Origin of the sequence: Leptospira levettii, from assembly GCF_002812085.1 — a bacterium.
GTDB classification, from domain to species: domain Bacteria; phylum Spirochaetota; class Leptospiria; order Leptospirales; family Leptospiraceae; genus Leptospira_A; species Leptospira_A levettii.
The window spans coordinates 1-57,671 of record NZ_NPDM01000008.1 but is presented as its reverse complement, the minus strand read 5'-3'; the positions used below and the strand labels follow the sequence as shown (position 1 = coordinate 57,671).

The window sequence follows — 57,671 nt, the reverse complement described above, 5'->3', positions numbered from 1 at the left end:
TCGAATTCAGGCACTTTGAAGACAAGCACTGTTGCAGCACCAATCACTTGCGCTGTTTCTTCCCTAGGGTAACGACCAATGGCACTCTTCACTCCGAAAAACTCACCGAGTTTTACATCCTCTTTGAGTTCCACTCCATTGATATTCGTGTAAGTTAGTACAACTCGGCCTTTTTGTAGTACAAAGATATCCTCTGCCTTGTCTTTTTCAAAATAGACAATGGAACCACCTTTATAATTTCGTACGATAGGACCTGACACTCATGCCTCGCTTGCGCTTCATTTTTAAAAATTAGGTAAAAAAGCCAAACTCTTTTTGTAACCGACACTGTCAGAAACTTGTTTCATGAGTTTTTTTGGTGAACCCGCAACCAACTTGTTTTTTCCTTCGATCGAAATTTCTTCTGTACCCAATCCAAACTCTTGGAAGAGTGACAAAAATTCAAGTGATCCATAAATGGGATAACCATCGATGACAACTAAATCAATGTGTTTCCAATGAAGTTCCGATACATTTAACTCAGAAGTTTTTTTCTCATCACTGATCACGACAAAATCACAATTTAAACCAGGCATTAGTGAATTTGGATTTCCCATCCGAAAGGCTTTTCTTGGATTTTCCGTAACCATTTTTAATAATGTTTCTTCAGGTAGTTCTTCACCGTATAATCCAAAATAAATGGATTTTGCAGTTTTTAGTTCTTCCAATAAATGATTGGATCCACTTGGAGAAGAATCTGTCCCCAAACAAACGTTAACTCCTCTTTCTAGGAAGAGTTTGATATTGGTAGTTTTTCCAAAGATGTGGAGGTTTGAAGTAGGGCACCAAACAATGGATGCACCTTTTTCTGCAATTTTATCAGCTTCTTTTGGTCCAAATGGCAAACAATGAACAAGAACAGAATGAGGCCCAAGAGCATCCATTTTTTCTAACATACGAAGGGATTGTTTGGAATCATCATCTAAACCTTCTGCTAAATGAGTGACAAAAGGAAGGTTTGCGTGTTCTGCCATTCTATATTCTAATGCAGGCCCTTCACCCCAATCCAAACTATAATTCCCTACGGAATGTGCTAAGGTATAATCCGATATCAATTTGACAGGTAAAATTCCTCGAAAGGGGTTTTGTACAAAATGAGGAATGTGATCAAAGACAGCCGTCACACCTGCAAATAAGTTTTTATAAGCACCGAGGTAGTATAAAATTTCTGGATCAATTTGTTGGCGTTCTGCAAACACACCTGAACTTTTATACAAATTATCATAGGATAACCAGGAAAGGTGTTTTTCTGTTCCACCTACTTTTGGTAAGTAACTGGCGAGCAAATGGTCATGTGAATTGATAAATCCAGGATAAAGTTTTTTCCCTTGTAAGGAAACTGTAAACATATCCTTGTTAGGTGTGATAGAGTCTTCGATACTTGTGATTTTTTCACCCGTAAACAGAAGATCTTTTGATTCCATTTTTCCATTTCGGAATAGGGAAGCAGATTGTAACAAAATAGGTCGGGTCATTCAAACCCCCTTTGTAAGATGAGTTCAGGATTTAAATTGGTTTTGTTTTGGTTGATTTGGAAATACAATCCCTTGTCTTTTGCTAAAATTCCCAATCGATCTTTTGCATTCACATGTTGGCCTTCTGTGACTTGGATCCTTTCTAAATTTCCGTAAACGGAATAAAGTCCGTTTTCATGTTCTAATATCACAAAGTTTTCATACCCATCCATATAATCTACATGTACGACTTTCCCTGAAAAACTGGCACGGACAAGAGAGGAACTCCCTCTTTGGAATTGAATTCCTTTATAAGGGTCATACGTAAGTTCAGAAAACTTCTTTTGGATTTTTTCTTTTTGTCCAAGAGGGAAGGCTATTTTTTCTTTTATCTTTGTTTCAGACGAAATGGATTTGGTTTCCTTATCTCTTGGAATTCGTAATTTTTCATTTTCGAACAAATTTTCGGCAGTGGTCCTTCCATTTAACTTTGCCAAGGTTTCGGCAGGAACATTCATTTTACGAGCGATTCCATACCAAGAATCACCTTTGACAACTCGGTATGTCATTTGGTTTGTTTGGTTGGGAGTTTGTTTTTGGATTTGTTTGGAAAGGATGGGGAAGGTGATCAGTACCAAACCAAAACTGAATATGATGCCTTGTTTTCGCATAATTCCCTAAGGCAAGTATCGACATGAAAAAGCGGGAGGGCAATAAAAAAGGCGGGAGAAACCCGCCTTTTCCAAAACCAAACAGATTGAAAGGACGAAGTTTTATTCTTCGTCTTTGTTGTTGACTTTGTATTTTTTCATTAGCTCTTCCGCTACGTTTCTTGGAACAGGAGCATACTTGGAGAATTCCATAGCAAACTCGGCTTTTCCTTGGGTAGAGGAACGAAGAACAGTCGAATAACCAAACATATCAGCAAGAGGAACTTCTGCTTCAATTTTTGCATAACCGTTCTCTTCTGTTGTGTTTAAGATCATACCACGTCTTTGGTTCACAGAAGCAAGGATCGCACCTTGGAATTCAGTTGGACCTTCCACTTCCACACGCATGATTGGCTCGAGGATGATTGGTGCTGCTTTTGAGAAACCTTGGCGGAATCCGTAACGAGCTCCAATTTGGAACGCCATATCGGATGAATCCACATCATGGTAAGCACCATCATTGATCACACAACGAACTCCTATGATAGGGAATCCAATGAGGGATCCTCTTTCCAAACAAGAACGGAAACCTTTATCACAAGATCCGATGTATTCACGAGGGATAGATCCACCCACGATTTTATCTACGAATTCGTAGTCTTTTCCTTCTTCTTGTGGGATTGGTTCGATGTAACCAGCCACACGAGAGAACTGACCTTGACCACCCGTTTGTTTTTTATGAGTGTAATCAAATTCTGCCGATTTCGTGATGGTTTCACGGTAAGCTACCTGAGGTGCACCAGTCACAAGGTCCACACCATACTCACGTTTCATACGTTCGATGTAAACTTCGAGGTGGAGTTCTCCCATCCCTTTGATGATGGTTTGACCGGACTCTTTATCAATTTCCGTTTGGAAGGTTGGGTCTTCTTTTGTGAAACGGTTGAGAGCTTTTGCAAGGTTTGGAAGTTGTTTTGACTCTTTACATTCAATGGTAAGAGAGATTACAGGGTTTGGAACAAACATAGACTCCATAGTGAGTTTTGTTTTTCCATCAGTGAATGTATCCCCTGATGCACAATCGATACCAAATAGAGCAACGATATCTCCCGCTTCCGCTTTTGAAATATCTTCCATTTCGTTTGAATGCATACGAACAAGACGTCCAATGTTGTGGCGTTTGTTGTTAGATGAATTATAAATCGTCATCCCTTTTTCGAGTCTACCTTGGTAAACACGAACATAAGTTAACTGACCGTAACGACCGTCTTCCAATTTGAAAGCAAGACATACGAGTGGTTTTTCTGGATCAGAATCTAAAATGAGTTCGTTTTCTTCGTTTCCAATCTCTTTTGCTGTGTTTTCAACATCATAAGGAGATGCAAGGTAGTCTGCGACTCCATCCAGAAGTCTTTGAACTCCTTTATTTTTGAACGCAGATCCCATAAACACAGGAACAAATTTAAGTGCAAGGACACCACGACGAATCGCTTCTTTGATACGAGCCTCAGAAGGAGTTCCTTCTAACATCTCTTCTGTGAGTTCATCACTAAAAAGTGACACTGCATCAAGGAGAGCCTCACGTTTTTCGTTCGCTTGGTCTTTTAATTCATCTGGGATGTCAGTGATTTTGATATCTTGTCCGTTTGGACCTTCAAAGTAATATGCCTTCATTTCCACAAGGTCAACAATTCCTTTCAGATCGTTTTCGAGTCCGATCGGAAGTTGTACTGCATGGGCATTGAGGTGGAGTTTTTCACGGAGTTGGTCAATCACTCTCCATGGGTTTGCACCTGTTCTATCAAGTTTGTTGATAAAGGCAACACGTGGAACGTTGTAACGTTTCATCTGACGGTCAACCGTGATGGACTGAGATTGAACTCCCGCAACACCACAAAGAACCATAATCGCAGAGTCAAGTACACGAAGGGAACGTTCTACTTCAATCGTGAAATCAACGTGGCCCGGAGTATCGATGATGTTGATGGTAATGTCTTTCCAGGTAGCATAAGTAGCTGCTGACTGGATAGTGATCCCTCTTTCTCGTTCGAGGTCCATACTGTCCATAGTGGCACCCACACCGTCTTTTCCACGTACTTCGTGGATGGCGTGAATTTTGTTCGTATAAAATAAGATACGTTCTGTTAGGGTTGTTTTCCCAGAGTCAATGTGTGCGGAAATCCCGATATTACGGATTCTTTCCAATTTTGGATCACGTTTGGTTGCTTGCGTCGCAGAGGTCATATTTTCCTCAAAAATAAGGTTAAAGTTGAATTGATTCTACCAAAATCTGAAATGGACTGCGTTTGTAAAGTACTTGGGATTTTTGGTTAGCGGGAAAATCCTGGAGAAAGTAGAGAATAGGGAAATATGCCACTTGCTCGTTTCAATCGATTTTTTCGTACTTTGTCTTTTGCCCGAGTGGTGTGCCTTGGTTTTTTTGCCGCCATCTTACTTGGGTCGTTTGGCTTGTACATTTCGGAAGAAGGTGAGTTGTCCTATGTCGATAGTCTCTATCTCTCCGCCTCGTCCATTTGTGTGACGGGTTTGTCACCCATCCCCCTTTCGGGACTGAACTCCTCCACTCATTGGATCATGTTATTCCTCATCCAACTGGGGGGACTTGGGATCATCAGTTTTACGGTGATTGTGGGGTTTCTCATCACAAAAGGGATTTCCAGGAATGCTCGGTTTAATGCCTTTGTTGGTGCTGCCATTGACACCCAAACCGAAACAGAATCACTTGCCACCAATGAAGTGAACCGGATTTTACTTTCCATTATCAATATTTCTTTTTCGATCGAAATCCTTGGAGCCATTGGTTTATACCTCCATATGCCAGAAGGAGTGGAAGGGGAGAATACCCGTTGGTTTTTTTCCCTATTTACCGCAGTTTCTTCTTTCAATAACGCAGGTTTTTCGATCACAGATGACCTCAGTGCCTTACGATTGGATCCTTTTTCTCTGTATATCGTTTCCGGGCTTGTGATTTTCGGAGGGATTGGATTTCCTGTCATCATCCTACTCGAAAAAGTCTTACTCACGATCTTTGTGAGAATTGTTTACCGCATTGAAGTGGTCGCTGAGACCCTTATGATGGAAAAAGCTTTAAAAACAGGGAATGTCCCTCGTTTTTTGTTATTACCTGCACAGTTTTCTGCTATTTTAGAAAATCGAATTGAAGAATACAACAAACACTTACGCGGAGAAACCACGCGGATCCAATCTAAACTTTTGGTGTATGGGTCTTTTGCTCTCTTGTTATTTGGATTCCTTGGAATTTATTTCTTAGAAAGGAGTAACCCTCATACCTTTCATGGCATGGAACTAGTCGATAAAATTTCCAATGCATTTTTTATGTCAGTATGTTCCCGAACGGCAGGTTTTTCGACCATGGACCTTGGCCATTTGAATGATGCGACTGTGATCATCATCACCGTACTTATGTTTATTGGTGGTGGTCCACAAGGGACTGCGGGTGGTATCAAAATCACAACTTTTGTTTTGTTGCTTGCTTATTTAAAGAATGTCATCCAACCTTCCAAACCTGTCATGTTATTTGGTGAAACGGTTTCTAAAAATTCCGTGGCAGTAGCAATTCGGGTTTATTTTTTAGCAACGGTATCCTTGGCATTTGTATTCATTTTGCTTGGGGTTTTGGACCAAAACCAACACTCTCTCCATGTTATCTTTTTTGAATTGATTTCTTCGTTTTCCACAGTGGGGTACAGTTTGAACCTGACTTCCCAATTGGGGGATATCGAGAAGTTATTTTATGCTGCTGTGATGTATGTCGGTAGGGTGGGAATATTTACAGTTCTTATCGCAGCGACAGGCCATTCAGGAGTCCCAAAAATGGGTACCATCGACGACGGTGTAAAAATCCAAGTCGGGTAAAATGGATAGAAAAATCAGTTTTAGTAATTTTAGGCACAATCAGGATTGGTAGTTGTGAAAATGTCAGTGAAAGAAATTTTAAACTCAAATTGGAAATCTCCTGAACTCAATGCGGAAGAAACACAATTTGAGGTTCGAAAAAAAGATTTAAAGCAAAAACTCGAACAAATAGAGTCTCGTTTGGAATCAGTGGATATTCTTGTCTCTAATGATAAACCGGAAGATGCAAATATTCTAATAAACTTACTTGTTTACGATTTGGTAAATTGTTACCAAATGCTACATGATGGAAAACAGTTTTTGTATGATGGAGATCTAAGCTCATTTACTACTCCAGAAACTAAAACTAAAGCTTTTGGATTCTTAAAATCTTTTTCTAAACAAGAAAAAAAGGATGAGGCTAAGTTAAACGAAGTTCTTGATGGTTGTATAATTACGTTTGACTTTTTGACTAAAGAATCAAAAAAACTCTTTCGAACCAAATGGTTCACACGATTGGATCAATTCAATCATATTCGTAAAATTCGAATCATTTTGACAACATCCATTCTTTCATTATTGATTTTTGGAATATTTTATTACCAATACAAATTCCCTACATTCAAAGATCAGACCATAAAAATGTATACATTTGTGGATAAAGATCATCCGCAAACTTCTGATTTAACTATGGTTTCGTTGCCTGTTTCAAAATCGGGACTTGGTGAGTGGAATGAATATGTATTTACACTACCAGAACCTATGAGCAAATTTGGCGGACTCAGAATGGATCCTTTGGAACAAAGGGGGATTCGATTTGTTTTGGATGATTTACAAATACTGGATGCCAAAGGCAAAGTATTATATTCAAAAAAAATCACTGTCAGTGAAAGTCTTATCCCACAAGATGTTTTAGACTATTTAAAAATATCAGATATTAAAACTGCAGGAAAACAACAACCAGGTGAATTGTTGGAAATGATTACCACTGGGCGAGACCCCCAGATCCATTTGGTTTTTCCAACTGTGGAAGGTGCCAAAATGATCAAAGTCAAAATGAAATACATTGAAGCCCACAAAGTTAAGAAAAAATGATTTTTTTATACATTAAACTCATGAGGATCCCACAGTGGATCAAAAACATCATCCTGTTTGCTGGATTAATTTTTTCAAAACGAATTTTTGATGTACCTTCATTCACAAAGGTATGTTTGGCATTTTTGTTTTTTTCACTTGTTGCAAGTTGCCAATATGTCTTTAACGATTTTTTAGACCAAAAGGAAGATGCAAAACACCCTGAAAAAAAACACCGTCCTCTTGCCAGTGGGGATTTGGATTCTGGAATAGCTCTTGCAATAACAGGCGTTATTTTGCCAATCGCTTTGATTGGTTCTTACAAACTTTCACCTGTATTCTTTTATTTAACCATCTTTTATCTATTATTCAATATGTTGTATAGCAAGGTTTTAAAACACATTGTGATCTTAGATGTGATGAGTATTTCAATCGGGTTTGTACTTCGGGCCATTGCTGGTGCCATCGTCATTGGTGTTGAATTTTCGCATTGGTTATTACTTTGTACCTTTATGCTCGCACTCTTTTGGGGATTTTCCAAACGGAGAGGTGAAATCAATATCCTAAAAACGGATGCTGGCAAACATAGAAAAATTTTGGAAGAATACTCCATTGAATTTTTAGATTTGATGATGGCTGTTGTGGCAACCTTAACTCTTGTGAGTTATGTGATGTATACTGTCAGTCCCGATACGGCAAAAAGTTTAGGAACTCCTTATATGGTGTATACAGTTCCGATTGTTGTGTATGCGATTTTTCGTTCCCTTTATATCATTTACATCAAAAATATGGGCCATAACCCCACAAGAGCCATTCTCACCGATGTGAGTGTGCTCGTCTCTGGTGTCATTTGGCTTGTCCTCATCTTATTTTTGATGTTTGGGAACATATCGAGCCATCTACCAGTCTACCAATAGAGATGAAAATTTGGAAGCAGTTGCCTTATGGCTGGAAAGTGGTGTTTGCCTTTGTTTTCTTTTTTTCGGCAACATTAGGTTTTGCCTACTTTAAGGCAAAGGACACAAACCCATCCATTCCGATTGAGGCACTCGCAACAACCCCAACGGAAGCTAACTCATGGAAAGGCCACCCGAAAGTGGTTTATTTCTGGGCAACTTGGTGTACGGTGTGTAAGGCCTACACTCCCATCCTGGAAGCCAATTTAAAATTTTTACCAAAAGAAACTATGTTTTTGTCTGTTTTAGAATCCGAAGATTCAGAGGAGACAAAAGAAATCCTCTCCCACCTATCTTCTGAATCCACTTATCCGATCTACACTGCAGATTACCGAATGTTAAAGGAATGGAGGATTTCCGCTTATCCAACCACACTCTTTATCGATGCCAACGGAAAGGTTGTTTTTGCAGATTCTGGAATTTTGAGTCCCATTGGATTTTGGATCCGTTCTTTTCTTTTGCGCTTTTTTTAAACTGTCGATGATCTAATATGGACTCGAGCTTCAAACCCAAGCCACTTTTGAATAAGTCGGAACTCCGGCAGATCAAACGAAGTAAAACAAGGGTTGAAGGGAAAAAAGTCATCACCGATGACGTAAAAAAACTCAAATCACTCAAAGTTACACCCGAACTGAGTTTCCAAGAGTCAATTGATTACTACAAAGAACCTATTTGGATCGAATATTACATTCCAAAAGAATCCAGGTTTGCATTTGAAACCAAATATCTATTCATCTTGTTAGTTGATCCAAAAACTACTGACGAAGAATGTGATTTGGCTAGAAAAGAAGCTCAGGCGAAAAATGAAATTGTAGATGTTTTTGGGTATATGGAATCACACCCTGATTCCATTCGTCTCATTGAAGATTCCTACCATTCCACAATGTCGATGCACGAAACCATCCACCATATCTATCGCAATTATAAAGAAACTGGGGCAACCGAAGATTTAAAAACTGCTTGTTACCTAACAGAGGCATTACTCAAATACGAACCAACCATTGCAGGTCTTACTTATTTTCGTGATTATAGTATCTATAATTTAAACTTTTGGATCCGAACGCTAAATCGATTGAAAATCGAGTTTGCATTGGAAGATGCAACCGTATCTCTTCTCATCAAACGAAGGAATGAACTTTGGGAAATGGAGAATCGGGAAGAAGATGAAGACTTTGATTTGTTAGCTGCTTTGTTTTTTGAACAAGCCTTTCCAAACCGAGGAGCGGGTGAACTTTCAAGTGATGACATGTTATTATTTGAATGAATCGCATGGTCTTCTATTTTGAATTTCCTTAACTCACAAACCATCTAAATAAATCGATATGGTCTTTTATGGATTGGAAAGTTTGATCTGCGGATAAACTGGTGACATCAGAGAGTTTCATGGAAACGGGGATTCGTTTTTCTTGGAAGGTAAACGTTAGTTTGGATACTGATTTTACTGATTCTTTCCAATGTTTTTCTTCACCTTGTTCTTCTGTGAGAGGAAAACTTTCCAAAAATACCTTCCAAAAGTCCTTTCCATCAATGAGCACTTCTGAGATTCCACTGATCCCCATTTTTAAATCGCGATAAAGATTTTCTCGACTAAAATCTTTGATACCGATTGACAAAAATGGTTTTTCTCTTTTGATTTTTTCTAAATTTGGAACTAACAACTTTGTATCTACTTTATCCCAATCCAATACCAAAAAATGACATGGACCAACTAACAATCTTTTGAATAAAAATTCAGGATTGGATTCCGTAAAAACAAAATACCCTAAAGTTTTTAAAACCCTAGAAATGTGTTGGTCGAGGATTTGATTTTTTGTACAAACAATCCACGTTAATTTTTTTTCAGGCTCTGGGAGGAGAGGTAGAGTATGAATTTTCTGAAAAGGTTTATCCCATAAAAAGGATACTCCAATAGATTTATATTCCTCTTTTTCTTCTTTTGAAAATTGTCCGCATAAGATTGGTTCTATGCTCCAATCCAAAAGTTCTTTGGCTAATTCTGGACTTGGTTTAGAAAAAACTCGTATACAATCAGGGAAATCTTTCCAATTTTTACTTGTACATTCTTTCACTACGGACCCATTTACTTGTAACCATGCAATGATAAGTTCTTTTTCCCGATCTGGGAGTTGTGTCAAAACGGCTCCGAATAGTGAGTCCATACGATTGTATTTTAGTTGACCCCCTAGGCTTGAAAGTCATTTTAAAAAGCATCTCCGATGAAGCTCCTCAAGCGATACGCAAACCGTAGACTCTATGATCCAGAAACAAGTTCCACCATCACGTTAGAAGATGTGGCAAAGATGATCATTGGTGGGGAAGAAATCAAAGTCCAAGACAACCTTTCCGGGGAAGATATTACACCCAAAATCCTCGGACAAACTTTTTTAAAGGTAAGCCTTGGCCAAAGGAATGAAGATTTTTCTAATTTTATGTTAACTTCTCTCATCCGAGAGACAGGTCGCGATGTTTCTGGGCTTTTTGAACGATTGGTCCTCGGTGGAATTGGTGCCAATTACCTTACCCGCGAACGATTGGAAAAAATTGTCAATTCGATGGTGGAACTCGGGGAATTGAAGGAAGTGGATTTTAGTCTCTATAGAGAAGATTTACTCCGAAAGATGGCATCCCGTGCGAGTGAAAAAAAGGAACAAATCCAAAAGGATTTGGAAAAATTCAGCCAATCCATTTTGGAAGAAGACAAAGCAACCCTTGGCGACTTATCCGAAAAATTAAAAGAAGTCGCAGAAAAATTAAAAGAAAATTAGCCAAAATAGGTTAGAATGTCCTCCAATTTTAGGGGGAAGGAATGAAATTCCAACATGTTCTACTACTCGTCTTTTTATGGAATGTCAGTTTATTTTCAGAACAAGATGAGGCCTTTTTTGAAACCCAAAGGAAACGACTTTCCTCTTCTGATATCTTCGAAATTCGTGATGCCATTGACCGTTTAACATTTATTAAATCCAATAGAGGGTATCGGGACATACTTTCTGCTTTAGAAGGGACACCCAATTTTCCAACGAGTGAGAACAATGCCCCCGCTGTGAAATTTTATGCGGCAAAGGCTCTTGCAAAAAAAGGGGACAAAATTGCCATCCCTGTTCTCATCAAAACCTTTCAAAAAGAGTCTGCTTCCATCATCGAATACAACCCACCAAAAGTAAGAAAAATCAGTGACGGTGTTGCCGATCGTCATTCTACCTCGAGTCCATACTTTTACGAAGATGGTGAAATTTCCATGGTTTTGGCATGTGGTGAGATGTTACGGGCGTTAGGTTCACTCCCAACAACGGAATCCTCCGAACAAACCATCAAACAAGCATTGTCTCACCCAAATTTTTATATCCGAAGTTCCGCAGCCGATGCAATGTATGAATCCAATCGTAAAGAGTGGATCAGTTCTCTTGCGGACGGCCTTGGGAAGGAACAGGTTCCTTATGCAAAAATTTCTATTTTATCGGCCATTGTCGGTTTAGAACGATTGCCCAATCAAAATTTTAAAGCAGTGACAGAGATGTTATCCCATGAAGATCCAGAAGTAAGGAAAAAAGCCTCTCAGGCATTACGCCGATTAGACCTTCGAATTGCAGCACCTTACCTAGAAAAGGCGATTCACATTGAAAATCACCCAAATGTCTTATCACAAATGAAAGAAGATCATTCCTATCTTATTTCATTTCGGAACCCCTAGACTTATTCCATTTCATTGTGGACAAATCTAGATTTTCTTTAAAAATGTGACTTAAACGGAGAAATTATGAAATTTAATAGTATTTTAGATGCCATTGGCAACACACCACATATCCGATTGTCTCGTTTGTTTGGAACTGATCACGAAGTTTATATGAAACTAGAAAGACAGAACCCAGGTGGATCGATTAAAGATCGTATCGCCCTTGCGATGATTGAAGATGCCGAAAAATCAGGGAAACTTAAAAAAGATTCCATCATTGTGGAGCCTACATCTGGAAATACTGGGATTGGTCTCGCAATGGTTGCAGCTGTGAAAGGTTATGCGATTACTCTCGTGATGCCAGAGCATATGTCAGTGGAGAGACGCCGAATTATGGCAGCTTACGGTGCTAAGTTTGAACTCACTCCAAGGGAAAAAGGAATGCCAGGTGCGATTGCAAAAGCACAAGAAATGGTAGCTGCCAATCCAAATGCTTGGATGCCACAACAGTTTGAAAACGATGCCAATATCCAAGTTCATAGAGAAAAAACAGCAGAAGAAATTGCGAAAGATTTTCCAGATGGTTTGGACTATATCATCACTGGAGTGGGAACTGGTGGGCATATCTCTGGTTGTGCAGAAAACTTAAAAAAACGATTTCCTAAACTAAAAGTATTTGCTGTAGAACCTGAAGGTTCTCCTGTACTCAGTGGTGGTAAACCAGGCCCACACCCTCTCCAAGGGATTGGTGCTGGTTTCATTCCTAAAAACTGTAAAACAGAATTACTCGATGGAATCATCACTGTTGGAAAAGAAGAATCGTTCACGATGGCTGTTCTTGCTGCCAAAAAAGAAGGGATTTTTATCGGAACATCTTCCGGTGCAAGCCTTGCAGCAGTTTCCAAAAAACTAAAAGAAATTCCTGCAGGTTCCAAAGTGCTTACCTTCTGTTATGATACAGGTGAAAGATATTTATCTGTGGAAGGACTTTTCGTTTAATCTTTGTTTGATGGGATTTTAAAATCACCAATTTAATTGTTGTTGAATCTCCTACAAAAGCTTCAACCATCAATTCTTACTTAGGTAAGGATTGGTTGGTTGTCGCAACAAAAGGTCATATCAAAGACCTGCCACCCAAATCCTATGGAGTGGATATCTCCAACTCTTTTGAACCTGAATATGAATGGCTCAAAGGGAAAAAGAAACTCTTTACCTCTATTGTTTCGAAAGCAAAAAAATGTTCTATAATTTATATAGCAAGTGATCCGGACAGGGAAGGTGAGATTATCGCTAAACATTGTTTTGATGAATTGGTAAAAGTAAAAAAACCAATCTACCGCTTACGTTTAAAAGAAATTACAAAAGCTGAATTGAACATCCAATTAGAGAAAAAAAATGGACTAGATTTAGGGGAAATTGAATCACAAATAGCGAGAAGGGTGATTGATCGAATTTTTGGTTTTGAAGTATCACCTGATTTATGGAAACAATTAAAAATACCAACCTTATCTGCGGGAAGGGTTCAATCTACCGTTTTACATTGGATTTGTGAAAGGGAAAGGGAAATCCAAAACTTTACAAAACAAACTTATTTTTTACTTAAACTTCATGGTAGTTTGAAAAAACAAAAAATCGAACTCAAATACCATACGAAAGAAAAACTGAATCAAGAAGATGTAAATGCGATCGTAAAAGAACTGGGATTGATCCCTGAACCTTCTAAGCTAAAGGAACTCATATTATCAAATATCAAAATAAAACAATTGAAACGAAATCCTCCAAAGGCATTTTCTACTGCCAGTTTACTTGAAGTTAGTTTTCGAGCTTTAAAATTTGATTCAAAAAAAACGATGCGAATTGCACAAAGTTTATTTGAAGGCAAAAAATTACAATCGGGAGAAACGGTAGGTCTTATTACCTACATGAGATCTGATAGCACTCGTGTTTCCGATTCCAAACTTCAGTTAGGTGAGAATTATTTAAAACAACACCATCCAAAACTTCTATTGGAAGGGAGTGGAAAACAGTCCAAACAGAAAAAGTTTTCGCAAGATGCTCATGAAGCTGTTATCCCCATTAATCCCAATCTAACACCCAATCAGATTCGGAATTATTTGACAGTAGACGAATGGAAACTTTACCAATTGATATGGGAACGATTTTTAGTCTCTCTCATGAAGCCCGAATTAGGTGAAGAGGTTGTATATGAATTCCCAATTGGAAAACATGTATTCACACATTCCTTTGAAAGAATTTTTGATGGTGGGTTTAAAAACTTTCCAGAACCAATTTCGAATCAAAAGAAAAGTCCATTGGATGCAAAAGTGGGAGATGTTTTTTCCTACGAATCTTTTTCGACTTTAGAAAAGGAAACAGAACCTCCTGAAAGATATACCCAAGGTAAGTTAATCCAAAAAATGGAAGATACGGGAGTGGGTCGTCCTTCCACTTACGCAAACATTCTTGAAACATTAAAACTGAGAAAGTACATTGTTGAGTACCAAAAAAACATAGGCCCTTCTGCCTTGGGAATGAAAGTGGATGGTTATTTGGATTTAAACTTTCATGATCTAATTGGTGAATCCTTTACAAAAGATTTAGAACAACAGCTGGACGAGATCACGGAGAACAGAAATTCAAGAGTGGAATTAATTTCAGCATTTTATGCGAAGTTAATACAAATTATAAAATCACCAAGGAAAAAAATAGATTCTTATGGGCCTGAGTTTGGAACAACCACGAAGAATGAAAAAGCTGTTTCTGATAGTTCAGCAATCAAAACAAATGCTCATTCCAAAAAAAATAAGAACCAACATCTACCAAAGGAAAAGAGTCTAAGTCTTACAGAGAAAAAAGTTTGCCCAAAGTGTTCGGATGGAACCATCAAAACCAAATTAGGGAAAAATGGAAAAACCATTTATTTTTGTTCTCGTTACCCACACTGTGACTACATCACCTATGACAACTAATAATGAAAAAACTTTGATCCTTGTGAATTTGGGAGGACCTCGAACATCCTCTGAAATTGAAGTATTCCTAAGAGATTTATTTTCAGATCCATTTGTATTCGATTTGCCATTGCCTGAATTTTTACGCATTCGATTGGCAAGGTTCATCGCAAAAAAACGGGCTCCTAAAGTGCAAAGTACTTATGAATCTATGGGTTTTGGAGGTGGTTCTCCCCTTGTGGACGAAACAGAAAAACAAGCAAAGGTTTTGGAATTAATTCTTAACCAACAAACGAAAGTAAAATGGAAGGTAAAAGTTTCCATGACTTGCGGATATCCTAATATTAGAGAGGATGAGTTTACCAAACCCGATGCAAATACTTTGTATTTACCACTTTACCCTCAATTTTCCAGGTCTACCGTATTATCAACATTGGCGATTTTAGAATCTAAGTTTGGTGAATGCCCAGTGGGAAGTGGTGGTTATATCCCACATTTTGGTTTGGAACCAAAGTTTCACCAAATCACTGCTAGGTTTATTTATGAGTTTTTTACAAACCAATTAAAATCCGATGATTTTTTACATTATCCGCATGAAACTCCGAATTGTGATTGGAAAGACCTAGATCTAATTTTTTCTGCTCATGGTGTTCCTATGCGACTCATTCACAAGGGTGATCGTTATATGGAAGATGTAGAAATTTGCGTCAAAAAAATTTCTGAGGAATTGCGAAAGTTTGGTTTCAGAGGCAATGTACATGTTTCTTACCAAAGTAAAGTTGGCCCTGCCAAATGGACAGAACCAAACACCATTCAAATGATTACATCACTTTCCAAAGAAGGCAAACACATAGCAGTGAATCCCATTAGTTTTGTGAGTGATCACTTGGAAACATTAGAAGAAATTGGAGAACAGTTTAAAGAACTCACATTGAAAAATGGCGGAAAATCTTTTGTCCGTATCCCTGCATTTGGTATCTACAAACCATTTATGGAATACTTGGCAGAACGAGTGTTACTTGCCGATACAATGGTAAATGAATGTATTTGTAAAAAAAATGGAGGAGAATCGTTAAAACATTGTCGATTCAAAAATTGATCTAAGGCCAATTCCTTTTCTGTAATTTCCATAAAATTTGATATTTTTTCCTTGGGACAACCAGTTTAATTCAAATTGATCAAGAAACTGGTTGAACTTGAATAAATGAGAGTCATACGCAGGGAAAACACCTTCCCATGTTTTTCGGTAAACAGCTACTTTCGATTCTGTTTTTTTTGTGATGAAAGATCTATCTTTTTCTAAAACAGATTCAATCGAATCGTTACGAATATTAGCATTTAAATTGGGATATATCCAAGTTTCGGAATTTAATTTATTTTTGACTCGACCATCAAAAATATCGGAATTACATAAAACACCTAACGCATTCACTCCTTCATTTTTGCCAAATAATACACCGAAACATGGTTTTTTTGTTAGCTTAGTTTCACCAAACCTTGTCAAGGTGGAAATAGTCAACAAATTTGGTTTCGATTCGAATTTGATTTCCGAATCGAGAATTGGTAATAAATTTTTAAGTGAAATACAAATTTTGACAGAACCATCTAAATTTTGAATTTCGTTTAAGTTAGAAAATGAAAAACCAGTTTTGATGGTAATTTTTGGAGATAAGTAAGAGACTAGATGGGTAACAAGATCACCCATTCCATTGGGAAAAGAAACCGTTCCGTAGGTTTTCTTTTTGTTTTTTTTGATCTCTTTAAAAATCGTACTGTTACCTCTGCCGTCCCATTTTGAAAAAATAGTTTCTGGTTGTAATTCTGACAAACGTGTACCGTAAATTCCACCTAAAGCAGGTTCTATGATGTTTTTTGTAACAGAAGATCCAAACATTTGATTTCCCCAATTTTCAAAATTTAGATTTGGATCAAATTTAAGTTTTTTGAGAAAAATCGAGTATAGTAATTTTGTACCTGCTAAGATTGAGATTGGGAACTGTGATAATTTTTGATTGATCCAAAAATACCTTCGTTTTGATGCTTTTTTGGGGAATACAGGTGATAAACCTATGTCATCTAACATGGATTTGATATCATTAGTCAAAAGAATTCCATTGGCAGCAAGTTCTACTAAACCTTCCGGTTTGTTTAGTGTTCCTATCACACCACCTAATGTATCTTTTTCTTCATACAGTGTGACAGAATTTCCTTTTTTTACTTGGTGGTATGCCATAAAAAGGCCAGTAATCCCACCTCCTAAGATATGGACATTTTCCTTCATATCGCTTTTGAAAAAACGGGACCAGCTGGTTTAGTCGTTTGGAGTTTTTCATCAAATGCCATTGAAATGATTCTTAAAAATGGTTTTCCTGACTCTGTAACACTTAGTGTTTCCTGATTCCATAAAACCAATTTGTCTTTTTCCATTTCAGATAAAAAATCTTTAGTGTAGTTTAACAAATCTATTGGTACTTTTACTTCCCAAGAAGTCATCAGTTCCAAGATTAAATGTTTACGCAAACGATCAGAGTCAGAAAGTTTATGGCCTCTTAGGATCGGTAAATTTCCGTCCAAAAGAGATTTTCTATATTTCATTTCTAGTTTGATGTTTTGAAAAAATAAATTTGGTGTTTCAGAAATTGCAGATGAGCCAAGTCCGAGCATCACATCGGTTTTGGAGTCACTGTATCCCATAAAGTTTCTATGTAACTGTTTGGAATGGAATGCTTTCCATAATTTGTCATGAGGAAGAGCAAAATGATCCATACCAATTTCCCTATAACCTTCTTTTTCGAGAAGTGACCTTCCCATTTCATATAATTCTCGTTTGAGAGTTGGATCTGGTAAATCTGCTTCCGTGAACAAACGTTGGGATGCTTTGATCCATGGAACATGGGCATAAGAATAAAATGCAATTCTATCTGGTTTTAATTCTAATGTTTTTTCCATTGTGTATAACATGGAGTTTAAGGATTGTTTGGGTAATCCATAAATTAAATCAAAGTTAATTGAATTAAATCCAAGTGATCTTGCTTCTAGGGTGATAGTTTCAGTCAGTTCAAAAGGTTGGGTTCGATTTACCAATCGTTGCACTTCTGGATCAAAATCTTGTACCCCTAAACTAATTCGTTTGAAACCTAAATTGTGCAAAAGTTTAAGTTGGGAGATTCTTGTCCTTCTTGGGTCTACTTCAATGGAATATTGTGGGTCTTTCGAAGAGGGTAATTGGTTTAAGATAGATTCGATTGTCGATTGAAGGTTGTAATCGGAAAGGTAAGTTGGACTTCCTCCACCTAAGTGAAGTTCGCTGAGCTCTTTTCCTTTAAGAGAAGATACACTCTTCATATAAAGATCGAGTTCCGTACGGATTGCTTTGACATACGGCTCTTCAACCGTATGGTTTTTCGTAATTGATGTATTACATCCGCAAAAAGTACATAATGTTTCACAAAATGGAATGTGAAGATACATTGCAAGTTTTGAATCTTTTGGGGAAAGATGTGTTTCCAAAGATTCAATACATTCTTCAACTGTAGGTGAATCAGTCCAATACGGTACAGTTGGATAACTTGTGTATCTTGGAGCAGGTGTATCGTATTTTTGCAGTAAGTGTTTCATGTATTAAACACCTTTCTTGTTGTTTCGATGAGAAGATGCACAGACTCTTCTGGAGTGTATTGTAATACACCATGTCCAAGTCCAGCCACCCAACCTACACGATCTTTTGGGTCCAGATCTCTTATCGGTAATAGGTATTCATGGATTTTTTGTTTGAGGGTTGATTTGTCAGCAAATAATAACTCTTGGTCAAAATTGCCCTGAACAAATCCTTTTCCACCAAATTCCTGTAATATGGTTGGCATAGAAAACCGGTGATCCACTCCAAAGCCAACTAGGTTTTGAATGGAATGAATTTGCCGTATTTGTGCTTCTGTTGAATTTTTGACATAATAACCAACTTGATTGGGGAATGCTTTAGTTAACTCTGTTATGGGTTCGGTGACATACCTTCGGAAATTAAATGGATCTAACATTCCAGCTGCGGTATCAAACATCATGACGACTTCTGCACCACCTTGCAATTGTAATTCGATGTTTCGTTTTAGAAGTGGTAAAAGAATGGAATAAAACTGATCTACAAACTCTCGGTTTGTTTTGATAAACGATAAATTTCCATCATGTTTTCCTATGCTGGCATAGGTCATAAGGGTAAAAGGGCCACCAACAAAACCAATTAGGGAAACATCTTTTGGTAACACTTCTCTGGTTCGGATCACTGCTTCTTTTTGGAAACGGAGACCTTCAATGGCTTCATCAACAGGTTTTAGTTTTTTGAGATCAGCTAAAGAGGTTAGTGAGAAAGATAGTTTAGGGCCTGGATCGTAGGTAAGACCCAAACCAAGTGCTTCTAATGGGAAAAGTAAATCAGAAAATAAGATACTGACATCAAATCCAAATTCTTTTACGGGACCTAACGCTACTTCGGCTGCCAGTTCTGGTTGTTTGCATAGATCCATAAAACTATAAGTTTCTTTGAGTTTACGATAGTGAGAATGGTATCTCCCTGCTTGGCGCATAAACCAAATTGGAGGTGTATTTTGTGGAACTAACTGGATCGCATTTGCAAAACGTTCATTGTGGTATTTAGTTGTGATCATAATTTAGCCCTTTAATGCCTGTTTAATTTTTTCAAGTGTGAGATCGATGATTTCCTTCGTATGGACTGTGGATAAGAATCCCACCTCATAACCACTTGGTGCTAGATACACACCTTGGTTTAGTAGTTTGTGGAAAAAAGTTGCAAAGTTGGATTTGTGAGAACTTGGAATCTCCGCAATCGTTCTGATCGGTTTTTCTGTTTTTCCTTTTAGCCAGAACAAACTTCCAAACGTTACTGCTTCCCAATTGGGATCACCAGATTCCTTTAGTAGAGTTATAATTCCATCTGTGAATTGTTTGGTGGTTGTTTCCAGGTTAGGATACGGATTCTCATTCCAAGCTTTTGTAAGGGTTTTAAGCCCCGCTCGCATCCCAATTGGGTTTGCAGACAAAGTCCCTGCTTGGTAAACAGGACCACTTGGTGCCACAAGGTCCATAAATTCTCGTTTTCCAGCATAAGCTCCAACTGGAAATCCTCCTCCGATGATTTTTCCATAACAGACCAGATCAGGGACAATTCCTGTGATTCCAGCCATACCTTGGAAAGAAACTCGGAAACCAGAAATCACTTCATCAAATAAAAGTAATACTCCATACTTAGTCGTTAGTTCACGGCATTTTTTTAAGAACTCAATTCTTTGTGGAAGTAGACCATAATTCGCAGGTAATGGCTCAATCGCCAAACAAGCGATATTTGATCCTTCTCTTTGGAACAATTCTTCTAGCTTAGTTTCGTCATCTAAAGGGAGGACAAGTGTGTTTTGAATGATCTCAGGTCCAATTCCTTTGCTATCACTGGAACTAAGGCCTGCAAGGCCCGAACCTGACTTCACTAAAAGTTGATCAAGGTGGCCATGGTAACAACCATCAAATTTCAGAATTTTGTTTCGTCCAGTGGCAGCTCTTGCCACACGTAAGGCACTCATAACAGCTTCCGTTCCCGAGTTTACAAATCGTATTTTTTCGACCCATGGAATTCTTTCTGTGATGAACTCAGCAAGTTCCAAGGAGTAAGGTTCACAAGCACCAAAAGACCAGGCTTTCCTGACAGTATCTTCCACAACTTCTTGGATTTCAGGATGTCTATGGCCAAAGAGAAGTGGCCCAAAACTCAAACAATAGTCGATATAGTTTTTTCCTTCGACTGACTTAAGATAGGCGCCGTTTGCCTCACTAAAAAATACGGGAGTTCCACCAACGGAAGAAAAAGATCTTACTGGGCTATGGACTCCACCAGGAACTACTTGTTTTGATCTTTCGAATAAAGATTCAGAATTCATGAATATATCCTTTTTGCAATCCTTGCACCGTATGTGATTAAAAAAGAAGAACCTGCTCTACGAAATACATCCCAAGTTTCTTTTAAACCATCTTCAAAATCTAAAAATCCTTCTTTCGCTAAGTAAACCAAACTTGCATATTCACCACTCACTTGGTAGGCACCAGTGGGAAGCCCCGTTTTTTCTTTGATGGGACCAATTAAGTCGATAGCAGTCATACCTGGTTTTACCATCAGTAAATCAGCACCTTCTTCTTTGTCACGAACAGATGTTTGAATGGCAGTGTCTCTATCTCTAACGTCTAGTTGGTATCCACTCCTGTCACCAAACTGCGGTGAGGAGTCTGCTGCTCCTCGGAAAGGACCGTAAAAGTGACTTTTAAACTTCGTGGAATAACTCATAATGGGAACATGAGAATGATTGTTTTCATCTAAAATTTTTCGGTGTGATAATACACGTCCGTCCATCATATCACTAGGGGCAATTCCATCAGCACCAGAATCAGCGTAGATTAAAGCAAGTTCGGACAATCGTTTTAACGTTAACTCTAAATTGATAGTTCCCTTTGGATGAAAATGACAACAATGTCCCGTTGTTGTAACAGAACAAATGCATGTGTCTAACCACAAAAACATTTCAGGGAAAGTTTTTTTAATTTGGTTGATATTGGATTGGTAAAAGTCCTTTGAAAAACTTGTGTCCGATTTTTCATTTGGCACCATAAAGAGTAAAAATTGTGAAACTCCAGATTTTAAATCTGATTCAATTTGTTTCAATATTGTTTGATTGGTATCACGATACACATCCGGTAAACCTTTGATGGGTTCTTTTTCATTGATACCTTCTACTAAAAACAATGGTTGGATCATTTTATTTACGTTAAGTGAACCTGATTCACTCAAATGGCGTAAGTACTTATTGGAACGAAGTCGAAGGGATTTTGTTTTCATTGTTTGATGTACTTCTCTGCCCAAGATTCAAAAGATAAGGAAACAAAAATTTTGTTTTTAGAACCTTCTTCACCTAGCGCATGTTTAATTTTTCTGAACGTGCTTCCTGGACCAACAAAATGGATTACATTCAGTAGTTCTGGGAATCGTTTGGTTACGATGTCAAATTCAGATCCACTTCTCCAGTAAGCAGCTTTGATTTTCGATGTGTCAAAAGGGATTGGTATTTCTGGTGCTGAAACAAAGTAGGTCGGAATCACGGGATAAACACTAGAATGTTTATCTGAATCCATATGGGTCAGTTTTACAAAATTAGGTTTTCTTCCTAAAATTAAATCAATTTCGGGAGGTTCACTTTCACCGAGTCCATCACAAGTTCCATTCACCCAAAATCCACGAAGAGCAAGGTCTTTCCAGGTGGAAAGTCCAGCTGACCATAATATCTGATTACTTGGGTTTACTGATAAATCTAAGGGAAACGCATACCCTCTTGAAACAAATACATCAACGTCTTTTGGAATGCTATAAGTGAGACGTTCTCTTTGCCTTGCCGCCATTTTTGCATTAGGTGGCCAAACTTCTTCTTTGGTAAAAGATAAATCAGGACTATCTGCTAGTTCCTTCGCATATAGGATTTCTCCCTGTTCTGTGATTCCTCTCACAAAAGTGACTTTCCCATAATCCCTTTTTAAAACAGTCACTCCAATTTTTTGGTGGCAACCCCCACCATACTTGGACAATATTTCTCGTTCTTCGTTTGCAGTGAGTTCGGTTTCTGGATCAACAATTTGAGTTAACAAACACTTAAGGTGTTCGTCTTCTTTTCTGATTTCTGCACATAACGCACCTTGTGCGGGTGCACTAGGAAAAATAGAAGAAGGCAAAACCATAAATAAGGAAAGATTTAATGTATCGCGAATGAGTTGTTTTACTTCTTTTAGTTCAGGTAGTACATTATCATTGTCTTGGAAATTTAAGATTCGATCCAAAGCAGCTTTTGCTACTAAAATACCACCGGACTCATGATCTAAATATTTGCGAAGCCTCGTTTGGATATTGCCACGTACAGATTCAATTTTGATTTCAAAATTATTGATTGGTGTTGGAAAATAATTTTTCAGAAATTCTTTGATATGGTATTCACGTCTAGGAGAAGATGTTAGAATTGTGATCTCATTTGGCAAATTGATCCATTTTGTTTTTTTGAATAATAATACATCACGTACATCTTCACGAGTTAAAATAGGGATAAGTGTTGTATCTTTTCTTTCCTTTAGATCCATATCTTTAAAAGAGTGGATCACAATGTCCAATTTATGATTGAGTAAGTCTTCTTGGAGGTCTTTAGTGAAAATTCCTTGGCCAGCAAATTGCCAAAGTGGAGTTGTTAAATCCTTATCTCCGGATGATTCTCGAAACACCGTTTCGAAATTTAACTCTTTGTTTTTTTCTTTTAACGCTTGTTTGACAGTGTGGATTTGAATGCGAGAGAGTAGGGAGGACCTACCTCCTATTTTGATTGTTTCAGACAAGTAAATCTTCCCATCCATTCATAATATGAAGTTGTTCTTCCTCCCGTTCTCTTGTGAGTTCCGTGAGATAGTATTGTAAATCCATTTTGACTGCTTGGATTTGTTCATCTGTTTCGTGTAAGTCATTTAGAATTTGTGAAAGTGGAATGTAGTGATCATAATTTTTGTTCTCAATTTTATTTTCTCTAAAATCTAAAATGATTGATGATGACTTGATCATCTCATCCCAGTTAAAAGGCAAAAAACTTGAAGCTATGATGATCGCTTCATTGTTTGGTTTATAATCTTCCCAATGGTATGTGGAGATAGGGTAAAGGGCACTTAGTTCTTGGAGTCGGTTTTGGTTACGACCAATCAAACGAACTACTTTTTGCTTGGATACAAGATAGGGCAAAATCGAATCTACGAGTTTACCTGTACCGAGCAGGGTGACTTCTTTGTGGTTGTGTAAGTAGGATTCGGTAACACTTCCATAAGTTTGTCTGCCAATGCCAACAAGATACTTGGATCGGATTTGTTTGGTGTGTTCTAAAATTTGGTCTCGGAGGCGGAGTAGTGAAGTCCCAAAATTGGAACCGCTTGTATTTTCTTCACGGAAACGGTCCCGAAACTGTGCTTGGATTTCTGACTCTCCGAATAATTTGGATCGTAGACCCGAGACCACTTCGAGTAAAAATCGATAGGCATCATAACCATGGTAAACTTCCCAACCGTCAAAAAAACGTTCATTACCTTCCATGGGAAAAATCCGATTGTCAGTGAACACAAGAGTCCTTTGACAAGTTTTCCAAACCTCTAGACGAGAATCGTCTAAAGGTTTAGAGATGGGATCAGTCGAATGGAGTAGAATCAGGTTTGACCACATAATTTTATTCTATCAAATACATCCTGGGTACTGTCACAAGATTGTCAGTTCCTAAAAAAAATAAATGTGATATTGATACTTATTCTCAATTAATAGAGGCAAACGATACAATGGAAAATCAAAATTGGAAAGAGGTTCTCACTCCACTGCAGTACCAAGTGACACGCGAAAAGGGCACCGAACGGCCGTTCACTGGTGAATACTATGCTCACAAAGAAAAAGGTACGTATTTATGTGTGTGTTGTGGTGAGGCTTTGTTTTCTTCAGATTCTAAGTATGATTCTGGCAGTGGTTGGCCAAGTTATTATGAGCCAGTAAGGAAAGAAGTGATCGCAACGGAAACTGACAAAACCCACGGGATGGTTCGAACAGAAATCATGTGCCAAAATTGTGGAGCACACTTGGGCCATGTATTTCCTGACGGTCCCAAACCAACAGGACTTCGTTATTGTGTGAACTCTGCTTCTTTAAAATTTCAAAAAAAGGAAACTGAAACGAAATGAAAGTTCCATTGGAACTCTTATTCTTGTAACCAAGATACCTCTTGGCATGTTTCCCATTTCCTTGGACTCACTTCCTTTCCATTCCATTGTGCTAATGTATAGGAATCAGATCGGATTCCCACTCGTTTCACAATTTGGTTGGCAAGGGAAGTATAATGAAGTGCCTCACAACTGTGACCTAGTTTTGTTTCCAATTTTGCCATTTGGAAGAGTAGATGTGCGTTTCCTTCTGTATCTTTCATTCCGATTGATTGTTTGAGTAAAATTGCTTTTTTGAGATCATCTCTTGCAGACAAGAAGTCTCCTGATTCCATTTTTTTTGCCGATCGTTCTTCCAATTCGGCGATGACCATTGGGATACGAGAAAGGCGAGTGTGGCTTAAGATTTCTTCCACAGATTGGTCCAACTGAGGTTCTGCCCACAAACCAATGGAAATGATGAAAAAGAGAGCGAAATGATAAGACTTCATACGTTGGTTCCTTACTGTTTTCAATTCATAGATCAAATTGCATAAATTGTGCCAAAGTATTGAAATACTCCTCGACGCACTTCCGAAATCAAATTTCCATGAAAGGGACTCTGGCCGAGCGATCGCCTTTTTGTTTCCCTCTGGAAATAATGGGGAGGAAAGTCCGGACACTAGGGGACAATCGGACCAAGTAATGCTTGGGCTTTTTCTTTCTAGCAATAGGGAGGAAGGGACGGAAAGTGCAACAGAAAGAATACCGCCTACCTTGGTAGGTAAGGGTGAAATGGTGGGGTAAGAGCCCACCGCTTTGTTTGTGAAAACAATGGCCGGTAAACCCTCCGATGTGCAATCTCAAGTAAACAACCGTTATGAGCCTGTCCCGCCAGGTTGTGGGTAGAGAGCATTAGATAAATGATCGCCTAAAACAGAATCCGGCTTACGGGCCAGAGTCACCTTTTTTTAAAATCCCCTGGATTACCTTTTCTTCGTTAGGTGGGTAAAATACACAGACCAAACTCCGAATTTTTAATATTGTTTCTGCCAATAAAATTTTAGTTTCTGTTAAATGCCAATTTTCAAATCCAATCAAAATTCCACATGTTTCTTCCATACCTGCAAATTCCTTACAAGAATAATGGCGCATTTGGTTTTCCATTAAAAATTGTTTTAAACCATTTTGAAGTAATGATTCTTCCGATGGATACAATACTACAATTTCATCATTTTCGATTTCCAAAACTTTTTTTGCGTAACCATAACACCAGCGCATCTGATCGGTTAAGTCTTCATCATTTTTAATGAATTGGATGTCTGAAAAATTATCTAATATGGGTGTTTCTGAAAAATCATCGAGTAAGGAATTCGCGAATGTAACAATCTCTGGTGAATTTCGTATATTCCTTTTGATGTCCCAAACATGGACAGGTAACGATTGTAAATAATCCAAAATTGGAGTAGAGGAATACTTGAATCGTCTAGATACAAAAAGGATCCAATCTTTTTCTTCCCAAAAGAATTTAGAAAGATATAAAAAAAGTTCTGATTGTTTATCATCAGTAAGGATTTCTTCAATCCCATCCACAAGTAATAGATCGATGTGATTGTGATTGATTTCTTTATAATGGGAAATGAGTTCTATATTGTTTTTTTCTGGGATATGACTCAGTTCTTCTTTCCAAATTTCATAGAGAGCTTTTGCTCCCTGCCATAAGAGAACTTTTTTCCCTTTCCTTGCATTTTGTAAGGCGAGTTCCCCACAAAGGATGGATTTTCCAGAACCTGAACTACCAAAAACCAAGTTATGCGAATATTGACTGATTCCCTTCACAAGGTTAAATTGTTCTTCAGTAAAAAATAATAAGTTCTCTTCTTCTTTCTCTTTTTTCGAGCGAAAGGTTTGGAAAAAATTTAGATTCTTTTTGATGATTTCATGTGCTTTGACAAGTACGGAATCGGGAAGTGGTTCTCTTCCATTTCGATAAAAAATGGATTCTAAAATAGTATTTAGGCTTGTATCTTCTCCTACTTCCTTGCCACCAAACACAAATAAGTTTTGGTCGTTGGGTAGGTGGAATTCTTTTCTTTCGTTTTTTAAAAAGAAAATTGCACTATCATAATATTCTTCTGGAAATAAATCGACAAGTTGATTGTGATTTTTGAAAAATTCGCGAATGATTTCTCTTTGTGTGGTTACTTGTTCGATTGGATTTTTATAAGACTTTCCTTCAACTGGTTCCCACTCCCTACCTCTTACATTATAAAATTCCCACTCTCCTTTTTTTTGCCTCCACTTACCGTTTTTTAATTCGATGGTGATCACACCATATGGTGATACAACTAGAAAGTCTATCTCACGCATAGGAACATCGGGAGTGATTAGGGTTAGAGAATAATAAATATTACAAGGGAATTGAATTTCGTTCGAAAAACGATGGTAATAATAGGATTCGAGAGAAATGTCTCGCGTTTTTCCATGAAATTGTTTCGGATAAATCATTTTTTAGTTCTGTAATCTTTGTCGTATCTGTTCTAATGACGATATGAAACGGATACCACGAACCTTGTTATTCTGCCTATTGTTTTGTGCCTGCGCAGGGGGGAATATTAAAATAAAGATCAAACCTGACCTTTCGGGGGAACTCGTCATTTACCAAAAAAAAATCACAAAGAAACAGAAGGGGAGTTTTTTAGGTTCTGGTTTAACCGATACAGGAGAACTTACCATCACTCTCAAAGAGAGATCATATCAGTTTGGGAATTATACCCATATGTTACCTCCTGGATTTCGTTTTGTTACGTTTGTGGAAGACCAAACTCCTGAGATTCAACTTGGCATCGATACAAGCCAAAACTCACCTCTTCTATCGGCTCTTGAAATTGTTCGAGAAGACATCAATTCGATTTTATCTGAGGCCAAATTAAGAGATGACTTACTTCGTTTTAATACCCTTGTGGAGTTCATTCAATTTGAGGTACACTTCCCATTTCCAATTAAAAAAGTTAAATTTTTAGATCCTAGAACCGCAGGAGAGTGGACCGTGCGCCTTGATAGTAGTGATAAAATGATCGTAAACATTCCCTTACATGCGGTTTGGGCAGGCGAACACGCGTTAACGATTGTTCAAATTTATCCGGAATGAGTTTTATGGTTTGTGAAAGTATTCTGAATTTAACTTTTGGATGATTTCTTTTAATACTTTTCTTCTTTGATTTTTGTCTGGCAGAATTTCTTTGAGATTCCGTCTCATGGCAAAAATAGTTTCTAATAACTCATGGTCTTCGTCTGGGATGGTTTCCTCAAATAGTTTACGCAAACCGGAAGAAACACCAGCAAACATTCCGTCGGTGGAAATCGCAAATTGAATCGGTCCAATTTGGATTGTGGAAGAAGAATAAAAATCACAGTTTTTAGGATCATCCACTGAATTCACCCATATGCCTTTTTCTTTTGCGATGGTCCTGAATTTTTTGTTCGTGCTCGGATCACTCGTTGCTAAAAAAATAATATCTCTATCGATTAAGTCTCCTTCAGTGATCGCTCTTGTTTCGGTTTTGATATTGGGGTATTTTTGTAAAAAAACTTTCACTTCTTCCATGTAATCCATAGAGATGATGTGGATATTGGCGCCTGTATGTTCGAGCCCTAATAATTTTTCCAAGCAAGCGTTTCCACCACCTACTATCAAAATATTCCTACCTTCTAAGTTGAGAAAGATTGGGTATTTTTTTACACTCATTCCATTGGTTCCGAAAAAAAAGGAAGAAAAGAAATACTCTCCAACTTCTTATTTTCACCTAACAAAAGTGGACGAACAACTTCACCAACGTATAAAATACCTGGTCCATTTGTTTGTTTTTCCAAACCTTGCGATTGGGTTTTGTCAAGAGTGGAAACGGTATAGGTGACACGAGGACTACCTGCATTTTCCAAAAGGACGATAGGAGTCGATGGACTGACACCTTTTCGAATGAGTCGTTCTGCTAATTCTTTTGTTTTTTGGCTTCCCATAAGGATGACAATGGTTCCTGGGAAATTTTCCATTCCCATCCAACTCCGTTCCTCTTCTAAAATGGTGTGGCCATCAAGGATGATGATTTGGCGCGATAAACCTCTTACAGTCAGTGAGATGCCAAGGTCCGATGCCCCCGTTGTCACAGAACTCACTCCTGGGATCACTTCGTATGGGACTCTGTTTGATTCCAATGTTTGGATTTCTTCCGACAACCTCCCAAAGATGGAAGCATCTCCCCCTTTTAGGCGGACCACTCGTTTGCCTTGGTTTGCATATTGAACCAGAAGGGAATTGATTTCGGTTTGGGTGCGGTAGTGTTCTTTGGCACGTTTGCCTACATAGAGGATATGGGCGTTCTCGGGAAAAAGTTTTAAAAAACTAGGGTCGAGCAGGGCATCGTATAGGATGACATCGGCGGATTCGATCCGCGATTTCCCTCGAAGGGTTAAGAGGTCAATGGGGCCCGGGCCACCACTCACAAAACTCACAAAACCTTGTTCTGTCTTATTGGAGGACATATCTGCTATACCTTGCAATCCTGCTAGAAAACGTCAAGTGATTGGCTAATTATTTCTACAAAATCTCCAGTTTTTTGGTTTACTCGTCTCTAACCTTGGAAAAAGATTCAATTTATAAGACTTTTTGGATGTTTTACTGGAATCCAACACAAGCATAGGTTTTTATGTTATCCGATGAGAAACGCAATCGATTTTTACAGTTATTAAAAGAATCCACTAAGGATGAATGGGTCTGGATGTCGGGGTATCTCTCGGCACTGACACAAGCAAGCATTGGGGGCAGTGTAGACGTGTCCCTCACCCCACCTGTCAGTATCTCATCCAATGATCCTTCTCATGGGAATTTAAAAGCCGCACCAATTCAATGTAGTGTTGTGTATGGAACGGAAACAGGGAATTCTAAAAAACTGGGAACGGAACTTGTTAAAAAATTAAAAGAACTAGGTGTCCAAGCCAAATTAAAAAGTACAGACACTTACAAAGCAAAAGACCTGAAAGAGGAAGAATACTTATTTGTGATTGTTTCCACTCATGGAGATGGAGAACCACCTCAGGCTGCAAAACCTTTTATCCAAATTCTTTCAGATGCAAAAGACAAATTAGCGAAAGTAAAATTCGCAGTACTTGGATTAGGTGATACTAGTTATCCACTTTTTTGCCAAACAGGAATCGATGTGGATTCAATGTTAGAAAAATTAGGTGCCGAACGAATTCATGATTTAGGGAAATGTGATGTAGATTTTGATTTGGTTGCAAAACCTTGGATGTCAGAACTCATCACAAAACTCAATACAATTTCGAAAACTGCAACAACACAAGTTTCCAAACAAACACAAGGGCCAGTTTCCAAACCAAGTGCTGGTGGTAAGGTTGTCTACGAAGGAACGGTGATCACTAACTTAGTGTTAAACGATGTTGGTGCTACCAAATCCACTAGGCATATCGAAATTAAATCTTCGGTTCCTATCGATTATTTACCAGGGGACAGTGCAGGATTTTTGGCTTATAACCGTGAAGAGGAAGTGGATCGAGTTCTCGCATTACTGCAAACAGACAAAGAAACAAGAGTCACTTATAAAGGTGAAACTTGGATGTTGTATGATTTACTTCGCAAAAAAGTTTCCATTCGTTTTTTACCGGACAGAGTGTTACAAAAATATGCAACCCTTTCCAAAAAAGAAATTCCTGCTGGTAAATTGGATTTAGATGTATTGTTAACACTGTATCCATCTGATACAAAATTAGAAATCCAGACATTGGTTGATATTTTGGAACCAATTGTCCCCAGGTATTATTCCATTGCATCAAGTCCTTCCGCTCATGGAGAAGAAGAAGTGCACCTAACGGTAGCAGAAGTGGAAATTGAAACCTTTACGGGTATCAAATCTGGATTTTGTTCTGGTTTTTTAGCATCTTTAAAAGAAGGGGATACAGTTCCTTTTTTCATCCAAAGAAACAATTCCTTCCGATTGCCAAATCCAGATACAGACATCATCATGATTGGACCGGGAACTGGGATTGCTCCTTTCCGAAGTTTTTTATTTGAAAGGGAACAATCAGCAGGGAATGGAAAAAATTGGTTATTCTTTGGTGAAAGAAACTTTGTTTCAGATTTTTACTACCAAACGGAACTCTTGGAACTTATGGACACAGGTGTATTACATAAACTGAATACAGCTTTTTCCCGTGATACCAAACAAAAAGTATATGTCCAAGATCGAATGGGGGAAAATGCACAAGAATTACTCAAGTGGATTGAGAATGGTGCTATCATTTATCTCTGTGGATCCAAAGATCCTATGAGTAAAGATGTAGATAAAAAATTAATTGAAATTTTATCGGAAAGAACTTTCGACACTGGTAAAGAAGCTTCCGATTATTTAAAAGAACTAGAAGAATCTGGGCGTTATATCAAGGACGTTTACTGAGGAACTCATGGCTGAATCAAAAAAAGAAACACAAGCAGAAAAAGTAAAACGAGTGAGTCGTGGCCTCCGAGGCACCCTTGCTGATAGTTTGAAAGACGAACATACTGGTTCCTTACGTTCCGATGATCAATTATTACTTAAATTTCATGGTATGTACCAACAGGATGATCGAGATAGAAGGGACGAACGAGCGTTAAAGAAATTAGAACGTTTGTATTCTTTTATGATCCGTTTGCGAATTCCTGGTGGTATGATAGGACCAGTACATTGGGAAGCACTTCATAATGTTGCTGGAGAAAATTCTACAGGAACCATTAAAATCACAACAAGACAAACTGTCCAATTACATGGAATCTTAAAATCGAAAATCAAACCAACAATCAAAGCTTTTGATTCGGTATTTTTGGATTCGATTGCCGCTTGTGGTGACGTAAACCGTAACGTTACCTGTACATCCAATCCAGCCACAAGTCCACTCCACAAAGAAGTGTTTGGTTATGCAGGTGAAATTAGTCGTTCCTTATTACCCAAAACAAGAGCTTATTATGAAATTTGGTTGGATGAAAACCTTTTAGCAGAAAAGGAAGAACCCGAAGATCCATTGTACAAAGATGTTTATCTTCCTCGAAAATTTAAAATCGCAATTGCAATCCCACCATATAATGATGTGGATCTTTTTACCAATGATATTGGACTCATTGCCATTATTGAAAATGGACAATTATTAGGGTTTAATGTTTCTGTTGGTGGTGGTCTTGGAACCACTCATGGTAACCCCGATACGTATCCGAGAGTAGGGACTGTGTTTGGATTTATTCCCAAAAAAGACATTCTTAAAGTAGTGTATGAGATAGTGACTGTCCAAAGAGATTTTGGTAACAGAGAAGATCGTAAACTTTCTCGATTGAAATACACCTTAGATAGGTTAGGTGTTGAGTTTTACAAACGTGAAGTAGAAAAACGCGCAGGTATTAGTTTTGAACCTACAAAGGATTTTCAATTCACCCAAAGATCCGATGATTTTGGTTGGAAACAAGACGCGGCCGGGAACTGGCATTATACGGTATTTGTGGAAAATGGCCGAGTTTGTGACGAACATGGTTATAATCTCAAAACTGCACTTCTAGAAGTTTCGAAAACAAGAAGGGCAACCTTTCGGTTTACTTGTAACCAAAACTTAATTTTATCGGATATCTTTCCAAAAGACAAAGATTTAATTGAATCAATTTTAGTAAAGTTTGGTGTTCATAGGAAAACGGCAGAAGTTTCGCCGATCCGAAAAAATTCTATCGCTTGTGTAGCACTAAACACTTGTTCCTTGGCTCTTGCTGAGGCTCAGAGATACCTTCCCAGTTTAATCGATAAAATTGAACCAATCCTTTCCAAACATGGACTTTCGGACGAACCAATTTCGATCCGTATGACAGGTTGTCCAAATGGATGTGCAAGACCTTATATCTCTGAGATAGGACTTGTGGGGACTTCGTATGGAAAATACAATCTCCATTTAGGCGCTGATGCAGAAGGTTATAGGCTAAATCAAAAATACAAAGAAGATTTGGATGAAACATCTATCTTACAAGAGTTAGATGGATTGTTTGGTAAATTTTCGAAAGAAAGAAATGGTAAAGAATCGTTTGGAGATTTTGTCAATCGAATCGGGATTCTGAAATAAACTTAGAGTTTCTAAATAGAAATAAGGCACCTGATTTCAGGTGCCAGTATGTAATAATCTTAAAACTAAATTCTCTTTAATCCGCCCAACCCACAAGGATTCTCCTTGGTCCAGTATAGGGTAGTCTTCCATGTGAAACTGAAAAATTATCAATGAATAGAACATCTCCTGTTTGCCAAGGAATGGCGACCATGTGTTTCCAAAATACATTGGAAATTGATTTCATTTCTTTAGGTGAAATCTCTTCTCCATTCCCATAGGTTACATGCACATCGTGTGAGTTTGGTCCTAATAGTTTTTTGAAGCTAGTAATGATCGTGAGTAAAACTGCAACACCAAACGAACGAAGAGTTTTTTGTTTTTTGAAAATTTTCCAAGTTTCACTCACACCCGCTTGGTAATGAAATGTTTGCGAATGGTTATGCCATGCAATTGTACCTGCAATAGGATGTGTTCGAAAGCCAGATTGGTGGTTTGTGATCGTAAGAGAATCTTCACCAAACCAATCCAATTGGAAACGATTTTCTTTCGCAATTTGATTCACCTTATCCAAGTTTGTGGTGCCAAACATTTCATCCCAACGTTTGGTTTTCCAAACAGAAAATCGTTTTTGCGAGGATGGGCCATCATACCTTCTTCTATATCGGATTCCATACTTTTCGATTTTTTCTTTTATTTTGGGATCGATGTTTTGGTAGACCAACCTAAGGTCTGTTAAGGGAGTTTCCCCCCCGTAGGCAGAGGCTTTTTCCGCATAAAAAAATAAAAATTTTGGTGGGTTGTCAAGAAAACTCATTTCCGCATGTTGCATAATAGGGTAATGAGATGGAAGTTCACTTGCCGTGAACACATGTTTTAACACTTCATCGCGAGGGGAAGTGCCTAAGTAAAACTCACCCAATTGTTTCTCTTCTGTTGCAAATAAAATCTCTTGGAAATCGGAAGCTTGGTGGATTGGGAATCCACGCAAAAGAACAGCACCATAGGTTTTTAAGTCCTCTCTCCAATCATTTTGCTGGTTTCGAATCCATCGTAAGAGCTCATCCAACGGTTTTTCTTCCGCTGGTTCATACACAATGGGGAGTTTTGTTTTTCCCACAAAGGATTTCCGGATCCATTCTTTTGTGACAGTATTGGTCTCGCTCATGATACTGTCACTATAACTAAAAGAGCTATGTTATTTCAATTAAAAAATCTGTTATATTAGATAAATATCTACAATAACATCCCTGCGGCTACAGTTTGGTTGGTTCCTTCGTCCACGAGGACAAAACTTCCCGTTCCTCTGATTTTGGAATAAGGATCATAGGCAACTGGTTTTGCCGTCCGGATTGTCACCTTTCCAATTTCATTCAAACCGAGGTTTGGTTGTTCTTTTTTTTCATGGGTACTTGTTTCCACTCTGTATTCCAAAGAACGAATGGATACTTTTACTGCATTTGTCGTTTGGCGCAATAGGTATTTGGAACCTGGTGTCATCACCTTCTGGTCCATCCAACAGATATGTGCTTCTAGGTCTTGGGAAACAACTGGTTCTTTTCCTGTCACAACGAGCATATCACCACGGCTTACATCAATTTCATCTTCTAATCGAATGGTCACAGACATAGGAGCATACGCAGTGGTCAGAGGTCCGTCAAATGTATCGATCGCTTTTATTTTTGAAGTGAGTCCACTTGGTAATACAGTGATGGAATCTCCCACGGTAAAATGTCCACTTCTGATCTGTCCCGCATAACCTCTGTAATCATGGTATTCGGTTGTTTGTGGTCGAATCACGTTTTGTACAGGAAATCTTGGAGCAGGGGATTCTTCTTCTGTATGGATTTCAATTTCTTCCAAAAAGTGGAGTAAGGATTTTCCTTTCCACCATGGCATGGAATTAGAGGGTTCCACAACATTATCTCCGTTTAATGCAGAGATCGGTAAAAAGTGAATGGATTTTAAGTTTAAGTCTTTGGCAAATTCCAAATATTGTTTTTGGATATTTAAGAATACATCTTCTGAAAATTCTACCAAATCCATTTTGTTCACACAAACAACTACATAGGGAAGTCTTAATAATGATACAATATAGGAATGTCTGAAGGTTTGTTCGATCACACCTTTTCTTGCATCGATGAGGATGATGGCAAGGTCTGAATTCGAAGCTCCAGTCACCATGTTCCGAGTGTACTGTACATGGCCTGGGGCATCTGCAATGATGAATTTACGTTTGGGAGTGGAAAAGTATTTATAAGCAATATCAATCGTAATCCCTTGTTCTCTTTCTGCTTTGAGTCCGTCAGTCAGGAGAGCTAGGTTGATCTGTCCATTCACTTGGCCTGCGCGTTCAATCGCTTCTAGTTGGTCTTGGAAAATTGATTTACTGTCGTATAACAAACGTCCGATGAGAGTTGATTTTCCATCATCTACACTCCCTGCAGTGATAAACCTTAAAATATCCATTAAAAATACCCACCTTTTTTTCTTTCTTCCATTGCGGCTTCCGAACGTTTGTCATCCAAACGGGATCCTCGTTCCGTGGTGCGTGAAATTTGAATTTCACGGATGATATCAGCAACTGAATTGGCTTCTGATTCCACAGCTGCTGTACAAGTCATATCACCGACAGTACGAAATCGAACCGTCCTTGTTTCTACTTTGTCGGTACCATCTAAACTGATGAATTTTGAAACGGGGAACACTAATTCCTCTCTCCATACAATTTCCCTTTGGTGAGAGAAATACAAAGAAGGAAGGTCTATCTTTTCTTTTCGAATGTATTCCCAAACATCAAGTTCTGTCCAGTTACTGATCGGAAAAACACGTACGTTTTCTCCCACATGGATTTTTCCATTATAGATATTCCAAAGTTCTGGTCGTTGGAGTTTTGGGTCCCAAGATCCAAATTCATCTCGGACAGAAAAAATTCGTTCCTTGGCTCTTGCTTTTTCTTCGTCACGACGGGCTCCACCGATACAAGCATCAAATTTAAATTCGGCAATGGTATCGAGTAGTGTCACAGCTTGGATTGCATTACGACTTGGGAATTTTCCTTTTTCTTCAACTGCTTTACCTTGGTCGATGGAATCTTGCACATAACGAACAATTAATTTTTCTCCAATTCGTTCTGCGAGTGCATCCCGAAATTGTAGCGCCTCATCAAAGTTATGCCCAGTATCAATGTGAACGAGTGGAAACGGGAACTTACCTGGACGAAATGCTTTGAGTGCAAGGTGAACCAAACAAATAGAATCCTTTCCTCCAGAAAATAATAAGGCAGGTCTTTCAAATTGTGCTGCTACTTCCCGTAAGATATAAATGGCTTCTGACTCTAATTGGTCTAAGTGTGATAGTCGATGGGTACTTGTCATAGTCTATTGTCCTTTTTTTGGTGTGAGTTTTCCATCTACCCAATGCAAACCACATTCCTTTTTTGATTCTTGTTCCCACCACCATCGTCCAGCTCGAAAGTCTTCACCTGGTTCGATGGCTCGTGTACACGGGGCACAACCTATGCTTGGAAATCCTTTGTCATGTAATACATTATAAGGTACATTCTGTTCGCGAATGTATTTCCAAGTCTCTTCAAAACTCCAATGGAGGAGAGGTTGGTATTTGATTAAATTTCTACTTGGATCGGATTCAAATAAAGACATCTCTGTTCTAAATCCAGATTGGTCTTTGCGTAAACCAGTTACCCAAACTTCCATTCCATTTAAAATGGAATCCAAGGGAACGAGTTTTCGGATCCGACAACATTCCTTTCGTAATTCTTGTGAGTCATAAAATGCATTCGGACCGTTTTGGTTTACATAGGATTCGATTTCTTTTGTTTTCGGATAAAAAGCTTCGATTTTTGCCCCATAACGTATGTTTGTTTTTTGCCAAACATCGTAGGTCTCTTGGAATAACCTTCCCGTATCCAATGTGGCAATACGAATGGGGATTTGTTCTGAGAGGATGGCATGGGTGATGGCTTGGTCTTCGAGACCAAAACTTGTTGTGAAAACCACTTTGCCTGGGAATTCAGACGAAAGTCGTTTTAATCCCTCTGCGAGCGATAGGTTGGCATAAGATTCTGTCAAAACTTCCAAATTTCCCATATTTACCCCGTCCTACCATCCAATGTTTTGTATATTGGACGATTTGTAAAGTATATTAGCGGAAATTATTAGATAGAGAAGTCCTCTACATATACCTTTGCCTTTTTGATGCGCAGGTAAACCGTCTCTCCCGGTAGTAAATTGAGGTATTTATAGGTTTCTTGTTCCAGGACGGATTCGATGAGGGTCCCTGTATCCACACGTTTTAATTCCACTCGGACGTTGCGACCCGTGGAATGGATGTATTGGATTTCGGCGGCGATCCCTTGTTCTTTTTCCCTGACAATTTCCACGTCATAAGGTCGCACATAAGCTACCGCATCCGATTCTTTGATATTTTCATGTTCAGAAGAATCAAGGGCGATGTTTCCAATTTTCGTTTTTCCTTCTTCGATACGGCCGTGGAAAAGATTCACATCACCTAGGAAATGGAAGACAAAAGGTGATTTTGGTTTGTTATAAACCTCGTCTGGGCTTCCCACTTGTTCGAGTTGTCCGTGGTTTAAAATCACAATCCGATCACTCACTTCGAGAGCTTCTTCTTGGTCATGGGTGACAAAGACACTTGTGATATGGATTTCATCGTGGAGTCTACGTAACCAATTCCGAAGTTCCTTTCTCACCTTTGCATCCAGTGCTCCAAATGGTTCATCGAGTAATAAAAATTTAGGTTCGATGGCAAGTGCACGAGCAAGTGCCACACGTTGCCTTTGCCCACCCGACAATTCATGTGGATACCGGTTGTGAAATTTTTCAAGTTGTATGAGAGTTAATAGTTTCGAAACTTTTTCTCGGATCTCTTGTTTGGAAGGCCTAGTGGATTTTGGTCTTACTTCCAAACCAAAGGCAATGTTTTCTGCAATGGTCATATGGCGAAACAGTGCATAGTGTTGGAACACAAACCCCACTTCACCATTTTGGATTTTGGCTGAAGACTGTCCGTCGCCAACAAACCGAACAGAACCAGAACTTGCTTCTTCAAGGCCTGCGATGATGCGGAGTAAGGTTGTTTTTCCTGAACCCGACGGACCAAGGAGAGCCACAAGTTCACCATCGGGGATGGTTAAGTTTACATCTTTTAAAGCGGTAAACGAACCAAAGGTTTTTTGTACATTTTGTATTTCGATAGGCATATTAAGATCTCTCGGTACGTTTTTCCAAAATCAATTTGAAGATGAGTGTGAGGAGTGATAAAAACACAAGTAAGGTGGCACAAGCAAAGGCACCTACGGAATCAAATTCATTGTATAACATTTCGATATATAATGGTAGAGTTGTTGTTTTGCCTCGGATGTGTCCACTGAGAACTGAAACAGCACCAAACTCTCCCATGGCTCTTGCATTACATAGAATGATCCCATACAACAAACCCCATTTGATATTGGGTAGGATGATTCTTAGAAACAATTGACTAAAACTGGCACCAAGTAACATCCCTGCTTCTTCTTCTTCACGGCCTTGGCTTTGCATGAGGGGAATGAGTTCTCTTGCCACAAAAGGGAATGTGATAAACACCGTAGCAAGGATGAGTCCAGGAGTATTAAATACAATTTTAATTTGATGTTCTGCTAAGAATTCACCAAAGGTTCCTTGTCTTCCGAATAACAAAAGAAAGATGAGACCAGATACAACAGGTGAAACTGCAAAAGGAGAGTCAATGATCGTGATGAGAAGATTTTTTCCAGGAAAGGAAAACCTAGTAATCGCAAATGCAGCTGTGACTCCAAAGAATGTATTTAAAATCACAGAAACAATGGATACTTTAACGGTCAGGCCAATTGCAAATAATGCATATTCACTTGTGATGGATGAGTAGTATTTTTCCCAACCTTCCGAAAATGCTTCCGTAAACACTGTATAAATAGGCAAAAGTAATAGGATGCCAAACAATGTATAGGCAAGTAAAACAAGAAAAATGGGCAAAAGTTTTGATTTCATGTGAGTTTTTTGGAAGCCCGCTCTTGGAAAAAATTAATGAGAAACATAAATAAAAAGGAAGTGAGTAACATCACAAGTGCGATCGAAGTAGCTTTCTCGTATTCGTATTGTTCCAGTTTGGTGACGATGAGTAAAGGAAGGATTTCTGTTTTACCAGGTAGGTTTCCAGAAATGAATACAACCGACCCATATTCTCCGATACTCCTTGCAAAAGCCATTCCAGTACCAGCGAGTAGAGAAGGCCAAAGTTCGGGTAATAAAACCTTTCGAAAGGTTTGGAAGGGAGACGCACCAAGGCACCTTGCACTTTCTTCTAGTTCTTTGGGAAGTTCTTCAATGACAGGTTGAACAGTTCGAACGACAAAAGGAAATCCAATGAATACAAGTGCAATGACAATGCCAATGGGTGTATAAGCAATTTTGATTCCCCATTTGTCAAAAAAAGAACCAATGATTCCCGTTTGGGAGTAGATCGTAGTAAGAGCAATCCCTGCGACAGCGGTGGGCAAAGTGAACGGTAAATCAATTAATGTATCAAAAAACTTTTTGAAAGGAAATTGGTATCGAACGATTACCCAAGCAAATAAAAATCCAATGAAAAGATTGAGAACCGCGGATATGAGTCCTACACTAAAACTTAAAAAGAGCGCAGATCGAATGCGCTCTTCTGTAAACACTTCTAATATCCCTGTGAATCCTATCCCCAGGGAATGATAAAAAAGTCCAAATAATGGAATGATCACAACGGCAGACGAATAAAAAACTGTGAATCCTAAACTGATCCCTAAATGGATTTTTTTGTACGGCCGTGTTTCAATTTGCATATATTACTTGGTTTTGTAGATGGCATCAAAGACACCTCCATCTGCAAAATGTTTTTTCTGTGCAGTGTCCCAAGTTTCCCCTAAATCGGATAGAGAAAATAATTTGAGATTTGGAAATTCTTTCGCAGAGGATTTGCTTACTTTCGGGTCAATGGGTCTAAAAAAATGTTTTGCAATGATGGTTTGGCCTTCATTTGTAAAAAGAAATTCCAAATAGGCTGTTGCTTTTTCTAAATTTCCTTTTTCCGTCGCAGTTTTTGTCACAACAGCAACTGGGGTTTCTGCACGAATGGATTCCGAAGGATAAACCACTTCTAAACTATTTTTACCAGAACGTTTTTCTTCATCTAACGCTAGTTTTGCTTCGTTTTCCCATGTAATGAGAACATCTCCAATCCCACGATTGACAAACGTAGTAGTAGATCCACGAGCCCCTGTATCTAGAACTGATGTATTTTGGAACAATGCTTTTACAAAGTCAGTTGCTTTCTCTTCGGATTTATACTTTCGTTTTGCATAACCATAAGCGGCAAGGTAATTCCACCTTGCGCCACCACTCGTTTTAGGGTTTGGAGTGATGACAGAGATTCCTGGTTTTACAATATCATCCCAATCTTTGATTTTTTTGGGATTTGATTTACGGACAAGGAAAATGATAGTGGAATAGTATGGTGTACTTTTGTTAGGAAGTTTAGTTTGCCAATTGGCATCAAGTAACTTTGATTTGCTGGCAATGTTATCAATATCATAAGAAAGTGCTAAACTGACTACGTCCGCTTCGAGTCCATCAATCACAGCCCTTGCTTGTTTTCCTGATCCACCGTGGGATTGTTGGATTGAAAATGTTTCTCCTTTTTTTTCCTTCCAAGATTTTAAGAAACTTTTGTTGATATCTTCATAGAGTTCCCTTGTTGGATCAAAGGAAACATGGAGAAACGTCGATTCAGCCAATAGAGAAGTGGCAAGCCCAATTCCCATTATGATAGTCAATATGGCAGAAAAACTTGGTTTAAATTGGAGGAATTGGAGTATTTTTTTCATTTTCTCGTCCTTTTGGTTAATAAAACAAACTAATCCTCCAATTTAGTGAATTTTTGTCAAGGGAAAATCCAACTCTTTTTCGGTCGTACTTGGGTTTCCTGACATAAACCTACAAAGGAAGAAGATAATTCTCTCAAGGAAATCTGGGGAAGTTCGATCCTTAAGGGAGAAGGCACCCCAATGAATGTAAATGTTGATAAACAAAACCTAATTCCCTTCCCTCAAGTTGAATTGAGACATGGCAAAAGGGACGGTGCCGATAACAACTATTTTGCGGTAAAAGAAAGTTTTGGAGAGATTTTAGAAAGGGAATTTCAGATCCATTCTGAGAAACCAAACTCACCATCCGAATGGAAACCATTACAAGCAGAGAAAAATCCATCTGATTCCGCAGCAGATGTTGTTTCAAAAATGGAATCAAACCAACAATCCAATTCGAATGTAATTCCATCAAATGAAGTAAATGACAACAATTCATCACAAAAAACAAACGAAGAATCGAAAGAAGAAATTTCGGAAGAAGAAGACCTAGACCGAGACGCTCTCGAATACAGCATTGGAATATTATCCAACCAACACTTATTTGATCAAAGATTCCTACCTGCCAATGAAGGGAATGAATCTTCGCAAAAAGAAAAAACAGTTGCCCTTTCTATGCAAAAGTCTGCAGTAAAAAATACATCCTATGTTACAAAGGAAGCAAAAACGTTTTTAGATGAGACTAAAAAATTAGCAGAAAGTCTTTTGCAAAAGGACTTGGTCAGTTCAAAACAAATTTTTCTCAATCACAAACAAGATCAGTTAGATTCAATTCCTTCCAATCTAGTGATGTTTCCTGGTTCACAAAAAAAAATTCAAACTGATAAAGTTGTAAACGAACCAAAACACAACACAAACTTGAGTTCGCAAAAAAAAGAAACTGAGCAGGTTGTGTTAAACCAAGTTACATCGTTTCTCCCAAAAGACAAAGGTAATCGAGGATTGGAAAATGAAAATCAGTCGGAATTTTCCCTTCGCAAATTAGATCCAAAAGGCAAAGGTTCGAAACATAACAAATCTGAAACGGTTTTATCTGAAACAAACCAAGAAAAAGATAACTCCAATCTTTCCATCACATCTGATAAAATGGTACGAAGTTTGGGGTTTAAAGAAAAAGAATTCCAAAAACTAAATGAAAACAAAAACCAAGTCCAAAACGAAAAGATTAAAACAGATTCATCTTTTGTGAACCAAGTCCAAACGATATTTTCTTCTAAAATGGGAGAAGAAAATGGGAAATCTTCAGAAGATAAAGGTAACAAACAAGGATTTAACCTACATTCGGTGGAAAATAAACATCACTCCAAAACGGAAGATGTAAAAACTTTGGAACGAAATCAAAAACCGAAAGAAACCAATTTAAAACAAAATTTGGATGAGCTCATCAAACAAGCTAAGTTTGATATTGTTCAAAATGGAAAATCGAGTGCTGAAATCATAATGAATCCAAAAGAGTACGGTCGTTTAACTCTTAAGGTGACTGTTGATGGAGAAAAAGTAGAAGGTCGAATTTTAGTTGAATCAGAAGAGTTACAAAAATCCCTTCAGAACGAAATCCAAACAATTAAGGAAAATTTGAAAGAGTCAGGTCTCGACTTACAAGCGCTCATCATAGATTTATGGGATGACGGGAACCAATTTGCAGAGAGACAAAATCAAAATGAACTTTACCAAACACTGATGGAAACTGCAAAAAACCGCGGAAATATTCAGAAATTGGAAAAAGAAAATGGAGTAGGTTTAGATGATATCTCTTTACCACCTGATTCCAAAGTATTAGAATTTTTTGCCTAAATTTACGAAATAAAAAAAGATCGAGGACAATATGCCAGACGGAATGCAAGATATCTCTACACAAAATTCTGCAAGAACCAAATACTTTGAAGGTGATAGAAGTTTTAATATCCGCAAACATTTGGACCAACTGGAAAAAGAAGAGACTAGTGGATTAAAAGGAATTGAAATCCGAGAAAAACAAAAAGAGTTAGGGAAAGATGATTTTCTAAAACTTCTTTTGACACAACTTTCTCACCAAGATCCAACAAATCCAGTGCAAGACAAAGACTTCATTGCGCAAATGGCACAGTTTTCTTCACTCGAACAGATGAAAAATATTTCTTCTGGGATTGCTCGTATGGAATCTAAACAAAGTTATTCGGTTGTAGGTAAAATTGTATCAGGACCAGATTTAGTGACTGGGGAAGATGTCACTGGTCTTGCTGGTGCGATTTTGTTCGATAATGAAGGAAAAACTTATGTTCGTGTGAATGGTCGTATGCTTGATGTTTCAAAAATCAATTTAATCTCTGATCCAGAGTTATTAAAGTCAGAAACACAGTTCCAACAACAACGTCCGACAAACATTCCAAACAATACGTTAAAAAAACAAGAAGCTTATCAGGATTAATTGAAAAAGGTCGATAAAAAAAGAGAGGATAGAACGTTATGATGAGATCACTTTATTCCGGTGTTTCCGGATTGAAAAACCACCAAGTTAGAATGGATGTTATTGGTAACAACATCTCTAACGTTAACACACATGGATTTAAAACAGAACGTGTAACGTTCCAAGATATGATCTCACAAGAATTGCAAGGTGCATCTGAACCAAACGAAAGGATTGGGGGAACAAACCCAAAACAAGTAGGTCTTGGATCTCTCATTGCTGCGATTGACAAAATCATGACTCAAGGTGCCTTACAAACAACAGGCAAAAACACTGACCTTGCTGTATCTGGGGAAGGATTTTTTATCGTTAAAGATGGTGACAAACAGTTTTATACTCGTGCTGGTGCGTTTAACGTCGATAAAAATGGTTTTTATGTCAACCCAGCCAACGGACTTAAAGTACAAGGTTGGAATTCAAGACTTGATGACACTGGAAATAAATACATCAACTCTGCCGGGTCTTTAGAAGATATCGTAATCCCATTATATTCCAAAGAACCTGCTCGAGCTACAAGAAATGTTGATTTTCAATCTAACCTCAATGCAAGTGTAGCTGCTGTTCCTGCAGATGCAACTGAAGAAGACATCCAACGTTATATCAATGACCCAGACCCTCGCCAAAGACGTGGCCATGTAACTTCTATTAACGTGTATGATGAATTAGGTAACACTCGCCAAATGGGAGTGGAATTTTACAAAATGCGCGACAATGTTTGGAAGATGCGTTTTAAACTAGAAGATGCAAGCCAAGTATCTGTTGATGTGAATGGAACTGGTGGTGAAAACACAAGTGTTTCTGGAAATACTGAACTCGAAGTTTCCTTCACACCAGATGGTAAAATCATCAGTGTATCAGATGGTGTGGATTCACAAACAACTGGAAAACTCCAAGCAGATATTTCCTTCCGTATTCCAGGCAATCCAACAGCCCAAAAATTCAGTTTGAATCTTGGGGAAGCAGGACTTGTGGGTGGAATCACACAATTTTCTTCTGATTTCACAACCAAAGCGGTGAAACAAGATGGTTACCCAATGGGTTATATGGAATCGTTTTCCATTGATAATACAGGAACTGTTACGGGAGTTTTCTCTAACGGAGTCCGCCAACCTCTTGCACGAGTTGCTCTTGCCAACTTCACAAACCCTGCTGGTCTCAATAAAGAAGGGGACACAATGTATAGTTTCTCTCTCAACTCTGGGGAAGCAAACATTGGAGAAGCAGGAAGCCAAGGTCGTGGAAAAATCAATGCTGGCCTCCTAGAGATGTCAAACGTTGACCTTTCTGACCAATTCACAGATATGATTGTGACACAAAGGGGTTTCCAAGCAAACTCAAGAACCATTGTGACATCTGACCAGATGATCCAAGAAGTTTTAGGTCTCAAACGATAAGAGTAGTGGAAGGACGGGGGTAACCCCGTTTTTTCCTTGAGTTCTGCAAAATTCTAAGAAAACTAGGTCAAACTAAACTTTTTAGAATTGTTTCAATTGTCACGTTTTCAAAAAAATACACTCCTCATTTTCACACTTCTGGCGTCAGTCGCCTATGCTCCGTTATACTATTCTATTAAGAATGTAATTAAAAAAGAATCGATTCCAATTACTTTAGAAACTCCAGAGACTGTTGTTTTTTTTAGTTTAGGAGAGTTTGATTCCAAAGGGCAAATGAGTGACCCAAGGACAATACAACTTCTTTTGGAAACAACCCATTTCCAATTCCAAAACACTACGGATGCTGTGTATTTGGGAAAACACCAAGAACTTTCACCTTCCAAACAAAGTCGTTCGGAAATCATACTAAATGGAACCTTCCAATGGGAAGAAAAAGGAATCAAATTTACGCCTAAACTTCGTTATGTGGAATCTAAATCTACAACGACAGGAAATCCTATCTTTGTGAAATACGAAGAACGAGGCAAATTGATTTCGGAAGTCCAATCTTCGCTCACTCATTTGGTAGATGAAACGATAAGACTCAACAGACTCATCAAACGGAATCCACAATGGGTTTTCGTATCAGAGGAAGAAATTCTTTCTGAATCAGAATTTGTTAAACTCTCAGAATATGATTTTAACGTTAGTTCCGAGAGTCGAAAAACTTTTTTAGTTTCTCTCAATTTAAAAACCAATTTTACAGAGTGGCTTAAGTTTAAGGACCGATTGGAGAAACAAACTGAGGATAACTTAAAGGAGATATGGAAAGAAGTTGGTTCCAATCCAAAATTATCTAAGTACTTACGTTTCCAAGTTGCTAAAAACATATCTCATTTTTATTTCAATAAGGCTGAATATCCTAAATCAATCGAATATGCAAATTTTGCTAAACGAGAAAAAGAATCCTCTAAACAAGTCTTTCATAGTGATTATGCAGACATTTTGTCTTTAATTGGGAAATGTTTGGTGTTAGATGGAAAAAAAGAGGAATCAATATTTTACCTAACATCAGCTAAAAAAATCTATGAAACCTTGGGACTCTTAAATGATCCAGAAGGAATACAAAACTCCTATTTTTATGGATTGGTGTTATTTGATGTTTCTCAGTTGGAACTTTCTGCATATGAACTTTCTTCCATCCAAGGGAAACTCGGTGATGTATACCAAACAATTTATTTGGATTACAATTTAGCACAAACTCTCTATAGATTGGGCCGATATGAAGGGACAATCACATTGTTAAAAGAACAACGCACTAAAATCTTTGAAGTTTCTATTCCGAATTTTGATATTGCATTACAATCTCTATTATTGTATGGAGCAGCACAATATAACGTTGGAAATTGGAGTATCGCCAAATCAGTTTGGAAATCAATTCTCCATGCGAAATCTACGTATGCTATTGAAGAAAAACCTTATTATCGATTTGCACTTTTTAATTTGAGTGTTTTGTCTAGGCAAAGAAATTATTTCGAAGAATCGGAAGAGTATTACAAGCAATATGTAAAACTTTCTCCATATGGCCAAATCGAACCATTACCAACAACTGTAAATTTTGAAATTGGTAAACCAATTTATCCTTACACATGGAATCTAACAAATAATGGACTTTTTTCTGAATTGGAAGAAAAAACGATCCGTTCATATACTGGTAGGTATTTATTCCAATCCCAAGATGAAGAGATTAGGGCTAGAACCTACGAAAACCGATTAGAAGATACCAATTTAATCTTAGATGACCTATTGAATCCAAATGCTTATCTCTCAAAATCAATGTTAGTTCTCAGAAAATCATTGTTTGGTGACCTAAAATTACATGAGAGAGGTAACCAAGTTGTATTTTTAGACATCGGTCCTGCATTAAACCATCCTGAGTATCCAGGTGTCACTTCACAGGCGGTAGCAAAACATTTTCCCAAAATGGAAGTTGTATTATGGGAACTACCGGGAGAAGTGGAACTATTCTTAAAAAAAGTAAAACCTGAATTGAAAGAAAAGTTATACGCTTTTTCTAATATTAGGATCCTGTCTGCGGACGGAGTTGGTGATTTTTTAACCGAATACAATGATCCCAAACATTGGATACTCAGGAATCGTTCCATTCCCAATTTGAAGCAAAAAACCATTGTCATACGAGCAGCTAACTCAATTGATATTTACGAACCTTACACAAAAATTTTACCTCATTTTCAAAACCTTGGTAAGGTATTGAAAGAGAACCCTGTTTTGTATTTTTTCAATCGCAGTATTTTACTGAAACCCAAAGGAAAAGAAAAGTTTATCCTTATCGGAAACCAATCCATACGAGGGTTTCATCATAATTTCCAAAGTTTAGATCGTAATGGAGAACCTCCTTATTCGATCCTTCCATTTAGTATCAGCGAAGAGGTGATACCATGATCTCGATCGAAATTGATTTTATTTATTTTTTTGCATCTCTCCTCTTTTTGCAGTATAGTTTGCTTTCTATCACAAAGAATGAGAACAAAAATTTGTTCTTAGTGTATTGGTTGAGTCTTTCTGTCATCGGAATTTTATTCTTAATCTCTCTTTCAAAATGGGAATTTTCCGTTTTTGGTTGGGATACCCAATCCATTTTTTTTCTTCTTACAAAAACCAACCTAATTTTATTTTTCGCATTTCAGGTGTTAGGAGAACGAATATTCTCCTATTCTCGCATCGCTGGATTTTTCATTTTAGTTTTACTGACTCTTTTTTTTGGATCTTTTTTGTATTGGATCCATTTGTTTCAATCGCAACTACTTGCTCAGGATGAGTCTAGGCTTTTGCCGTTCACGATTGCCATGGGTGCTTTTGTATGGACTCGGGAAATGTTTTGGAATCCCCAAAATTTAAACGAATCAAAGTTAGTGGAAGAAGATAAACAGAATCTATTATTTTTGTTTTTACCTTGTATCCTATTCCTTTTATCACCTTACAAATCTAATTATGAGTTCATTGAAATGATAGGGAAACCAGTGGTATTGGGATTTTCTTCCTTAATTGGTTTTTCACTCATTTCACAATACCTAAAAGTTTCCATACCAAGAGAAGCTGAAATCGGTGTATGGTTAGGAAGTATTGGATTTTCGACAGCGATGAGTGTGGAATTAGTGGTGAGTATTCCTTTGGCATTTGTAATCGGAATGTTCGGCCGAGGAATCTATTTTTACCTAGATGAATTGAAATGGTCAGATTCTGGAAAACGGGGAGTTGTTTCCTATTTGCTTCCTTCCGTAATAGCAACTTTTTTGCCTTTTTTAGTCATCGAACCAAAAGATTGGAATCACGCACCCTATGTCTTGTTAGGAGTCCAAGTCTTATATTTTTTGAGTTTTTATTTGATTTCAAGTTTAGTTTTTGGCTTTCTACTTCTAATCAAACCAAAGTCAGTATAAATTTTTGAAAAAACAATCGACAGTGAATTTTTTGCTGTCGATAGTAATTCTGTGAACCCATCTTCGGATTCGAAATACATCATCACGGATGACCCTTTTTTTGAAGGTAAAATTTCCGATTTTTCTAAAAAACTAAAAACTAAAGTCCTTTCCCTCTCCGATTTACCCAATACAGATTTTGATTCACAAGGTAAAATCATAAAACTCTTATTTTACATCTCTCGTTATGAGTTGGAAAATAAACATAAAGAAATCCATCAGTTTTTAAAAGAAAATCCTACAATTATGTCCAACATCATTGTTCGGGCACCTATCGACTACACAGGTTATATGGCATTGTCGATTGAGGAGGAATTGTTTTTCACTAATGTTCCAGATGATGCTCCTTTGGTTTTTCTCATCAAAAATTTGGTAAATGCATTTACCAGCTTACAAATGATTGTTGATAAATTTGAACTACAAAAACGTATCAATGTATCTACAAATGAAATCTCAAAATTAACAAAAATTGGAATCAGTTTAGCGAATGAAAAAGATTTTACGAAATTACTTCGAGATATTTTGAATTCTGCAAGAGAGATTTCCAATTCAGATTCTGGTTCATTGTATTTGGTGGAAAAAGATGAACGGGGAAATCCAAGAAATTTACGTTTTAAAATTTCTGCATTGGATTTGAATAGTGATGAATTCATCCTGCCTATCAACAAAAAAAGTATCGCAGGTTATGTTGCCTTTACTGGTAAACAATTGAATATACCAAACGTATACGAACTTTCAGGCAAAGAAGAATATAAGTTCAATAGTGATTTTGATCGAATGAGTAATTATTACTCAAAGTCGATGTTGGTGGTTCCCATGAAAGACCACCATGATGAAGTGGTAGGTGTCATCCAACTCATCAATCGTAAAAAGAATTTTCAGACCAAATTGACGTTAGATGAAATGAAATCTAGTTCAGTTTTGGATTATGATAAATACTCGGAAGAACTGGTGATGGCAGTAGCAGGACAAGCGGCTGTTGCCATCCAAAACAATAACCTTGTACATGAAATTGAAACCTTATTCGAAGGGTTTGTTACTGCTAGTGTATCAGCCATCGAATCTAGGGACCCAACAACATCAGGTCATTCGTTTCGGGTGGCTCAATACACGGTTGGACTTGCTGAATCTGTGAATGGAGTACAGGTTGGACGTTTTAAAGATGTTCACTTTAACGAATCTCAAATTAAAGAAATTCGTTATGCTTCCTTATTACATGATTTTGGAAAAGTTGGTGTCAGAGAAAAGGTTTTAGTTAAAGCCAAAAAATTGGAAGATTATGAGTTGGATCTCATTCGTTGGAGATTCCAATTTATATTGAAAGATGTAGAAGCAAAACTTGCACAGAAAAAAATTGAATACTTAAAAAAACACGGTAACAACGGTTATCCTCAGTTTGAAAAATCAATCGAATTAGAATATACATTAGAGAAAGAAAAATTGGAAGAGATGGTTCGTGTCATTACCGATTCGAATGAACCAACTATTTTGGAAGAGGGGAATTCAAACTTTTTAGAAGAAATTTCGAAAATGAGTTACCACACAACTGATGGTAACCAATTGAGTTTGTTACTTCCAAAAGAGTTTAATTTTTTATCAATCCGTCGTGGTTCTTTGGATTTTGAAGAAAGAAGGGAAATTGAATCTCATGTGGAACATACGTTTCAATTTTTATCCAAAATCCCGTGGACAAGAGAACTCAAAATGGTTCCAAGTATCGCACACGGCCACCATGAAAAATTAAACGGTTCGGGATACCCAAGAGGGTTGTCTGCGGTCGAGATACCCGTCCAGGCGAAAATGATGGCCATTGCCGATATTTTTGATGCACTTACCGACCAGGATCGTCCTTATAAAAAAGCTGTGCCACTTGATCGGGCGTTTGATATTTTAAAAATGGAAGTACGAGACCAACACATCGATGGGGACCTTCTAGACCTCTTTATCGAAAGTCGTGCTTACGAAAAAATTCAGCACAAACGATAAAAAAAACCTGAAAAAAAGTTCGTCTTTTAAAGCACCTCCGAAACTTGTGTGTCTAAGCATTAGGAGGAGACATGAACCAAACTCTAAAAGGTCGCACAGTGATCATTACTGGCATTACAGATGCGTCCTCACTTGCACTTATCATTGCAAAAGAATGTAAAGACCAAGGCGCCAAACTCATTTGCACGGGACTTGGAAAAACACCCTTTCACAAAAATTTATCTGAAAACAGCATAAACTTTTTAGATCGTACCTATGCAGATTTTCAAAATACCGTAAAAAAAGAATTAGGTGAAGATGTGATCACCTTTCCTCTCGATGTCACCATCCAAGAGAGTATAGATTCCTTTGCTGACTTTTTATTGGAAAAAAAAGAAAGTATTCATTCTTTATTACACTCCATTGCAATGGATAAAACCATTCGCCAAGGGAAAGTTAAGCCAATCATGACCGTATCAAGAGAAGAGTTTATGGATGCAATGAACGTTTCTTCTTTTTCGTTACTTGCGATTGTCCAAAGCCTTTATAACCGCAATCTTTTAGCTACGGGAGCATCTATAGTTGCTCTCAGTTACTTAGGTGCTGAAAAAGTTGTGGTTCACCCATATAAAAACATTGGTGTTGCCAAAGCTGCACTCGAGCGACTTGTGAAAGAGATGGCTATGGAACTAGGTCAAGAAAAAGAAATCCAAGTGAATGCGATTCGATTTTCTCCTTACCGCGCAAGTAAGGCTGGTTCTGCGATCGAAGGATTAGAAGAAGCAGAAATCCACTGCCAAACTTCCTCTCCACTTGGGAATGCAAAAGCAAAAGATCTTGCAGAAGAAGTATGTTATTTGTTCCGTCCTTCCAATCGAATCACAGGTGAAATCCGACATGTGGATGGTGGTTACCATATCCGAGGATAAAACTTAAACTAGGGAAGATCCAAAAAAATCTTGGATTAGATTTTTAAAGTGATTCCCTCTCTCTTCAAAGTTTTTGTAGAGATCAAAACTGGCACCTGCCGGTGAAAAAATTACCGTCAGGGTTTCCTCTTTTTGAAATTCGGAATTGGTTATCCATTCATGATCAATTCTTTCTTTTATGTCTGTTATTAATGATTTTAAATCATCAAAATAAAAAACTGGCAATCCCGTAAGATTTAAATCCTCACTCCAAACTTCTTTTGCTTTTCCAAAGACAAATAGAGGACATTCTAACTCTTTCCATCTTTTTATCAGTGGAAAAATTGGTTCCACTTTGGGAATTCCACCTAATATTAGATAAATGGGATCACCTTTTTGAAAACCAGAGATTCCAGATAACATTGAATGTAAGTTAGTTGATTTTGAATCATTGATGAATCGAATGGATTGGTATTTTTGACTGATGGTTTGTGTGGGAATGGATTGAAACCTATGAGGCAATCCATCAAATGTTTCCAATTGGCTTTGGATTTGGTCCGGACTTAAACCTACAACCTCAGCGAGAGCAATGGCAAAACATAAATTCATGAGGTTATGTTTTCCTTTTAAAGGGAATAAGGAAACATCATACTCATGATTCGGTGTATGGATTTTATTTGGGTTTTGTGTGACAAAATAAGATTCCTTTTCTCCAACCAAATGTAAATTGGAATGAGTAGGAATCACAAATGGTGTATAATTAAAAAAAATTGGATTCACAAAACATTGGTGTTCCTTGTCTAACAAATTTTGAATTTTCCATTTTGCAAGTGCATAGGATTCCATTGTTTTATGCCTTTCTAAATGATCGGAGGCAAGATTTAAGATCGCTGATGCCGTCAGTTGTAAGTTAGGTGAATCATCCAATTGGTAACTTGATAATTCTAATACAACAATTTCTGGATTTTCCCTGCAAAACGAAGTAAACGGAACTCCAATATTCCCTCCCATTTTTGCATTTGGGTATTTTTTCTTTAGCAGATGATACGTTAAAGCCGTTGTTGTCGATTTACCATCGGTGCCAGTGATCCCAATCACTGGACCATTGAAAAAAATTCTGCCGAGTGCGATCTCACTTAAGATGGGAATTTGTTTCCCACGTGCAAATTCTAAGATTGGATGATCAGGTAGAATTCCAGGACTTTTGATGATACAATCAATTCCATCGAGGATTTCTTGTGGCATTTGATCGGACAAAACTTTCAGATACAGACTTGGATTTGCTTTCTCTGGGAAACGATCCGCGAGAATCACTTTTTTCCCAAGGGAATTGAGTAGGAGAGCTGCCGAATCACCGGAGGACCCGCCCCCTAAAATGAGATAGGAATCAAGATTTTTAAGGTCATTGGGGCTGAGCATGGATTGAGAAAACATTGATTGACACTCCGTTAAAATACATTGATTTTGTAAAATCATATCAGGTTGGGTAAATAGGTGCTGAAACACGAAGTGAAAGACGGAAAACTAGTCGTTTATTTGGAAGGTCGATTGGACGTTTCTGTGGCGAATGAAGTGGAAGAGGGACTCACTGAACTCATTGACTCTTTAGGTCATAGAAAGGTTCTTCTCAATATGAAAGATGTCGAGTACATGTCGTCGTCTGGGTTTCGTGCTTGCATTTCTACTTTACGCAAACTCAATTCCAAAGAAGGATTTCTTAAGATTTCCAATATCAAACCAGCTGTGAAAAGGATCTTTGATGTCATCGAACTCACTTCTTTATTCGATATTTATGATTCAGAGGAAGCAGCGTTAAAATCCTTTTAGCCAATTCATTTGAATCCTATTTTACACAAAATTGTAGAAACGAAACACTCTGAAATCAAAGAAAGTCGTGGTAAGGTTTTACCCGACAGAACGATTCCCATTCGAGATTGGAAATCTCATCTCAAAACAACATCCATCTCAGTGATAGCCGAATGCAAAAAAGGGAGTCCTAGTGCAGGAGTGATCCGGCATGATTACGATCCAGTCACCATCGCATCCGTCTATGAAAGTTCAGGGGCGGGTGCCATTTCTGTCCTCACTGACAAGTCATATTTTTATGGATCCTTAAGTGATTTACAATCCGTCGCCCATAAAGTTTCTGTTCCAGTCATTCGTAAGGATTTTATTTTAGATCCCATTCAAATCGATGAAGCCTATGCTTATGGTGCCTCTGCGATTTTACTCATCGTTCGTATCCTTTCCCCTGAACAATTAAAACTTTTACACGAACATGCGACACGTCTTGGTCTTGCTGTTCTTGTGGAAACCCATAACCAAAAGGAAGTGGATATTGCACTAGACATAGGCGCAAGTACCATTGGGATCAATACTCGTGACCTAGATACATTCCAAATTCACAAAAATTTGATCGAACAAATTGCACCTAAATTGGATTCGTCTATCATCCGAGTGGCTGAGTCGGGAATAGAGTCATTTGAAGATTGGCAAAAATACAAAGGAATGATTGATTCTATGTTAGTCGGAACTTTTTTTATGAAGAGTAAAAATATTCCCGCTGATTTTTTGACTCTCCTCAATGGTAAAACTGCCCTCAAAGCAAAAAATGAATAGAGCACAAATGAAATTCGCTCCAATTATTTGAATTAAATGTTGTTTTATTTATAAATTCGGATTTTTTAATATAGAAAATTATGGCCTGGAAGTCATTCTTAAAAGGTATCTTCCTCTTTTTAGCCTACATTGGTTCTGCCAAATTGGGTATGGAATATTTTGCATTCCAACCTATGAATTTGGCTGTATTATGGATCCCTTCTGGGATTGGTCTAATCGGATGTATATTTTTCGGATATCGATTTTTCCCAATTGTTTGGTTAGCAAGTTTTCTTGCAAATAAAGATGGATTGATTAGCAGTCAATTCCAACTCACACAGTTTCAATTGTATCTCAGTATTTGTTTAACTGCGACAGTTGATGCGTTTCAATCAGTTCTCGCCTATTATTTCTGGACTAAAAAAATCAGAAAAAACCTCAATTCGACAAAAGATAATTTTTATTTTATCTTATATGTTGCCTTTTTCTCTAGTTTGATTTCGATTTTACTTCTTGGTTTTGTTCTAAATTCCTTTGGATACTTTCATAACTTAAATTTAAATGAAATCGTTCGAACCCTCGTTGTAATTACCTTTGGTGATACAATTGGAATTTTTATCACTGTTCCAATGTTTATGGCTTGGAGGAAATTGGTATGGAAGGAGTTATCCTTACGTCTCGTTTTCTGGACAATCCTATTTATCGTTTTCCAAGCAGTGATTGTTTATCAATTTCCATATTTATTTTTTCTTTCGTTTCTGATATTGATTTATTTAGGGTATCGATTTCAAATCAAAGGAGTCACTTTAGGCGTATTTTTATTGTATTTGTCGAGTGTACTCATGACTCGATTGGGAGTTGGGCCATTTGTACAGCCAGTTATTTTTGATTCTTATATTTATCTCATCTCATTTTTAATCCCGTATGCAATTCTTGCTGAGTTTATTACCTTACAATACCAGAGGTTACTCTATAATCGTTTTGAGTTGGAAAAAAAAGTATATGACCGAACTAAGTTACTCAGAACTCAGATTTTTGAAAAAACACAAGCGATTGAAGCATTACACAAATCCGAAAAACTATTAAGTGAGTCGAATCGCACAAAAGATATATTTTTTTCGATCATTGCTCACGACTTACGGAATCCTTTAGGTTCCTTTAAACAAATCACAGAATTGATGTACTCGGACTTTGATACCTATACTGATTCTGAAAAAAAGGAAACCATTTTCGAAATTAAAAAATCTGCCTCAAGGGTTTATAGTTTGTTAGAACAACTTCTCGATTGGGCAAGGACTCAGACAGGAAACATGCCCTTCCGACCGAAAGAAATCAACCTTCGGACAATTGTTTCTAAGATTACAGAACAAATGACTGCATTGATTCAGAAAAAAGGGATTCAGTTCACCGTAGAGATTCCTGAAAAGTTTTCGTTTGTGTATGCAGATTCTGAAATGATCCAGGCAGTCTTACGGAATTTGATTTCCAATTCGATTAAGTTTACCAATGACAATGGAAAAATCCAAATTTCTGTATCACAAGATGAAGATGGTGTCCGAATCGAATGCAAAGATAATGGTGTAGGAATGAATAGCTCTGATTTAGAGAAATTATTTCGATTAGATGCACAATTAACAAGTATAGGGTTAGAAGGAGAAAAAGGCACGGGGCTTGGTCTCATTTTATGCCATGAATTTGTTAAATTACATGGTGGAGAAATTTGGGCCACAAGTGAAAAAGGGAAAGGAACTACTGTTAGTTTTCGATTGCCTGATCCCAAATAAAATTTGATAAAATTCTGATCTGTCTTAATCAACGATTAAGATACATTTTCTTCTAGATTTGGTTTTTGGCTGTATGGCAAATATACGATGAATTTTGTATTTCCTTTTGTCGATTTTACATCAATGATACCCTTATGTTTTTCAATGATTTGTTTTGAAATGTACAAACCGAGACCTGTTCCTTGACCAATTGGTTTTGTTGTAAAAAATGGATCAAAAATTTTATCTAATATTTCTTTGGGTACTCCAGGACCTGAGTCTTCAATGCAGACATAAGCAAATGGATTATTTTTTAAGATGGTCTGATTGATTTCGATATTTAGTTTTCCCTTCCCATTCATTGATTGGATTGCGTTTTGGATCATATTGGTCCAAACTTGATTGAGTTCATCCGGATAACATTCAATTGGTGGGATATTGACAAAATTTGTTTTTAATTCGATTCCATGTTTGAGTGAACCTTGTAAAATTGTTAGAATTTGATTCAGAGATTCTGATAATTGAATGGTTTTGATTTCTGCTTTTGGGTCAAAATGGGTGAAGTTTTTGAGAGCTTGTGCGATTTTAATGGCTCGATTTGCAGAAGATTGGATGGCATTCGTCCCTTGTAGAATCGTGACAATTTTTTCTGTTAATAATAGTAATGCTTTGGAATTGGAATCATGTAAAATCTGAAGCCATTCTTTTGGTACTTCCTTCACTCCTAAGGTAACAAAAATATCTGCATATTGTTCGCTAAATTCAATTTCATTATTTTCCAAATCATTTAGAAATTGAGATTTTTTTTGTCTAAATTCGATTCCTGTTGGTAAGTTCTCTTGGTTTAATGCTTGTTCAATGAGAGTGTAAACAAAGGGAAAACTCTTTTTGGAAATGGATTCCAACTGTGGGAGTTGTTTGAAAAAATCAGAAATATTTTCTCTAATAGAATCACTTGTCAAAATCACCGCACTTAAAGGCGAATTGATTTCATGAGCGACACTTGTTACGGTCATACCAATTGACGATAATTTTTCGGATTGTATTAATTGGAACAATACGTCCTTAAATTTGATTTCTGCAGATACAATTTCACCAGATATATGTTTTGATAAAAATAGAGACTGGAAAAATACAAATAGAAGAAGACCAAGATTTAAGTACATTGGTTCTGATCGATGGACAAGAGTTAAAATGATATCATTTGTCGCAGCACCGATTAAAAACAATATGGATAACCCTAAATAGATGTAACCTGATCGTTTGTCTTGGATATAACGGAAGATCAAATAAAAATGTAAAATTAGAATCGGAATGATGAGGCACAGGACATAGAAGTGATAAGAACTGATAGACCTCACACTGCCAAAAATTGTATTGAATAGTGGAATCAAAATCAGAAGTGAAAATCCATAGATGATCTTTTTGTTTATGTATTCCTTCGTAAGGCAATGGATATAAAACAATCCTGCAATCACTCCCGAATATTCTGTAAACAAATCAATTCTGTAGACTAGTTCTCCCATTTTTTTGCCAGTTACCAAGAAGAGACTTTGGGAACCCGTGGATAAAATTTGGAAAAACATTAAGATACAAAATAGAAAAAAGTATAGGGATCCTTTCACTTTTTTTCGAGTGAAATAAATTCCCAGTTGGTATAAGCCTAAAAAAACAAGTCCACCTGATAAGATTGCTTCTTGTAAAATGGAAACTTGGATCGATTTATATACCTCTTCTTCTATTCCTATGATAGGTGGAATCCGAATCCCACCAAAATGGTAAAATCGATTTTTAACATAAAAGGTAAGTGTCACCTGAGGTCGGTTTGTTGGATTTAGTGAAAAAATTCTCGGCATGCGATCCATAAAACCGTCTTCATCGAATGAACCAAATTCTCCTATTAGTTCTTTGTCTTGGAAGATTTTACAATCAGAGTGTATCATCGGTAAATGGATTGCTAAACGTAATTCATCTTTGGGAAGTAGGATTGTGATTTGGTAGGTGCCAATTCCCAAACCTTCTTCAATAGTTTCATTCTGGAACTGGTTCCAATTTGGTGTGTTTGGAATGGAGATTAAAATGGTATCTTTTGTATCAACATCCGTGAAAACACCAGGCGTAAATTTCCATTCTCCATGTAATGGGAGAGTCGTTTGGCTCTGAAACGAGTTTGTTTGTAAATTTAAGACAGCATTTTGGATTTGTGGGAGTGTTTCTTGAGATTGTTTGCAAAAAAGAAAAATAAGGAAACTTAAGAATACGATTATTTTTGCATATACATTCATTTGTTTACAATTTGTTTCCAATCGGAATGCGCCCTTTAACTGATTTGATTTTTTGGGATGGTCAAGTTTATTTTCTAAATTTCTAAGTTCAGAATTTAGAATCATTGTAATAGTCGAATGACGTATGTTAGCAAGGCCTCTGCCGAGAATTGGTCAATTAAGATCACAAAAATCAGCTTCAATTTTAGTTCACTACAATCAAATTGGGAAATGGAATGTTTGCGAAACGTCGTTTTTTAGTTTTCTATTCCTGAAAAAAAAGAATGAATCCGGGACAATTTTTACAATAGATGGTTGACGTAGAGTGTACATTCCCAATGATGGTGAAACGGTGATTGAGT

48 protein-coding genes, 1 other RNA gene and 2 pseudogenes (1 of these 51 running past the window's edge) are annotated in these 57,671 nt (G+C 37.6%); 25 read left to right on the top strand and 26 right to left on the bottom strand.

Annotated elements, in window-relative coordinates:
* From CH354_RS17110 to fusA, 4 genes are all read right to left on the bottom strand, one after another.
* On the bottom strand, positions 1-260 hold the 5' portion of the coding sequence (locus tag CH354_RS17110; protein ID WP_100727608.1) for a tetratricopeptide repeat protein. The gene continues 793 nt to the left of window position 1, outside the view; 260 of the gene's 1,053 nt are visible here — the first part of the coding sequence; the start codon lies at positions 258-260; the stop codon falls past the left edge of the window.
* Between the two features lie 24 nt (positions 261-284).
* Complete coding sequence (locus CH354_RS17105; RefSeq protein ID WP_100727607.1) at positions 285-1,514, bottom strand: amidohydrolase family protein; 1,230 nt, start codon at positions 1,512-1,514, stop codon at positions 285-287.
* Positions 1,511-2,164, bottom strand: coding sequence for an LIC_10271 family cell wall hydrolase (locus CH354_RS17100; protein WP_100727606.1), 654 nt, complete (start codon positions 2,162-2,164; stop codon positions 1,511-1,513). The genes CH354_RS17105 and CH354_RS17100 overlap by 4 nt, the downstream gene beginning before the upstream one ends.
* Before the next feature lie 102 nt (positions 2,165-2,266).
* Positions 2,267-4,387, bottom strand: a complete 2,121-nt coding sequence (gene fusA, locus CH354_RS17095; protein ID WP_100727605.1) for an elongation factor G — start codon at positions 4,385-4,387, stop codon at positions 2,267-2,269.
* Positions 4,388-4,513: 126 nt separating this feature from the next.
* Here fusA and CH354_RS17090 point away from each other — a divergent pair, with 126 nt between their 5' ends.
* Genes CH354_RS17090 through CH354_RS17070 form a run of 5 tightly spaced genes read left to right on the top strand, consistent with a single transcriptional unit; the run spans position 4,514 to position 9,313 of the window.
* A complete protein-coding gene (locus CH354_RS17090) occupies positions 4,514-6,040 on the top strand; it encodes a TrkH family potassium uptake protein (protein ID WP_100727604.1) in 1,527 nt (508 codons plus the stop codon).
* A 60-nt stretch (positions 6,041-6,100) separates the two neighbouring features.
* Positions 6,101-7,114, top strand: coding sequence for a hypothetical protein (locus tag CH354_RS17085; RefSeq protein WP_207762712.1), 1,014 nt, complete (start codon positions 6,101-6,103; stop codon positions 7,112-7,114).
* Complete coding sequence (locus CH354_RS17080; protein ID WP_100727602.1) at positions 7,111-8,010, top strand: decaprenyl-phosphate phosphoribosyltransferase; 900 nt, start codon at positions 7,111-7,113, stop codon at positions 8,008-8,010. The genes CH354_RS17085 and CH354_RS17080 overlap by 4 nt, the downstream gene beginning before the upstream one ends.
* 20 nt (positions 8,011-8,030) lie before the next feature.
* Positions 8,031-8,522 (top strand): TlpA family protein disulfide reductase, encoded by a 492-nt coding sequence (locus CH354_RS17075; RefSeq protein WP_243396138.1) that lies wholly within the window; start codon positions 8,031-8,033, stop codon positions 8,520-8,522.
* Positions 8,523-8,539: 17 nt separating this feature from the next.
* Positions 8,540-9,313: a hypothetical protein gene (locus CH354_RS17070; RefSeq protein WP_100727600.1), complete on the top strand. Its 774-nt coding sequence runs from the start codon at positions 8,540-8,542 to the stop codon at positions 9,311-9,313.
* Positions 9,314-9,341: 28 nt separating this feature from the next.
* On the opposite strand, the gene CH354_RS17065 is transcribed toward CH354_RS17070, so the two are convergent.
* Complete coding sequence (locus tag CH354_RS17065) at positions 9,342-10,208, bottom strand: hypothetical protein (RefSeq protein WP_100727599.1); 867 nt, start codon at positions 10,206-10,208, stop codon at positions 9,342-9,344.
* 57 nt (positions 10,209-10,265) lie between these two features.
* On the opposite strand from CH354_RS17065, the gene CH354_RS17060 reads away from it, so the two are divergent.
* From CH354_RS17060 to hemH, 5 genes are all read left to right on the top strand, one after another.
* The gene (locus CH354_RS17060) at positions 10,266-10,814 is read left to right on the top strand and encodes a polyhydroxyalkanoate synthesis regulator DNA-binding domain-containing protein (RefSeq protein WP_012388157.1); all 549 of its coding nucleotides are present in this window, start codon (positions 10,266-10,268) and stop codon (positions 10,812-10,814) included.
* Positions 10,815-10,855: 41 nt separating this feature from the next.
* Positions 10,856-11,740 (top strand): HEAT repeat domain-containing protein, encoded by an 885-nt coding sequence (locus tag CH354_RS17055; RefSeq protein ID WP_100727598.1) that lies wholly within the window; start codon positions 10,856-10,858, stop codon positions 11,738-11,740.
* Positions 11,741-11,806: 66 nt separating this feature from the next.
* Positions 11,807-12,721, top strand: coding sequence for a cysteine synthase A (gene cysK, locus CH354_RS17050; protein ID WP_100727597.1), 915 nt, complete (start codon positions 11,807-11,809; stop codon positions 12,719-12,721).
* Between the two features lie 68 nt (positions 12,722-12,789).
* Positions 12,790-14,691 (top strand): type I DNA topoisomerase, encoded by a 1,902-nt coding sequence (gene topA, locus CH354_RS17045; RefSeq protein ID WP_243396146.1) that lies wholly within the window; start codon positions 12,790-12,792, stop codon positions 14,689-14,691.
* On the top strand, positions 14,681-15,769 hold the full coding sequence (hemH, locus tag CH354_RS17040) for a ferrochelatase (protein WP_100727672.1): 1,089 nt from the start codon (positions 14,681-14,683) through the stop codon (positions 15,767-15,769). Before topA ends, hemH begins: the two co-directional genes overlap by 11 nt.
* Here hemH and CH354_RS17035 read toward each other — a convergent pair.
* The 7 genes from CH354_RS17035 to CH354_RS17005 are packed head-to-tail and all read right to left on the bottom strand — an operon-like array spanning position 15,743 to position 23,956.
* Positions 15,743-16,951, bottom strand: a complete 1,209-nt coding sequence (locus CH354_RS17035) for an NAD(P)-binding protein (protein WP_100727595.1) — start codon at positions 16,949-16,951, stop codon at positions 15,743-15,745. The genes hemH and CH354_RS17035 overlap by 27 nt on opposite strands.
* Positions 16,948-18,288 carry an oxygen-independent coproporphyrinogen III oxidase gene (gene hemN, locus CH354_RS17030; RefSeq protein ID WP_100727594.1) on the bottom strand — a complete coding sequence of 447 codons (1,341 nt, stop codon included), beginning with the start codon at positions 18,286-18,288 and terminating at the stop codon, positions 16,948-16,950. The genes CH354_RS17035 and hemN overlap by 4 nt, the downstream gene beginning before the upstream one ends.
* The gene (locus tag CH354_RS17025) at positions 18,285-19,328 is read right to left on the bottom strand and encodes a uroporphyrinogen decarboxylase family protein (RefSeq protein ID WP_100766549.1); all 1,044 of its coding nucleotides are present in this window, start codon (positions 19,326-19,328) and stop codon (positions 18,285-18,287) included. Before CH354_RS17025 ends, hemN begins: the two co-directional genes overlap by 4 nt.
* Positions 19,329-19,331: 3 nt before the next feature.
* A complete protein-coding gene (gene hemL / locus CH354_RS17020) occupies positions 19,332-20,609 on the bottom strand; it encodes a glutamate-1-semialdehyde 2,1-aminomutase (protein ID WP_100727592.1) in 1,278 nt (425 codons plus the stop codon).
* Positions 20,606-21,559 carry a porphobilinogen synthase gene (hemB, locus tag CH354_RS17015; protein ID WP_100727591.1) on the bottom strand — a complete coding sequence of 318 codons (954 nt, stop codon included), beginning with the start codon at positions 21,557-21,559 and terminating at the stop codon, positions 20,606-20,608. Before hemB ends, hemL begins: the two co-directional genes overlap by 4 nt.
* Positions 21,556-23,091 carry a type 2 periplasmic-binding domain-containing protein gene (locus tag CH354_RS17010; RefSeq protein WP_100727671.1) on the bottom strand — a complete coding sequence of 512 codons (1,536 nt, stop codon included), beginning with the start codon at positions 23,089-23,091 and terminating at the stop codon, positions 21,556-21,558. Before CH354_RS17010 ends, hemB begins: the two co-directional genes overlap by 4 nt.
* Positions 23,084-23,956 carry a Rossmann-fold NAD(P)-binding domain-containing protein gene (locus CH354_RS17005; RefSeq protein ID WP_100727590.1) on the bottom strand — a complete coding sequence of 291 codons (873 nt, stop codon included), beginning with the start codon at positions 23,954-23,956 and terminating at the stop codon, positions 23,084-23,086. Before CH354_RS17005 ends, CH354_RS17010 begins: the two co-directional genes overlap by 8 nt.
* A 110-nt stretch (positions 23,957-24,066) precedes the next feature.
* Between CH354_RS17005 and msrB the strand changes: the two genes are divergently transcribed.
* Entirely contained in the window at positions 24,067-24,459 is a 393-nt protein-coding gene (gene msrB, locus CH354_RS17000) for a peptide-methionine (R)-S-oxide reductase MsrB (protein WP_100727589.1), read from the top strand.
* A 17-nt stretch (positions 24,460-24,476) separates the two neighbouring features.
* Here the strand turns inward: msrB and CH354_RS16995 are convergent, their stop codons facing one another.
* Positions 24,477-24,929, bottom strand: a complete 453-nt coding sequence (locus CH354_RS16995; protein ID WP_100727588.1) for an LEPBI_I1174 family sigma 54-regulated protein — start codon at positions 24,927-24,929, stop codon at positions 24,477-24,479.
* 106 nt (positions 24,930-25,035) lie between these two features.
* Between CH354_RS16995 and rnpB the strand changes: the two genes are divergently transcribed.
* Positions 25,036-25,384, top strand: an RNA gene (rnpB, locus tag CH354_RS16990) — RNase P RNA component class A.
* Positions 25,385-26,535: 1,151 nt separating this feature from the next.
* Here the strand turns inward: rnpB and CH354_RS18555 are convergent.
* Positions 26,536-26,925, bottom strand: a pseudogene (locus tag CH354_RS18555) (nuclease-related domain-containing protein); the annotation flags it as partial.
* 43 nt (positions 26,926-26,968) lie between these two features.
* Here CH354_RS18555 and CH354_RS16970 point away from each other — a divergent pair.
* A complete protein-coding gene (locus CH354_RS16970; RefSeq protein ID WP_207762711.1) occupies positions 26,969-27,568 on the top strand; it encodes an LBF_1134 family protein in 600 nt (199 codons plus the stop codon).
* Between the two features lie 3 nt (positions 27,569-27,571).
* On the opposite strand, the gene CH354_RS16965 is transcribed toward CH354_RS16970, so the two are convergent.
* Together CH354_RS16965 and cobA are read right to left on the bottom strand one after the other, a co-directional pair.
* A complete protein-coding gene (locus CH354_RS16965) occupies positions 27,572-28,165 on the bottom strand; it encodes a precorrin-2 dehydrogenase/sirohydrochlorin ferrochelatase family protein (protein WP_100727584.1) in 594 nt (197 codons plus the stop codon).
* Entirely contained in the window at positions 28,162-28,959 is a 798-nt protein-coding gene (cobA, locus tag CH354_RS16960) for a uroporphyrinogen-III C-methyltransferase (RefSeq protein ID WP_100727583.1), read from the bottom strand. Before cobA ends, CH354_RS16965 begins: the two co-directional genes overlap by 4 nt.
* A 164-nt stretch (positions 28,960-29,123) precedes the next feature.
* Here cobA and CH354_RS16955 point away from each other — a divergent pair, with 164 nt between their 5' ends.
* Together CH354_RS16955 and CH354_RS16950 are read left to right on the top strand one after the other, a co-directional pair.
* Complete coding sequence (locus tag CH354_RS16955) at positions 29,124-30,887, top strand: diflavin oxidoreductase (protein ID WP_100727582.1); 1,764 nt, start codon at positions 29,124-29,126, stop codon at positions 30,885-30,887.
* A gap of 7 nt (positions 30,888-30,894) precedes the next feature.
* Complete coding sequence (locus CH354_RS16950) at positions 30,895-32,562, top strand: NADPH-dependent assimilatory sulfite reductase hemoprotein subunit (RefSeq protein WP_100727581.1); 1,668 nt, start codon at positions 30,895-30,897, stop codon at positions 32,560-32,562.
* 76 nt (positions 32,563-32,638) lie between these two features.
* Here CH354_RS16950 and CH354_RS16945 read toward each other — a convergent pair whose 3' ends face one another.
* The 8 genes from CH354_RS16945 to CH354_RS16910 all read right to left on the bottom strand — a co-directional run bounded on the left by CH354_RS16945 (position 32,639) and on the right by CH354_RS16910 (position 40,453).
* Positions 32,639-33,709: a TauD/TfdA family dioxygenase gene (locus CH354_RS16945; protein ID WP_100727580.1), complete on the bottom strand. Its 1,071-nt coding sequence runs from the start codon at positions 33,707-33,709 to the stop codon at positions 32,639-32,641.
* A gap of 68 nt (positions 33,710-33,777) precedes the next feature.
* Positions 33,778-35,010, bottom strand: coding sequence for a sulfate adenylyltransferase subunit 1 (locus CH354_RS16940; RefSeq protein WP_100727579.1), 1,233 nt, complete (start codon positions 35,008-35,010; stop codon positions 33,778-33,780).
* Positions 35,010-35,918, bottom strand: a complete 909-nt coding sequence (cysD, locus tag CH354_RS16935; RefSeq protein ID WP_100727578.1) for a sulfate adenylyltransferase subunit CysD — start codon at positions 35,916-35,918, stop codon at positions 35,010-35,012. The genes CH354_RS16940 and cysD overlap by 1 nt, the downstream gene beginning before the upstream one ends.
* 3 nt (positions 35,919-35,921) lie before the next feature.
* Complete coding sequence (locus CH354_RS16930; RefSeq protein WP_100727577.1) at positions 35,922-36,650, bottom strand: phosphoadenylyl-sulfate reductase; 729 nt, start codon at positions 36,648-36,650, stop codon at positions 35,922-35,924.
* A gap of 68 nt (positions 36,651-36,718) precedes the next feature.
* Positions 36,719-37,783, bottom strand: coding sequence for a sulfate/molybdate ABC transporter ATP-binding protein (locus tag CH354_RS16925; RefSeq protein ID WP_100727576.1), 1,065 nt, complete (start codon positions 37,781-37,783; stop codon positions 36,719-36,721).
* A gap of 1 nt (position 37,784) precedes the next feature.
* A complete protein-coding gene (gene cysW, locus CH354_RS16920) occupies positions 37,785-38,588 on the bottom strand; it encodes a sulfate ABC transporter permease subunit CysW (protein ID WP_100727575.1) in 804 nt (267 codons plus the stop codon).
* Positions 38,585-39,412: a sulfate ABC transporter permease subunit CysT gene (gene cysT, locus CH354_RS16915; RefSeq protein WP_100727574.1), complete on the bottom strand. Its 828-nt coding sequence runs from the start codon at positions 39,410-39,412 to the stop codon at positions 38,585-38,587. Before cysT ends, cysW begins: the two co-directional genes overlap by 4 nt.
* A gap of 3 nt (positions 39,413-39,415) precedes the next feature.
* Positions 39,416-40,453 carry a sulfate ABC transporter substrate-binding protein gene (locus CH354_RS16910; protein WP_100727573.1) on the bottom strand — a complete coding sequence of 346 codons (1,038 nt, stop codon included), beginning with the start codon at positions 40,451-40,453 and terminating at the stop codon, positions 39,416-39,418.
* Between the two features lie 180 nt (positions 40,454-40,633).
* On the opposite strand from CH354_RS16910, the gene CH354_RS16905 reads away from it, so the two are divergent.
* From CH354_RS16905 to CH354_RS16875, 7 genes and pseudogenes are all read left to right on the top strand, one after another.
* The gene (locus CH354_RS16905; RefSeq protein ID WP_100727572.1) at positions 40,634-42,286 is read left to right on the top strand and encodes a flagellar hook-length control protein FliK; all 1,653 of its coding nucleotides are present in this window, start codon (positions 40,634-40,636) and stop codon (positions 42,284-42,286) included.
* Between the two features lie 43 nt (positions 42,287-42,329).
* A pseudogene (locus CH354_RS16900) lies at positions 42,330-42,869 on the top strand (flagellar hook capping FlgD N-terminal domain-containing protein); the annotation flags it as partial.
* Between the two features lie 68 nt (positions 42,870-42,937).
* Positions 42,938-44,332, top strand: a complete 1,395-nt coding sequence (flgE, locus tag CH354_RS16895; protein ID WP_100727570.1) for a flagellar hook protein FlgE — start codon at positions 42,938-42,940, stop codon at positions 44,330-44,332.
* Between the two features lie 96 nt (positions 44,333-44,428).
* Positions 44,429-46,774, top strand: a complete 2,346-nt coding sequence (locus tag CH354_RS16890; protein ID WP_100727670.1) for a tetratricopeptide repeat protein — start codon at positions 44,429-44,431, stop codon at positions 46,772-46,774.
* Positions 46,771-47,772: a hypothetical protein gene (locus CH354_RS16885; protein WP_100727569.1), complete on the top strand. Its 1,002-nt coding sequence runs from the start codon at positions 46,771-46,773 to the stop codon at positions 47,770-47,772. Before CH354_RS16890 ends, CH354_RS16885 begins: the two co-directional genes overlap by 4 nt.
* A 51-nt stretch (positions 47,773-47,823) precedes the next feature.
* Positions 47,824-49,797, top strand: a complete 1,974-nt coding sequence (locus CH354_RS16880; RefSeq protein WP_100727568.1) for an HD family phosphohydrolase — start codon at positions 47,824-47,826, stop codon at positions 49,795-49,797.
* 71 nt (positions 49,798-49,868) lie between these two features.
* Positions 49,869-50,705, top strand: a complete 837-nt coding sequence (locus CH354_RS16875; RefSeq protein WP_100727567.1) for an enoyl-ACP reductase FabI — start codon at positions 49,869-49,871, stop codon at positions 50,703-50,705.
* A gap of 3 nt (positions 50,706-50,708) precedes the next feature.
* Here CH354_RS16875 and murD read toward each other — a convergent pair whose 3' ends face one another.
* Positions 50,709-52,118, bottom strand: a complete 1,410-nt coding sequence (murD, locus tag CH354_RS16870) for a UDP-N-acetylmuramoyl-L-alanine--D-glutamate ligase (protein WP_100727566.1) — start codon at positions 52,116-52,118, stop codon at positions 50,709-50,711.
* Positions 52,119-52,178: 60 nt separating this feature from the next.
* On the opposite strand from murD, the gene CH354_RS16865 reads away from it, so the two are divergent.
* From CH354_RS16865 to CH354_RS16855, 3 genes are all read left to right on the top strand, one after another.
* Positions 52,179-52,511, top strand: coding sequence for an STAS domain-containing protein (locus tag CH354_RS16865; protein WP_100727565.1), 333 nt, complete (start codon positions 52,179-52,181; stop codon positions 52,509-52,511).
* A 9-nt stretch (positions 52,512-52,520) separates the two neighbouring features.
* Positions 52,521-53,303: an indole-3-glycerol-phosphate synthase gene (locus CH354_RS16860; RefSeq protein ID WP_100727564.1), complete on the top strand. Its 783-nt coding sequence runs from the start codon at positions 52,521-52,523 to the stop codon at positions 53,301-53,303.
* 80 nt (positions 53,304-53,383) lie between these two features.
* Positions 53,384-55,066, top strand: a complete 1,683-nt coding sequence (locus CH354_RS16855) for a sensor histidine kinase (RefSeq protein ID WP_100727563.1) — start codon at positions 53,384-53,386, stop codon at positions 55,064-55,066.
* A 35-nt stretch (positions 55,067-55,101) separates the two neighbouring features.
* Here the strand turns inward: CH354_RS16855 and CH354_RS16850 are convergent, their stop codons facing one another.
* Positions 55,102-57,435 (bottom strand): ATP-binding protein, encoded by a 2,334-nt coding sequence (locus CH354_RS16850; protein ID WP_243396136.1) that lies wholly within the window; start codon positions 57,433-57,435, stop codon positions 55,102-55,104.
* Between the last annotated feature and the right edge of the window lie 236 nt (positions 57,436-57,671).

Coding starts and splice junctions, on each gene's coding strand:
- CH354_RS17105 (WP_100727607.1), bottom strand. CDS start 1,514: ATGACCCGACCTATTTTGTTACAATCTGCTTCCCTATTCCGAAATGGA.
- CH354_RS17100 (WP_100727606.1), bottom strand. CDS start 2,164: ATGCGAAAACAAGGCATCATATTCAGTTTTGGTTTGGTACTGATCACC.
- fusA (WP_100727605.1), bottom strand. CDS start 4,387: ATGACCTCTGCGACGCAAGCAACCAAACGTGATCCAAAATTGGAAAGA.
- CH354_RS17090 (WP_100727604.1), top strand. CDS start 4,514: ATGCCACTTGCTCGTTTCAATCGATTTTTTCGTACTTTGTCTTTTGCC.
- CH354_RS17085 (WP_207762712.1), top strand. CDS start 6,101: ATGTCAGTGAAAGAAATTTTAAACTCAAATTGGAAATCTCCTGAACTC.
- CH354_RS17080 (WP_100727602.1), top strand. CDS start 7,111: ATGATTTTTTTATACATTAAACTCATGAGGATCCCACAGTGGATCAAA.
- CH354_RS17070 (WP_100727600.1), top strand. CDS start 8,540: ATGGACTCGAGCTTCAAACCCAAGCCACTTTTGAATAAGTCGGAACTC.
- CH354_RS17065 (WP_100727599.1), bottom strand. CDS start 10,208: ATGGACTCACTATTCGGAGCCGTTTTGACACAACTCCCAGATCGGGAA.
- CH354_RS17060 (WP_012388157.1), top strand. CDS start 10,266: ATGAAGCTCCTCAAGCGATACGCAAACCGTAGACTCTATGATCCAGAA.
- CH354_RS17055 (WP_100727598.1), top strand. CDS start 10,856: ATGAAATTCCAACATGTTCTACTACTCGTCTTTTTATGGAATGTCAGT.
- cysK (WP_100727597.1), top strand. CDS start 11,807: ATGAAATTTAATAGTATTTTAGATGCCATTGGCAACACACCACATATC.
- hemH (WP_100727672.1), top strand. CDS start 14,681: ATGACAACTAATAATGAAAAAACTTTGATCCTTGTGAATTTGGGAGGA.
- CH354_RS17035 (WP_100727595.1), bottom strand. CDS start 16,951: ATGAAGGAAAATGTCCATATCTTAGGAGGTGGGATTACTGGCCTTTTT.
- hemN (WP_100727594.1), bottom strand. CDS start 18,288: ATGAAACACTTACTGCAAAAATACGATACACCTGCTCCAAGATACACA.
- CH354_RS17025 (WP_100766549.1), bottom strand. CDS start 19,328: ATGATCACAACTAAATACCACAATGAACGTTTTGCAAATGCGATCCAG.
- hemL (WP_100727592.1), bottom strand. CDS start 20,609: ATGAATTCTGAATCTTTATTCGAAAGATCAAAACAAGTAGTTCCTGGT.
- hemB (WP_100727591.1), bottom strand. CDS start 21,559: ATGAAAACAAAATCCCTTCGACTTCGTTCCAATAAGTACTTACGCCAT.
- CH354_RS17005 (WP_100727590.1), bottom strand. CDS start 23,956: ATGTGGTCAAACCTGATTCTACTCCATTCGACTGATCCCATCTCTAAA.
- msrB (WP_100727589.1), top strand. CDS start 24,067: ATGGAAAATCAAAATTGGAAAGAGGTTCTCACTCCACTGCAGTACCAA.
- CH354_RS16995 (WP_100727588.1), bottom strand. CDS start 24,929: ATGAAGTCTTATCATTTCGCTCTCTTTTTCATCATTTCCATTGGTTTG.
- CH354_RS16970 (WP_207762711.1), top strand. CDS start 26,969: ATGAAACGGATACCACGAACCTTGTTATTCTGCCTATTGTTTTGTGCC.
- CH354_RS16965 (WP_100727584.1), bottom strand. CDS start 28,165: ATGAGTGTAAAAAAATACCCAATCTTTCTCAACTTAGAAGGTAGGAAT.
- cobA (WP_100727583.1), bottom strand. CDS start 28,959: ATGTCCTCCAATAAGACAGAACAAGGTTTTGTGAGTTTTGTGAGTGGT.
- CH354_RS16955 (WP_100727582.1), top strand. CDS start 29,124: ATGTTATCCGATGAGAAACGCAATCGATTTTTACAGTTATTAAAAGAA.
- CH354_RS16950 (WP_100727581.1), top strand. CDS start 30,895: ATGGCTGAATCAAAAAAAGAAACACAAGCAGAAAAAGTAAAACGAGTG.
- CH354_RS16945 (WP_100727580.1), bottom strand. CDS start 33,709: ATGAGCGAGACCAATACTGTCACAAAAGAATGGATCCGGAAATCCTTT.
- CH354_RS16940 (WP_100727579.1), bottom strand. CDS start 35,010: ATGGATATTTTAAGGTTTATCACTGCAGGGAGTGTAGATGATGGAAAA.
- cysD (WP_100727578.1), bottom strand. CDS start 35,918: ATGACAAGTACCCATCGACTATCACACTTAGACCAATTAGAGTCAGAA.
- CH354_RS16930 (WP_100727577.1), bottom strand. CDS start 36,650: ATGGGAAATTTGGAAGTTTTGACAGAATCTTATGCCAACCTATCGCTC.
- CH354_RS16925 (WP_100727576.1), bottom strand. CDS start 37,783: ATGCCTATCGAAATACAAAATGTACAAAAAACCTTTGGTTCGTTTACC.
- cysW (WP_100727575.1), bottom strand. CDS start 38,588: ATGAAATCAAAACTTTTGCCCATTTTTCTTGTTTTACTTGCCTATACA.
- cysT (WP_100727574.1), bottom strand. CDS start 39,412: ATGCAAATTGAAACACGGCCGTACAAAAAAATCCATTTAGGGATCAGT.
- CH354_RS16910 (WP_100727573.1), bottom strand. CDS start 40,453: ATGAAAAAAATACTCCAATTCCTCCAATTTAAACCAAGTTTTTCTGCC.
- CH354_RS16905 (WP_100727572.1), top strand. CDS start 40,634: ATGAATGTAAATGTTGATAAACAAAACCTAATTCCCTTCCCTCAAGTT.
- flgE (WP_100727570.1), top strand. CDS start 42,938: ATGATGAGATCACTTTATTCCGGTGTTTCCGGATTGAAAAACCACCAA.
- CH354_RS16885 (WP_100727569.1), top strand. CDS start 46,771: ATGATCTCGATCGAAATTGATTTTATTTATTTTTTTGCATCTCTCCTC.
- CH354_RS16875 (WP_100727567.1), top strand. CDS start 49,869: ATGAACCAAACTCTAAAAGGTCGCACAGTGATCATTACTGGCATTACA.
- murD (WP_100727566.1), bottom strand. CDS start 52,118: ATGTTTTCTCAATCCATGCTCAGCCCCAATGACCTTAAAAATCTTGAT.
- CH354_RS16855 (WP_100727563.1), top strand. CDS start 53,384: ATGGCCTGGAAGTCATTCTTAAAAGGTATCTTCCTCTTTTTAGCCTAC.
- CH354_RS16850 (WP_243396136.1), bottom strand. CDS start 57,435: ATGATTCTAAATTCTGAACTTAGAAATTTAGAAAATAAACTTGACCAT.